The organism is Bacilli bacterium, assembly GCA_036381315.1.
In the GTDB taxonomy this organism is placed as follows: Bacteria; Bacillota; Bacilli; order Paenibacillales; family KCTC-25726; genus DASVDB01.
The window spans coordinates 1-45,001 of sequence record DASVDB010000018.1 but is presented as its reverse complement, the minus strand read 5'-3'; the positions used below and the strand labels follow the sequence as shown (position 1 = coordinate 45,001).

Annotated in this window: 43 protein-coding genes; 34 read left to right on the top strand and 9 right to left on the bottom strand. The window is 52.8% G+C overall.

Annotated elements, in window-relative coordinates; genetic code table 11:
- The coding region (locus tag VF260_01365) for a methyl-accepting chemotaxis protein (protein ID HEX7055831.1) at nt 1–1,362 on the top strand (1,362 nt) is incomplete at its 5' end.
- Between the two features lie 63 nt (nt 1,363–1,425).
- The gene (locus VF260_01360) at nt 1,426–3,228 is read left to right on the top strand and encodes a penicillin-binding protein 2 (protein ID HEX7055830.1); all 1,803 of its coding nucleotides are present in this window, start codon (nt 1,426–1,428) and stop codon (nt 3,226–3,228) included.
- Nucleotides 3,229–3,355: 127 nt separating this feature from the next.
- Here VF260_01360 and VF260_01355 read toward each other — a convergent pair whose 3' ends face one another.
- A complete protein-coding gene (locus VF260_01355; GenBank protein HEX7055829.1) occupies nt 3,356–5,869 on the bottom strand; it encodes an EAL domain-containing protein in 2,514 nt (837 codons plus the stop codon).
- Nucleotides 5,870–5,988: 119 nt separating this feature from the next.
- Nucleotides 5,989–7,416, bottom strand: coding sequence for a Na+/H+ antiporter NhaC family protein (locus VF260_01350; protein ID HEX7055828.1), 1,428 nt, complete (start codon nt 7,414–7,416; stop codon nt 5,989–5,991).
- Between the two features lie 178 nt (nt 7,417–7,594).
- Here VF260_01350 and VF260_01345 point away from each other — a divergent pair, with 178 nt between their 5' ends.
- Complete coding sequence (locus tag VF260_01345) at nt 7,595–7,999, top strand: CBS domain-containing protein (GenBank protein ID HEX7055827.1); 405 nt, start codon at nt 7,595–7,597, stop codon at nt 7,997–7,999.
- Here VF260_01345 and VF260_01340 read toward each other — a convergent pair whose 3' ends face one another.
- Nucleotides 8,000–8,473, bottom strand: coding sequence for a hypothetical protein (locus VF260_01340; protein ID HEX7055826.1), 474 nt, complete (start codon nt 8,471–8,473; stop codon nt 8,000–8,002).
- Between the two features lie 135 nt (nt 8,474–8,608).
- Between VF260_01340 and VF260_01335 the strand changes: the two genes are divergently transcribed.
- The 3 genes from VF260_01335 (at nt 8,609) to fni (ending at nt 12,935) form a co-directional block, all read left to right on the top strand.
- Nucleotides 8,609–9,889: an ArsB/NhaD family transporter gene (locus tag VF260_01335; GenBank protein HEX7055825.1), complete on the top strand. Its 1,281-nt coding sequence runs from the start codon at nt 8,609–8,611 to the stop codon at nt 9,887–9,889.
- A gap of 88 nt (nt 9,890–9,977) precedes the next feature.
- Nucleotides 9,978–11,831 carry an LTA synthase family protein gene (locus VF260_01330; protein HEX7055824.1) on the top strand — a complete coding sequence of 618 codons (1,854 nt, stop codon included), beginning with the start codon at nt 9,978–9,980 and terminating at the stop codon, nt 11,829–11,831.
- 60 nt (nt 11,832–11,891) lie between these two features.
- Complete coding sequence (gene fni, locus VF260_01325) at nt 11,892–12,935, top strand: type 2 isopentenyl-diphosphate Delta-isomerase (GenBank protein HEX7055823.1); 1,044 nt, start codon at nt 11,892–11,894, stop codon at nt 12,933–12,935.
- Nucleotides 12,936–13,365: 430 nt separating this feature from the next.
- Here fni and VF260_01320 read toward each other — a convergent pair whose 3' ends face one another.
- The 4 genes from VF260_01320 to proV form a co-directional block, all read right to left on the bottom strand.
- Nucleotides 13,366–14,631 (bottom strand): alpha/beta fold hydrolase, encoded by a 1,266-nt coding sequence (locus VF260_01320; protein ID HEX7055822.1) that lies wholly within the window; start codon nt 14,629–14,631, stop codon nt 13,366–13,368.
- 747 nt (nt 14,632–15,378) lie between these two features.
- The gene (locus VF260_01315; GenBank protein ID HEX7055821.1) at nt 15,379–16,257 is read right to left on the bottom strand and encodes a glycine betaine ABC transporter substrate-binding protein; all 879 of its coding nucleotides are present in this window, start codon (nt 16,255–16,257) and stop codon (nt 15,379–15,381) included.
- A 1-nt stretch (nt 16,258) separates the two neighbouring features.
- On the bottom strand, nt 16,259–17,095 hold the full coding sequence (locus tag VF260_01310; GenBank protein HEX7055820.1) for a proline/glycine betaine ABC transporter permease: 837 nt from the start codon (nt 17,093–17,095) through the stop codon (nt 16,259–16,261).
- Nucleotide 17,096: 1 nt separating this feature from the next.
- Entirely contained in the window at nt 17,097–18,299 is a 1,203-nt protein-coding gene (proV, locus tag VF260_01305; GenBank protein HEX7055819.1) for a glycine betaine/L-proline ABC transporter ATP-binding protein ProV, read from the bottom strand.
- A gap of 257 nt (nt 18,300–18,556) precedes the next feature.
- Here proV and VF260_01300 point away from each other — a divergent pair, with 257 nt between their 5' ends.
- The 5 genes from VF260_01300 (at nt 18,557) to VF260_01280 (ending at nt 21,904) form a co-directional block, all read left to right on the top strand.
- Entirely contained in the window at nt 18,557–19,111 is a 555-nt protein-coding gene (locus VF260_01300; protein ID HEX7055818.1) for a GbsR/MarR family transcriptional regulator, read from the top strand.
- 119 nt (nt 19,112–19,230) lie between these two features.
- Entirely contained in the window at nt 19,231–19,842 is a 612-nt protein-coding gene (locus VF260_01295) for a chromate transporter (GenBank protein ID HEX7055817.1), read from the top strand.
- A 33-nt stretch (nt 19,843–19,875) separates the two neighbouring features.
- Nucleotides 19,876–20,415: a chromate transporter gene (locus VF260_01290; GenBank protein ID HEX7055816.1), complete on the top strand. Its 540-nt coding sequence runs from the start codon at nt 19,876–19,878 to the stop codon at nt 20,413–20,415.
- Nucleotides 20,412–21,617, top strand: a complete 1,206-nt coding sequence (locus VF260_01285; protein HEX7055815.1) for an ROK family protein — start codon at nt 20,412–20,414, stop codon at nt 21,615–21,617. The genes VF260_01290 and VF260_01285 overlap by 4 nt, the downstream gene beginning before the upstream one ends.
- 65 nt (nt 21,618–21,682) lie before the next feature.
- Nucleotides 21,683–21,904 carry a YozQ family protein gene (locus tag VF260_01280; GenBank protein ID HEX7055814.1) on the top strand — a complete coding sequence of 74 codons (222 nt, stop codon included), beginning with the start codon at nt 21,683–21,685 and terminating at the stop codon, nt 21,902–21,904.
- Here VF260_01280 and VF260_01275 read toward each other — a convergent pair.
- Nucleotides 21,857–22,360 (bottom strand): DUF2569 family protein, encoded by a 504-nt coding sequence (locus tag VF260_01275; GenBank protein HEX7055813.1) that lies wholly within the window; start codon nt 22,358–22,360, stop codon nt 21,857–21,859. The two genes, VF260_01280 and VF260_01275, sit on opposite strands and share 48 nt — an antisense overlap.
- 188 nt (nt 22,361–22,548) lie before the next feature.
- Complete coding sequence (locus tag VF260_01270) at nt 22,549–23,124, bottom strand: FAD-dependent oxidoreductase (GenBank protein ID HEX7055812.1); 576 nt, start codon at nt 23,122–23,124, stop codon at nt 22,549–22,551.
- A 152-nt stretch (nt 23,125–23,276) separates the two neighbouring features.
- Between VF260_01270 and VF260_01265 the strand changes: the two genes are divergently transcribed.
- From VF260_01265 to VF260_01155, 23 genes are all read left to right on the top strand, one after another.
- Nucleotides 23,277–24,275 carry an aldose 1-epimerase gene (locus VF260_01265; protein ID HEX7055811.1) on the top strand — a complete coding sequence of 333 codons (999 nt, stop codon included), beginning with the start codon at nt 23,277–23,279 and terminating at the stop codon, nt 24,273–24,275.
- Between the two features lie 110 nt (nt 24,276–24,385).
- Nucleotides 24,386–25,231: a hypothetical protein gene (locus VF260_01260; protein HEX7055810.1), complete on the top strand. Its 846-nt coding sequence runs from the start codon at nt 24,386–24,388 to the stop codon at nt 25,229–25,231.
- Nucleotides 25,232–25,268: 37 nt separating this feature from the next.
- Nucleotides 25,269–26,432, top strand: a complete 1,164-nt coding sequence (locus tag VF260_01255) for an exonuclease SbcCD subunit D (GenBank protein HEX7055809.1) — start codon at nt 25,269–25,271, stop codon at nt 26,430–26,432.
- Nucleotides 26,429–29,524, top strand: coding sequence for an AAA family ATPase (locus VF260_01250; protein ID HEX7055808.1), 3,096 nt, complete (start codon nt 26,429–26,431; stop codon nt 29,522–29,524). Before VF260_01255 ends, VF260_01250 begins: the two co-directional genes overlap by 4 nt.
- A 116-nt stretch (nt 29,525–29,640) precedes the next feature.
- A complete protein-coding gene (gene mtnK / locus VF260_01245) occupies nt 29,641–30,843 on the top strand; it encodes an S-methyl-5-thioribose kinase (protein HEX7055807.1) in 1,203 nt (400 codons plus the stop codon).
- A gap of 6 nt (nt 30,844–30,849) precedes the next feature.
- Entirely contained in the window at nt 30,850–31,905 is a 1,056-nt protein-coding gene (gene mtnA / locus VF260_01240; GenBank protein HEX7055806.1) for an S-methyl-5-thioribose-1-phosphate isomerase, read from the top strand.
- Between the two features lie 7 nt (nt 31,906–31,912).
- Nucleotides 31,913–32,734 (top strand): class II aldolase/adducin family protein, encoded by an 822-nt coding sequence (locus VF260_01235; GenBank protein ID HEX7055805.1) that lies wholly within the window; start codon nt 31,913–31,915, stop codon nt 32,732–32,734.
- A 6-nt stretch (nt 32,735–32,740) separates the two neighbouring features.
- Nucleotides 32,741–34,375 carry an aldehyde dehydrogenase family protein gene (locus tag VF260_01230; GenBank protein HEX7055804.1) on the top strand — a complete coding sequence of 545 codons (1,635 nt, stop codon included), beginning with the start codon at nt 32,741–32,743 and terminating at the stop codon, nt 34,373–34,375.
- A gap of 13 nt (nt 34,376–34,388) precedes the next feature.
- Complete coding sequence (locus VF260_01225; GenBank protein ID HEX7055803.1) at nt 34,389–34,703, top strand: BMC domain-containing protein; 315 nt, start codon at nt 34,389–34,391, stop codon at nt 34,701–34,703.
- A 62-nt stretch (nt 34,704–34,765) separates the two neighbouring features.
- Nucleotides 34,766–35,041, top strand: coding sequence for a BMC domain-containing protein (locus VF260_01220; protein ID HEX7055802.1), 276 nt, complete (start codon nt 34,766–34,768; stop codon nt 35,039–35,041).
- 8 nt (nt 35,042–35,049) lie between these two features.
- Nucleotides 35,050–35,424, top strand: a complete 375-nt coding sequence (locus VF260_01215; protein ID HEX7055801.1) for a BMC domain-containing protein — start codon at nt 35,050–35,052, stop codon at nt 35,422–35,424.
- Nucleotides 35,396–35,674 (top strand): BMC domain-containing protein, encoded by a 279-nt coding sequence (locus tag VF260_01210; GenBank protein ID HEX7055800.1) that lies wholly within the window; start codon nt 35,396–35,398, stop codon nt 35,672–35,674. The genes VF260_01215 and VF260_01210 overlap by 29 nt, the downstream gene beginning before the upstream one ends.
- Before the next feature lie 21 nt (nt 35,675–35,695).
- Nucleotides 35,696–36,367, top strand: a complete 672-nt coding sequence (gene pduL, locus VF260_01205; GenBank protein HEX7055799.1) for a phosphate propanoyltransferase — start codon at nt 35,696–35,698, stop codon at nt 36,365–36,367.
- Nucleotides 36,368–36,402: 35 nt separating this feature from the next.
- Nucleotides 36,403–36,678 (top strand): EutN/CcmL family microcompartment protein, encoded by a 276-nt coding sequence (locus tag VF260_01200; protein ID HEX7055798.1) that lies wholly within the window; start codon nt 36,403–36,405, stop codon nt 36,676–36,678.
- Entirely contained in the window at nt 36,665–37,264 is a 600-nt protein-coding gene (locus VF260_01195; GenBank protein HEX7055797.1) for a BMC domain-containing protein, read from the top strand. The genes VF260_01200 and VF260_01195 overlap by 14 nt, the downstream gene beginning before the upstream one ends.
- A 24-nt stretch (nt 37,265–37,288) precedes the next feature.
- A complete protein-coding gene (locus VF260_01190) occupies nt 37,289–38,626 on the top strand; it encodes a CoA-disulfide reductase (GenBank protein ID HEX7055796.1) in 1,338 nt (445 codons plus the stop codon).
- A 10-nt stretch (nt 38,627–38,636) separates the two neighbouring features.
- Nucleotides 38,637–39,494: a CoA-transferase gene (locus tag VF260_01185; protein ID HEX7055795.1), complete on the top strand. Its 858-nt coding sequence runs from the start codon at nt 38,637–38,639 to the stop codon at nt 39,492–39,494.
- 2 nt (nt 39,495–39,496) lie between these two features.
- Nucleotides 39,497–40,213, top strand: coding sequence for a CoA-transferase (locus VF260_01180; GenBank protein ID HEX7055794.1), 717 nt, complete (start codon nt 39,497–39,499; stop codon nt 40,211–40,213).
- A 69-nt stretch (nt 40,214–40,282) separates the two neighbouring features.
- Nucleotides 40,283–41,368 (top strand): sugar ABC transporter substrate-binding protein, encoded by a 1,086-nt coding sequence (locus tag VF260_01175; protein HEX7055793.1) that lies wholly within the window; start codon nt 40,283–40,285, stop codon nt 41,366–41,368.
- A gap of 31 nt (nt 41,369–41,399) precedes the next feature.
- A complete protein-coding gene (locus tag VF260_01170) occupies nt 41,400–42,908 on the top strand; it encodes a sugar ABC transporter ATP-binding protein (GenBank protein HEX7055792.1) in 1,509 nt (502 codons plus the stop codon).
- Nucleotides 42,905–43,897 (top strand): ABC transporter permease, encoded by a 993-nt coding sequence (locus VF260_01165; GenBank protein ID HEX7055791.1) that lies wholly within the window; start codon nt 42,905–42,907, stop codon nt 43,895–43,897. Before VF260_01170 ends, VF260_01165 begins: the two co-directional genes overlap by 4 nt.
- Before the next feature lie 85 nt (nt 43,898–43,982).
- On the top strand, nt 43,983–44,321 hold the full coding sequence (locus tag VF260_01160; GenBank protein ID HEX7055790.1) for a hypothetical protein: 339 nt from the start codon (nt 43,983–43,985) through the stop codon (nt 44,319–44,321).
- A 44-nt stretch (nt 44,322–44,365) separates the two neighbouring features.
- Nucleotides 44,366–44,812: a DUF2231 domain-containing protein gene (locus tag VF260_01155; protein ID HEX7055789.1), complete on the top strand. Its 447-nt coding sequence runs from the start codon at nt 44,366–44,368 to the stop codon at nt 44,810–44,812.
- The last annotated feature ends 189 nt before the right edge of the window (nt 44,813–45,001 follow it).

The window sequence follows — 45,001 nt, the reverse complement described above, 5'->3', positions numbered from 1 at the left end:
AGTGTGCAGGTCGTTACTGCGGATGGAGACATTGTCTTCGCGTCCAAACCGGAGTTGATCGGCAAAAAACTGGGACAAAAGCTTGACCTCAAGAAACAGATCGGGTCCTTAGAAACCGACAGTGAACTGATTGTCCACAGCAAATCGGGAGTGACGGGATGGTCGTTGGTCGGCGTAACGCCAATCAGCGATTTAACCAGCGGATCGAACAAGATATTTGTCTGGACGCTTATTTTGGCTTTGGTCGCTGCCGTTTTGGCCGTCGTGATCGGCCTTCTGATTATCCGCTTCGTCGCCACGCCGCTCGTGCAATTAAGCGGCTTGATGAAAGAAGGCGCGCAAGGGAATCTGCAGGTTCGCACCAAAGTGAAGTCCAAGGATGAAATCGGGCAATTATCGCGCAGCTTCAATGAAATGATGGAGCAAATCACGCTGCTCGTTAAGCAGACGAACGTTTCCGCCCAGGAAGTGTTGGCTACGTCAGCCTTGTTAAATGAAGCGTCGAAAAATACGGCTACGTCGGCCAAAGAAATATCGATCGCCACCGAGGAAATCGCCAATGGCGCCTCTACGCTCGCAGTGGATGCGGAGCGGGGAAATGATTTGACGCAGCATATCGGCAAACAGATGGCGCTCGTGATCGACGAAAATGAAAAAATGGGCATTTCCGCCGCACAGGTTCGCACCGTCAGCGAACAGGGCATTACCTATATGGCGGAGTTGATTACGAAGACAAATTCGACCGAAGAGATGACCCGGTCGATGGTCGAAAAAGTCGATAAGTTAAAAGAAAGCACCAACTCGATTCGCAAAATTTTGGATATGTTAAACGGCATTACGAAACAGACCAATATTTTGTCGTTGAATGCGACGATTGAAGCTGCGCGCGCCGGCGCGGCCGGCAAAGGATTCATGGTGGTCGCGGATGAAATCCGCAAATTGGCGGATCAATCGCGGCAATCGATTGACGTGGTCGGGCAAATCACCGAATCCATTCAAAATGAAATTGATGAGACCGTGCAAGTTTTGTCGGAAGCGTATCCGTTGTTCCAGGAACAGATCGCCTCGGTGAAAGAAGCGGATCGCATCTTCAAAGATGTGCATAAAAATATGAGCAATTTCATTGTGCAACTGGACAATGTCTCGGGTTCCATCCAAAAATTGGAGGAATCACAGGAGATTTTATCGGAAGCGATGGGCAGTGTCAGCGCCATTTCGCAACAATCTTCGGCCACTTCGGAAGAGGTAGCATCATTGAGCCAGGAGCAGCTCAGAGTGAGCGAAGAGCTGGTGCAGTTGTCGGATAAGCTTGACTCCCTGTCGAATACGCTCAAAGAGTCACTTACCAAGTTTGTGATCTAAACGGCATATTTCCATCCAGTAAAAATTGGCCTCCCAGTGTATGGGAGGCTTTTTTGTTTGAATATGCCCATCCGGGCAATAATGGAAAAGAAGCGTGTTTTTGGGGTGAATCCGATGCAGCGGCGCATATTTTTATTGTTGCTTGCCTTTTCCATGGGGTTTCTTGTTCTGCTAATCAGGCTGTTGTATTTGCAGCTGATCGCTTCGGGTGTTTTGTCCGGTGCAAAGACCGGGCTTGCCCGCGGCGCGGTTTCCCAGCGGGAACACGCGCTTGTGCTGGATGCGGGCAGGGGCCATTTTTATTTCCGCGATGCAAGCCCCATTACCGGGGAAGTCGGCAAGGGATTGGCCGTTTTTCCCGTTGGCGATTTCCGCGGCGAGCAGGCGGCGGCAAGCATCGCGCAAATTTTGAAAATCAATCGCGCCGCGTGGTCGGCATTTGTTGACGGGCTGAAAGCTCCGAAGTTCTGGACCGCCGCCTACGCAAAACGTCCCTATCTGCTTTCCCCGGAAGAGGCGCAGGCGCTGGCCGGGCTGAAGCTTCCCTTTCTTCATGTGCTGCCAGTCACCGTACGTTACCCGGAAAATATGCCCGCGCAACATGTGATTGGCTTTATCGCGGAAGATCCCGACAAAAACGAACGGAGCCGCCAACAGGTCGGCGCATCCGGACTGGAACGAACGTTCGACGCATATTTGCGCGGAATAGGCCAAGAGAAAGCAATCATTTATACGGATGGACGAAATAATCCGCTGCAAGGGCTTGGACTGCGGATAAGCGCCCCGGACAACCGGTATTATCCGCTAAAAATCATCACCACACTCGACGCGGGCATGCAAACGATTGTCGAAGAAGCGTTGGATGAGGCGCAAGTGCAGGAAGGCGCCGTCGTATTGCTCGATGCCCAAAACAACGATGTGTTGGCCATGGCCAGCCGCCCCCGGTTTAATCCGTACAGCGTCGATCCCGCAGACGGAAAATGGCAAAACCGCGCGCTTTCCGCTACCGCGCCCGGTTCGATATTCAAAACCGTGATTGCGGCGGCGGCGTTGGATGCTCATGTCGTCCAGCCGCAGGAACAGTTTTTCTGCGGCGGCGAGCTTGGAAAATTCCATTTTTCCTGTTGGAAGAAGAATGGGCACGGCCGCATCAACTTTGCCGAAGCCTATGCCGAATCCTGCAATATTGTCTTTGCCAACGTGGCGGAGCGGTTAAAACCGCAACAAATCGTGGCGGCGGCTTCCGCGTTCGGGATCGGGCAACCGATTGGCTGGGCCGGAGAGCAATCCGGTAAAGTGGGCACGTTTCGACAATTTGCCGGAGAAAATTCGGGGCAGGTGTTTGACTCGAAGACTGTGGTGGATGAAGGGGCGATGGTGCAAACGGCGATTGGGCAGCGGGATGTGCGCATGACCCCGCTGCAAGGAGCTTTTATGGTATCCGTATTGTTGCATGGCAAAAACGTCAACAGGCCGCGCATCGCTAGCGAAATTCGCTATGCCAACGGCCTTTTGAAAGAAAAATTCCCCTATCGGCGGGCGGCGTTGGCGGGAACGCCGATTTCCTCGGCCGCTTCGCAGGAACTGTTGAAAGACATGCAAAAGGTTGTCGCGACCGGAACGGGCGCTAAACTGCGGAAGTCTGCTTGGAAAATTGCCGGAAAGACCGGAACCGCGCAAGTTTTTTCACAGGGGAAGGAAAAAACGAATCAGTGGTTTGTCGGATATTTTCCTGCGGATAAACCGCGCTACATCATCAGTGTGCTCATAAAAAACATGCCAAAACAGCCCGCGAATGCGGCGCTTCACGTAACCGGCATGATCGTCGCCGATATGGCCGCTACAAGCAAAACAGCAATACAATAACCAAAAGGAGAAAAAGCACCAAGACGATAACCCCAAACTTCTGATCCATCACCGTGCAGCTCCTGTATTGGGAAGTGTCTCTTTTAGTGTATTCCGGCTGGCGCGGCGGCGAATCAACTGATGCCTATCACGATATCGCAAATAATGATTCAAAGCGCGGAAGATTGAGCGGCTTGCTGTAGTAAAAACCTTGCGCCTTGAAGCAGCCGTATTGGTTTAAAAATTCGATTTGCTCTTTTGTTTCGACTCCTTCGGCGACAACATCCAAATTGAGATGATGCGCAATTGCGATGATCGCGGCGACGATTGCGGCATTGCTGGCATCGCCCGATATATCCCGCACAAATGTCCGGTCGATTTTCAGGCGGTCGATCGGCAATGATTTCAAATAACTGAGCGAGCTGTAACCGGTGCCGAAATCATCGATGCTGATCCAGACACCCAGTTGTTTCAGCCGTTTCAGATGCGCGACGGCATACTCGACGTCCATTGCCATGCTTTCCGTAATTTCAATCTCCAGCAGGCCCGGTTCGGTTTTTGTTTCCTGCAAAATGTCGGCAATTTTGTTGACCAGATCGTGCTGAAAAAATTGCCGCATCGACAAGTTGACGGCGATCCGCATGCCGACTTTTTTGCGTGAATGGATGCGGCTTGCCTGTTTGCACGCTTCCCGCACCACCCATTCGCCGATCGGAATGATCAGCCCGGTATCTTCGGCCAGCGGGATAAACTGTGTCGGGGCGATGACGCCTTTTGTCGGGTGGTTCCAGCGCAATAGAGCCTCGGCCCCGATCACTTCGCCGGTTCGCGTATCGATTTGCGGCTGCATGTGCAACGAAAATTGGCGTAAATCCAGCGCTTTGCGCAAATCGTTTTCCAGCATCAAATTTTCCTTGGTGGCGGCATGCATGCCGGGGTTGTAAAACTCGTATTTGCTGCGGCGCTCCTTGGCGCGGTACATGGCAATATCGGCGTTTTTCATCAGCGCATCGATGTCGTTGCCATTATCGGGAAATGCCGCGATTCCAATGCTTGGCGTGATCCGGTATTCCATTTCCGCAATGGAAAATGGAGCTTCGAAGTTGCGAAAGATCGCCTGGCAGACGGATTCCAGTTCATTCGCATCGCGAAACTCGGGGATCAGGATGGTGAATTCATCCCCGCCCATGCGCGAAATCATCTGGCGGTCGGTAACCGCGTTTTTGAGCCGGTCGGCAATTTGCTTTAGGATCAGATCGCCGAACGCGTGCCCGAGCGAATCGTTGAGATTTTTAAACCGGTCAATGTCCAAAAACAGCACTGCCATGCGGGCATTTTTCGCCTGCGCCTGCTTCAGACATTTTTGCAACTCCTCCTGAAACTTTCTGCGGTTAGGCAGCCCTGTCAGATCGTCATGATAGGCAAGATAATTGATTTCTTCCTCTTTGCGGCGGTTTTGCGTAATATCCCGGGCGATTCCGTATATGCCCACCACTTCCTGATTAACAACAATCGGCACATTGACGACCGACAGCAGCCTGACATCGCCGTTTTTATGCAATACTCGCGTTTCATAATGCTGCGGTACGCCTTGCACCGTTTTCTGAAAATGGAGGATCGCTTTCCTGCGGTCATCGGGATGCACGATTGCGGAAAAGTGAACGGCGGCCACGTCTTGGTCGCCGTAACCGATGACCGCTTCGCCAGCGGCGTTTACGCTTAGAAAGTCGCCATCCAAATTCATGGAAAAGATCAGGTCGGGGTTATAATCAAACAACGATTTATATCGCTGATCGCTTTCCTCCAGGCGAAATTTTGTTTCGGTCAATTCCTTTTCCGTCATGATTTGCAAGTTGTACGGCTCGTTCATGGCCGTCATGTAAATGCCTTTTAACAGTCCAAAATAGCCGAAATCCTTGAACAGATGACCGGTTATATTGTAAGTGTCGAAGTAATGTTGCGTGATGACGAAAAAAAGTTCGCCCAAAAAGAGAAACACCGTCGCTTTAATGATCGTGAGCTGAGCGATTTGCTTCTGCCGGAAATATTGCCAAACCAGCATGCCAACCGTTAGCAAGCGCAAGGCGGAAACGGCGATTTCCAGCATATTGGCGAGCGGAAAGCGGGAATTGGCAGACTGCGGAAGCGGAAGATGATCGGCATAAATGACGAGTACCCAAAACGTGAGGAAGGTAAAAACAAGCGACCACGTCAACACTTTTACGCGCGACTTTCGCGCGATGATCCGCTCCGGCAACGCAAAGATGGTCAAAAGTCCTAACGCTTCAATGACGCGCGCCAAAATCCAAAACCATTCGGATATGCGGTTATCCCAAATTTCCAGGAGCCCCGGGTAGGTGAGCGTATGGGTCAAGTCCAAAATGCCGATGGGCAGAAATAAAGCGGCGATCAAAAGACGACGCAACGATTTTGTATACGGCAAAATAATCCATCCCTGCAACGCGATGGATAGTGATACGATGACGCTGAAAAATTCGGCAACGGTATGCCAGATCAAGTTTTGGGACGGTTTATAGAAGGGGAGCGTGCCGACGGACAAAAGCGTAAAAAAAGCGATGAGCGCAATGACGACAACCGTCACCGTTACTTGTTCCTGCCCGCGGGCGTCCGCGTTCCAAAACCGTAAAAACCGTTTGATCATGGGGTACCCCCGTCAAACAAAATAATTTGGCGCATAAAGACGAAATATGGGACTTAAGGACTATAGCTAAAATTTTATGGTTGCGTGTGCGGAATGTCAATTGTTTTTTTCCAAATTCTTCATTTCAAAAGAAAAGCGGCAACACCAAACAGCACCGTGCTGATTCCGGCAGCGATGAGCGAAGGGAGCAACTTGGTCCGCGAGTATTTGATCACCGGCATATCCATGATGGTGCATAACGTGACGGAATTGTCGCTCAGAGGGGAAGTAAAGGCGCCGAACGTTCCGCTGGCGAACACGGCGCCGATAACCAGCAGGATATTGGCATCCGCCTGATGCGCGAGCGTCACCGCCAACGGCATCAATAATCCCCATGTTCCCCATGAGGATCCGATAAAATATGAAATCACCCCGCCCAGCAAAAAAATGACCGGAGCGATGAAGAAATGGGGGATCCATCCTTTTACATGTTCGGTGATATAGGAGGAGAAGCCGAGATCTTCCGAAACCGCGGAAACCGACCAAATGAGCGCAAGCATCAGGATGACCGACATCAGCTCATTGCCGCCTTTCAAAAAGTGGGTGATCAGCTGCCCGACCGGAAATCGTTGCGCCAAATAAAAGGCCAGCGCAATGACAATCCCGATCAACAGCGCCTCCAGCATGACGCCCAGCGCATCGCTGTGCAAAAAAGCGTCGAAAAAGCTTTTAGCTTTCGTGTGTCCGTCCCACCAGCTTAAAAACAATGTCAATACCAGCACAACGACGAGCGGCAAAATTAAATTCCACGGTTTGATCGGGGTGTCTTTCTCATAGGCGCGCGTGCACTCGTTCAACGCTTCCTCTCCCTGCTGTTCGTTCGGGTTTAGTTGATCATTGTCCGCTTTTGCGTTTTTCGCTTTTGCCCGTTTGAAAAAACTGTAATAGATGCCGATCGCAATAATGGCAAACGAATAAAAGTTGAAGGGGATGCTTTGCACATAGACGGTATAAGCTTTTTCATGAATGTTGTTTTCTTTGAGCGACATGTCGATTACCGATACCATGTAGCCGACAAAAGCGGTGGCGATCGGGATCAAGCCGACGATGGGATTGGAGGTCACTTCGATCGTAAACCCGACCTGTTGATTGGACATCTTCAACCGGTTGCGCAACGCCTTCATGATCGGGGCGACGGTAACAATGCGAAAATCCGGATCGCTGAACGTCCCCATTGTCGTGAGCCAGGTTAAAAACATGGCGCTCCTTTTGGTTTTGACCTTTTTGCTGATCAGGTGGACAAAGCCTTTGATGCCCCCCGTCAGTTTGGCCATGCTGACCAATCCGGCGAAAGCGTACAGGAAAATGATGATGCGGATATTGCTTGACTTCACCAAATTTTGGTCAACGTAAGCTAACACTTGCTTGATGCCGCCTAGAAACGAAGGTTCTTTCAGATAACATCCGACCAGAAGCGCGATAAACAAACCGGGGAGCACTTGTTTTGTCCAAATCGAGATGGGAATCACCAGCAAAAACGGGATCAATGCGACCCATGAACCGTGCACGTCCAAACCACTCCCGCATGAAAAACAGTTTGCAAAAGCCGTTAGTAGTTTGAATCCGAACGCCGAAAACTATGCCGCCCGCGCAAAAAAAGGCAACTTTGGCCCGGCGCGCATCGTATAATAGGGATGCGGAAGGTTTTACACCATAATCATGATTCGTAAAAGGACAGATGACCCGATGAATATCGCATTTTTCTTGACGCCAAAACAGGAGGTTGTCACATTGTCTCCGGACTCGACATTGCGCCAGGCGCTGGAAAAGATGGAATACCATCGCTATTCCGCCGTTCCGCTTGTCGACGAACACGGGCGCTATGCCGGCACGATAACGGAAGGCGATTTGTTGTGGAAATTGAAAAACACGCCCGATTTGACTTTTGCGAATGCGCATCAATATACGCTGCGGGATGTGCCACAGCGAATGAACAACAAGACGGCGCAAGTCGATGCGGAAATTGAGGATTTGATCGGTCTTGCCAAAGTGCAAAACTTTGTGCCGGTCAACGACGATAAAGGCGTTTTTATCGGCATCATCAAGCGCAGCGATATTATTGATTACTGCCACAAGCAGTTGTTTCGTTGATCAGATTTCCTTGTCTTCGATCGGAGAGTCGATCATGTCGCTGTCGTTTATGGCATTGGCATTTTGCCTGACACTATTGAGCCCGGTAATCTTTCCCAGCCCGTAGTTGTTTTTGCCGTGGGCGCTCCAATTGTGCTGGCCGTTTTCGCCGACGGATATGGTCGAGTTGCGGTTGATCGCATTGACGGATATTTGTGTGAAGTCGATTTCATTGTTGGATAACGTACGGCTTTCTTGATTGAGGTAAACGTCGCGATCGTCAACCGGTATATCCAGCACATCGTTATCGCGAATCAGGATGATGTTGCCGGTCAAACGCACATTCGCCGCCCGGCCGATGCCGTTGTTGTATTTGTTGTGGCTGCTCCACCCGATGCATTGGTTCGTTCCGATGAAAACTCCCGAGACGGTGTCGATACTGCCGATATGAATATGCCTGCAAACTACGCCCGCCTTGCTTTCGCCATATAACATACGCCTTTGCCACCCGCCCAAACCATACCAGGATGTTATCAGCCTATGCGGTTGGTTGTGATTGGGGATTCGTTTGGAGTAATATAAGGTCAAACGACAAAATGGTGCGTTAAACGACAGACGGAAGGTGTTGGCGTGGCATACGCGGCAGAGTTGGCAGTTGTTATTTTTTTGGCGGTATACGCTCTGATTGTTTCCGAGAAAATTCATCGCACGATTGCCGCCATATTGGGCGCGTCGTTTCTCTTCATTTTCGGTATTACAGACCAGACGGAAGCAGTGCGGGCGATTGATTTCAATACGCTGGGCTTGCTGATCGGCATGATGATGATTGTCGCGATCACGGCGGAGACGGGATTGTTTCGCTTCGCGGCCATTTGGACGGTCAAAAAGACGCGCGGCAAGCCGCTTTTGGCGCTTGCTGCGTTTTGTCTGATCACGGCGTTCGCCTCGGCTTTTTTGGACAATGTTACAACCGTGCTGCTCATCGTCCCGGTTACATTCAGCATTTGCCGGATGCTCGGCATATCGCCGCTGCCTTTTTTGCTGATGGAAATATTCGCCTCGAATATCGGCGGCACGGCGACGCTTATCGGCGATCCCCCCAACCTGATGATCGGGAGCGCCAATCGGGAACTGACGTTTATGGCTTTTTTGGATAATCTTTCGATCATTTGTCTGATCATTCTCGCATTGGTGTTTTTATTCGTGGCCTTGCTGTACCGCAAACAATTGCGCTCCGCAAAAGACAGGCATTTGAACTTGGCCAGTCTTGACGCCAAAGAGGAGATTACGGATAAAGTTTTGCTTATAAAATGCCTGTTTGTATTATGTTTGACAATCGGCGGATTTTTCGCGCATCAATGGCTGCACATGGAAACGGCGACGATTGCGCTGATCGGGGCTTTCCTGCTTTTGCTTTTGACTGGCGGAAAGTCGCTGGAGCGCGCTTTTGCGGGGGTCGAGTGGCCGACCATCTTTTTCTTTATCGGTTTGTTTGTGCTGGTTTCCGGATTGGTCAAGACCGGGGTGATTGCCGGATTGGCCCGCGAGGCGCTTGCCCTTACGGGGGGCAGCACGCTAAACACTTCATTTTTAATATTATGGTTCAGCGGGCTCGCCTCGGCATTCGTCGACAATATTCCGCTTGTTGCGGCCATGATTCCGCTGATTAAAGAAATGGGCAAGCTGGGTTTAACCCAATTGGACCCCGTATGGTGGAGTTTGTCGCTGGGCGCCTGTTTGGGGGGCAACGGCACATTGATCGGTGCCAGCGCCAATGTGGTCGTTTCCGCCATGGCCGCAAAAGAAGGCGTACATATTTCCTTTGCCAGATTTTTGCTTATCGGGTTTCCGGTTATGCTGATTTCGCTAGCGGCAAGTTCGGTTTATTTGTATTTGCGCTATTTCGGATAGCCCATTCGTAGCTTTCGGCAACTTGTGGTATGATAGGTATCGATAAGCCGCATGGATGATAGACAAGCTAGCCAGCAGGGGGGATATTTTGCCGTTGAAATGGAAGCCTTTTTTGACGAGCCCTTTCTTTGCCTTTTTCCTGATCATGCTCATCAAGCTTTACTTTGCCCGACTGATCATCTTTCAAGACTCCAATTTGTTCCAATCCGCATTGGTTGAACTTCCGTCGCTGTTCATCGTTTTTTCGCTGATCGAATGGCTTGCGCACAAGGGCAAGGTGCTCATCTATATCGTTGTCGATTTTGTCATTACCGCTGTCTATTTTGCCGCTATTATGTACAATAAGTATTTTGGCGTAGTGGTCACCTATCGCGCGCTGCAGCAGGCCAACCAGGTAATGGAAGTCAAACCGAGCGTGATGCAGCTTTTGCATCCTTATTTTCTTTTCATTTTTACGGATATTGTTTTGCTTTTTGCTTTGCTTGTTTTTGTCAAACCGATGCGCAGGTGGGGAAAAAATGCGATCCGCGTGCGCCCGCTCGCGGCGTCGGTCATTTTGTGCGTTTCGCTGGCGTTAAGCCTGTTCAACGTAACTGCGCATGCCAATATCGTAAACGATATCAAGCGCGCGGAAAAAATGGGCTTGATCAACTATGAGGTGTATACGATTTTTGCCGATATGCATCAGGATTATCTGGACCCGGCGACGATCACAAGGGCGGCCATCGAGCAGGAAAAGGGAATTGCCGGCGAAAACTCGCGGAATTACTGGGCCGTAGCGCAAGGCCGGCATTTATTGGTGCTGCAGATCGAGGCGCTGCAAAACTTTCCGCTCGGACTGAAAGTCGGAGGACAGGAGATAACGCCAAATTTGAACAAGCTGCTCCAAGACAGCTTCTATTTTCCGCACGTGTACATGATGGTCGGGCAGGGGAACACCGCGGACGCCGAATTTATAACCAACACGTCGCTGTACACGGCTCCGCATGGCGCGTCCAGCCAAACATACGGCGGAAAAGAGCTGCCCAGCCTGCCGAAGCTGCTGAAGGCGCACGGGTACACCGCGCGGACGTTCCACACGAACGACATCGTGTTCTGGAACCGGCAGCAATTGTACAGCGCCCTGGGGTTTGACAAGTATTACGATGACGACTATTTCGGCCATGACGATTTCGTCATGTTCGGCGCCTCCGATGAAGTGCTGTACCGCAAAACGGTGGAGGAATTGTCCCGATTGGACAAGGCGGGCGAAAAAGTATACGCCAGCATAATTTCCATGTCCAGCCACCATCCGTTCGATCTGCCGGTGAACAAACGAAAAATCAAACTCCCGGCGGAATACGACGATACGTTCGTCGGGAATTACCTGTATGCGGTCAATTATGCGGATTACGCTCTGGGCGAACTGATTGCCGATTTGCAAAAGGAGGGCCTGTGGGACAAATCCATGCTGTTTCTGTACGGTGACCATATGGGTTTGCCGATCAATTCGCTGGATCATCAGGACAAAAAATTGCTGCGGAGCATGCTTGGCAAAACGTACCGCTATAATACGATGATGAATATTCCGCTTATCGTTACGATTCCGGGCGTAAGCAAGCAAACGACGTTCGCGCAGGTGGGCGGTCAAATCGATTTTATGCCGACGATCGCCAATCTGCTGGGAGTTTCTATTGACAATCAAGTATATTTCGGGCAGGATCTGCTGAACCACCGGCACAATTTGCTGCCGGAGCGTTATTATTTGCCGACGGGATCGTTTATCAACGACGATGTGATTTATATTCCCGGCGTGTCATTTCAGGACGGCACCACGATCGGTCTGAAAGACGGCAAATTGGGAGGCAGCAGAAGCGAGGACAAGGATGATTTTCAGCGGGCGTTGAAACTTTTGCTCATGTCGGACAGCTATGTAAATTCCTTGCCGGAACACAAGCCATAACATATTGCGGAAAATATTGCAGCCGGAAAAGCGACAAAAGGTTAGCGAGGAGGCGGCATAATGGCCGGAGAATCCGAAGACCTGTTAAAAAAACGCAAGGCGGAACATATATCCATCGTGCTAAACGAACAGGTGTCAGGCGCCAACATCACCAGCGGGCTGGAGCGCTATCGGTTTTGGCATAACGCGCTGCCCGAACTGGATTTTACGGCGATTGACACTTCCACGGTATTTTTCGGAAAAAAGCTGCGCTTCCCATTGCTGGTCAGTTCCATGACCGGCGGGGCGGAGCTTTCCGCGGAGATCAACAAGCGCCTCGCCACAACGGCCGAGCGGCGAGGCTGGGCCATGGGATTAGGCTCGATGCGCGCGGTGCTGGAACATGCGGAGTTGCGACACACATACATTGTGCGCCGGTATGCTCCGTCAATCCCCTTGTTCGCCAATTTGGGAGCAGTGCAGCTGAATTACGGCTACGGGGTGGATGAATGCCGCAAAGCGGTGGAAATGATCGAAGCGGACGGCCTCATTTTGCATCTCAACAGTTTGCAGGAAGTGTTTCAGCCGGAGGGCGATACGAATTTTTCCGGGCTGCTTGGGAAGATAGAGAAAGTCGCCCACGCGCTTGCGGTTCCCGTCGGAGTGAAAGAAGTCGGGTGGGGCATCAGCGGTGCGGTGGCACGCAGGCTTGCCGACGCCGGCGTTTCTTTCATCGACGTCGCAGGCGCCGGCGGAACTTCCTGGGCGCTGGTGGAGAAATACCGCGCGCACGACGGGTTGCGGCGCGAAGCCGCCGACGCCTTTGCCGGTTGGGGCATACCGACGGCGGAAAGCCTCATCGAGGTGAGGGCGGCCGTGCCGCACATTCCGGTTATTGCGAGCGGCGGCATCGCAAGCGGCGTCGAAGCGGCCAAAGCGATCGCCCTGGGCGCGAGTTTGGCCGGCTTCGGCCGATCATTGCTTGCCGACGCCGTCTCGTCGGCGGAAGCGCTCGACGAACGGTTCGCCCGCGCGGAATTCGAACTGAAGGCCGCGATGTTCGGCATCGGCGCGGGAACGATCGCGGAGTTGGCCGAAACAGACGCGTTGCGGAAGTGTACATAGGTTGTTGCGGGTTGTTGCGGTTGGCAGCCCCGCGCCTTTAGTTTCCATATGCCGGGTCTAAACCCGCCGCCTTTAGGCGATCAGCCAACAGCGACTGCACTTTGTAAACGTTAAACCTCATCGCCCAACGCTAAAACGGGTGGGCCGCCTCTTTGCGCAGCGCTCACTACACCGGCGCTAAAAAGGGGGATCGCCTTCCGGCACAACGCCCCTCGCCCAGCGCTAACGGGCGCAGGAGACGCTATTTGCCGGAAAAAGGCTGTTCAAAAAATTTAACGGACGCCACAGCTGCTATTCGCCTTATTTTTGCCTGAATACCGCACAAAGTGCTAAAATAAGCGCGCCTACGTCCGTTAAACTTGAAAACGGGGCGTAAACCCAAAATAGCCTCTGTCACGCCCGTTAGATCTGAACCTTCACGTTCTCACGATTATCGTTGGAACGTCGGTGGCGGAGTATCCTCGTTATATGCGCTTACCGGAAGAGGACGATCAGCCAGAAACGAACGTATGATGTTCATGACGAGTTCCGGCTGATCCTGATACTCGTTATGCCCTGCCTGTTCAAGATAAATAAGCTGTGAATTTCGCAATGCGTTTCGATAGTCCATCGCCGATGCCCAAGATAAATAATCGTCAGAGCCTTTCAATATAAGAGCCGGCCCATCCCAGGCGGAAAGCGGCACACGCAAGTCCGGTTTGGGAGCGGCCATTCGGGATTGCGGCATTTGGTTGGCATAAAATCCAAGATGATGCAACGGAAGATCATAATGTTTGCCTTCCGCATGAAGCGCCGGTTCCGTGATGGCATAGATGCGATCAAACTCGGCATCCATTTCCTCGTCCCCCGCAAATGTATGGGCGGCCAGCGGATTAACTTGCAGCAAAAGATACGCCATCAAAGAGCGGGGATACATCAAATGGCCGTATAACTTCCATCGCTCGCTATTTGACAATCGGGCTATCAACTGAGTATCGCTGTGATCGGACGGATCTATTGGACCCGGTGAAGAAAAGACCGCTTTGGACACATGCTGCCCATAATGAACCAAATAGTCGGCGGCGATCTCACCGCCATAAGAATGGCCGATTAAAATCATGCGATCGATGCCGATCTTGTTGCGGATCGCCTCAAGATCGGCAACATCCCGCTTAATCCCATACCCTCTTGGATCGTTCAACCTCATAGAATGTCCGGTGCCCAGTTCGTCATAAATATACACATCGTATCCGTCTTCCGTCAGCTTGTTGAAATATCGGGCATCCCCTTCCATGTCTGGCGTTCCGGGACCTCCATGAAGGAAGATTATCGGCTCCGGTTTCTTCACTCCGATACCGGGCAAGTGAACATAAGCTATCGAAGAGCCGGTCGGTAGATCCCAGTATTGCTTCTTGAGTGAATCCGAATGGTATTGCGGGATGTCCAGCGGCTTTAAAAGCGTAATGGCTATCGCTGCAAAAAACAACAAACCTATTGAATAAGCGCAAACAGTAAAATATATCCGTGATTTTGCCCGGCCAACAAACCACTTCATCGTCAACGCAAATACGATTATGTATGCTAGAGCCCCAGCTGAAACAAACAAGACGGGTTTAGTGGTCGCAATAGCAACTGCGAGTATTGTAACAACGCCCACAATTAGCGAAATTACGGCTGCCGTAATAATGAATAATGTTCCAAACAAAAATCTCCACATCGTAAATGCCCCCATCCATCGTTCACTTCTTTATTATTCCGTTATCGAATCTCTTTTTCAACCGGGGGGCTGATTTCGTAACATCACATTGTACACTTCATCGCTTTTCGGGTAATTACAGCGGCTTGCAACCTTTTACGATCGTAGGAGCGCTTATTTTGTGCAAATTGCCAATATTTTGATCTTAACGGTCGTGGGAGCGCCTATTCTTTCCTTTTTCCTGATATTCGAGCATTGAAACGATCATTAGCGTCCACTGTGACCGTTACAATTTCAAAGCAGGCTTTTTTCGGCAAATAGCGTCTGCCACGTCCGTTTAGCGTTATGCAACGAGGGCTGTGCAGTGATCGTTGTGCAGGAAGGGTTGTGCAATGAGGGCTGTGCAGTGATCGTTGTGCAGGGAGCGTTGGGCGGGAGGGCGATCTCCCGTTTTAGCGTAGGATAGTGAGGCTTAAAGCTAACAAAGTGCACGTTCTGGAAACTGACCGCCTAAAGGCGGTGGGTTAAGATCCGGCTTATGGAAATGAAAAATGCGATGTTTGGCGTAAACCCGGGAACGATCGCGGAAATGACCGACACGGATGCGCTGCTGAAGAGCATTTGTACGTAAACCATACATAAGCCTAGCATTGCCTGTTGTGTCGGGAGCATTATAGCTTGCAAATATATATTACGGCCTTAGCCCGATGGAATCTCGAGCCAAGGCCGTTTTTGACGAAGGTTACTTCAGCAATGGTCGACCTAACGCTAATTTTGCAAGTCTTCGATTGAATTCGCCGCAACATACGAAGGGACGACCAGGCCAAGTTTGGTGCCTGTCAAGTTGGGCCCCAGGTCTTCGAATTTTCCTTTGTATGCGTTGAAATAATCCGCATGCGTTGAAGGCAACCAGGCAGCCACCATGGCGTCCGCGCTTCCGTCGGCGATTCCCGCCCACATCGGCGCGGCGTCCACTTGCGTCAATTCCACTTTGTAGCCGATGCTTTCCAGCGCTTTCGCCACCACGTTCGTGCTGGCGATCTCGGATGCCCAGGCGACGTAAACGAGATGGATTTTGTTGCCGTTAACTTTCGCCGCTCCCTTGGTCCATTCCTGCAGTTTGTCCTGATGGTTGTCAAGCCATTTTTGCGCCGATTCGGCAGGGTCGGTGCCGTCTTCGTTCATCAGCATTACTTCGCCCATATCTTTCGGCGTCCAGGCGAATTGGTCAAGCACGGTATAGGCGGACGGTTCATCGTCTTTCAGCCCGAGGCGAACAACGGTATTGATGTTTTCGGCATCGCCGTAAACATTTTTCGGATCGTCCAGGTATTTCAGGTCGAACTTGGCAAACATCCAATGCGGTGTCCAACCGGTTACGACGATCGGCTCTTTTTTATCGTAAGCCTTTTTTAAAGATGCGATCATCGCCGCTTCGGACCCTTCGATCAACTGCCATTTGTCCAGACCGTATGATTTCATTACTTCCTTCGTTTTTTTCATTAATCCCGCCCCGGGATCGATGCCGGTTATTTTATAGTCCAACTGTTCCCCCAGGGAGCCGCCTTTTTTCTCCGAGCACCCTGTTGCCAACAATGCCAATCCCAATACGAATGCGAAACAAATCACGCCGATTTTTTTCATCAGCTTATTTCCTCCTTGATATAAGTTTGATATTTTGGGAAATGCGGTCAAGAATGATCGCAATCATCACAATCGACAATCCCGCCTCGAATCCGGTGCCGATCTTCAGTTGCGTAACCGCGCCGTAGACGGATGCCCCCAGACCGGGCGCGCCGATCATCGAGGCGATGACGACCATCGACAAGGCCAGCATGATGCTTTGGTTGATTCCCGCCATAATGGTCGGCAGCGCGAGCGGCAGTTGCACTTTGACGAGTTTCTGGTATGAGGTTGCGCCAAACGCATCGGCGGCTTCCACCAATTCGCGGGAAACCTGGCGGATGCCGAGATTGGTCAACCGGATGGTGGGGGGCATCGCAAAGATGACCGACGCAAATACGCCCGGAACCGTGCCCAAACCGAAAAAGAAGATGGCCGGAATCAGATAGACGAAAGCGGGCATCGTCTGCATCAAGTCAAGAATGGGCGTGACGATATTTTTTACCGTGTTGCTGTACGCCGACCATATGCCCAAGGGCACGCCGAACACAAACGATATCAATACGGAGGTAATCACTAACGCCAACGTATCGATGGTTTGTTCCCAGTAGCCGAGATCGTCAATCAAAAGGAGTCCCAAAAGCGTCAAAAGCCCGATCTTCCATCCGGAAATTTTCCATGCCAACAGCGCCAATAAAGCAATAAACAAAAACGGGTGAATAAAGGAAAAGACGGTCACTTGCAAATCGATAAACTTTTCGATCAAAAAGGTGATTGCGTTGAACAACCATTCCAGGTTGACGGTAATCGCTTCGATTGCGGCTTCAATCCAGTTTCCCAGCGGAATTTTCGGCAGTTCCATATCATACCCCCTCGCTTTCGCCGGCTATATTTTTGTTGCCGGCCATGGCCGCCAGAATCGCCCCTTTGATGATGACGCCTTTTAACCGTCGTTCATCGTCCACAACCGCTACCGGTACCGGAGACGCCGCGACTTTTTCAAACAAATCGGCCAGGAGCGTTTCCGGCTTCACTTCCGCGATGTCTCTCTTGATCGCCTGTTCCAAAGAAGCGCCTTCCTTCACGGCGCGGGAAGCGTCTTCGGCTGTTACGACGCCGATCAATCTTTTGCCCTTGTCGACAATGTAAATCGTTGAAATGCCCGACTCCCGCATCAATTCCAGGGCGACGCGCGGGCCTTTGTCCAACCCCATCGTCTCCGGGCGCTTCATGACGTGCGCAGCCGTCAACACTTTCGACAGGTTGATGTCCTCGACAAAACGTTCGACGTATTCGTTCGCGGGATTCATCAGGATGCTTTCCGGCGTTCCGATCTGCACGATCGCGCCGTCTTTCATCAGCGCTACTCTGTCGCCGATTCTGAGCGCTTCATCCAAATCGTGCGTAATAAAGACGATTGTTTTGCGCATTTTCGCCTGCAGATCGAGCAATTCATCCTGCATATCTTTGCGGATGAGCGGGTCGAGCGCGCTGAACGCTTCGTCCATCAAGAGAATGTCGGGATTATTGGCGAGCCCGCGCGCCAAACCGACACGCTGCTGCATGCCGCCGCTCAATTGTCCGGGCTTTGCGTTTTCCCAGCCGGATAAACCGACCAGCTCCAACGCTTGCATGGCCGCTTCTTTCCGTTCTTTCTTCGGAATCCCTTGAATTTCCAAACCGAATTCAATATTTTCCAAGACGGTGCGGTGCGGAAAAAGCGCGAATCGCTGAAATACCATGCTGATTTGTTTGCGTCGCACATTGCGCAGTTCGTCTTGCGCCATTTTCGTAATGTCTTTGCCGCGTACGAGCACTTCGCCGTCCGTAGGCTCGATCAAGCGGTTAAGCAGCCGCACCAAAGTGGATTTTCCGCTGCCGGACAAGCCCATGATGACGAAAATTTCGCCCTCGTTGATGGCAAAGTTGGCGCGATTGACGCCAACGGTGAGCTTCCGTTCCTTGAAGATTTTTTCCTTGCTCCACCCTTTTGCCAACAAGGGGATGGCGCGTTTGGCATCATGGCCGAATATTTTGGTTAAATTTTTCACCTCGATGATCGGCATCGCATCACCTCATATCTGAATGGCTATCGAAATTTCGTGTATTTCAGCTATTTTAAGAGTAGGAGATGCTTCGGAAATGGTCAAAAGGCAAATCTGTACAAAAAGAACAAACAGAAAAAACTTTATGAACTAATAATACCGTATACTCTGTCTTTCGCACAAATCCTTTCCAACCGCTCCCTTTACTTTGGCACACGCGTTTCATACAATAGTCCTTATAAAGCAGCGGCTTATATAGCCAAGGAGGATTTGTCAGCATGTTGGAGAAGGACAGGCTGAATGAGGAGCAGCTCGCCGCACTGGAGCGTTCGCGCAAGCGCGTCATTGAAACGATCGGCAAAAACATGGATTTGTATGGCGTTACGTTGTCAGCGGGGCATCTGTACGGGATGATGTTTTTTCGCGATGAGCCGATGACGCTCGACGAGATGGTCGAAGAAATGGGCATGAGCAAAACAAGCATGAGCACCGGCGTACGAACGCTTGTGGATTTGAAGATGGTCAACCGTGTTTGGGGAAAAGGCACCCGCAAAGATTTGTATGAGGTGGAACCCGATTGGTACCAGACTTTCTCGGATTTTTTCGTCATCAAATGGCGGCAATCAATGGAAATGAATTTAAGCGCACTGAAAAAATCGCTGCGGGAACTGGCGGATCTGAAGTCGCGCTACCCGGAGGATGAATATTTGCAAGCCATCGTAGCGAAAGATACGGAAAAGCTGCAAGCGGCGATCGGCTATTACCATTGGTTGGGCAGGCTGATCGATACGTTTGAATCCGGCGAAATCTATAATCTGGTTCCGAAAAATTAGCTGTAAAACAAGCGGAGGCGCCGTTGGGAAGCGGCGTTTTTACTTTTCCGGAATACTTTATTTCATTTTGGAATAAAGTATTGTATAATAGACAAAAAACGACAAGAAGGAAGCGCAACATGAAAAACTTGAAGGGGTTCGATCTGCTTTTAGACTTGTTTATTTCATTTTTGCGGGTTTCTCCGGTATCGTTCGGCGGCGGTTATGCCATGCTGCCGCTCATAGAAAGAGAGATTGTAACCAAACGGAAGTGGTTGACGAGCGGAGAAATGAGCAATGTTTTCGCCATTGCGGGCGCGGCTCCCGGCGGCATCGGCGTAAATGCCGCAACATTGGTCGGTTACCGGCTGGCCGGAATGATTGGGGCAACGGTAGCGGTGATCGGCATGACCTTGCCGACATTTGTCATTATGATCGCACTTGTTATTTTGTATAACGGTTTTTCCGAATATGCGGCGGTGCGCGGGGCGTTAATGGGCGTCCAGATCGGTGTTGTCGCCTTGATCATGTACGCGGCGATGCGCATGGGCAAGACGGCGTTTGTCGATGGGGTGACGCTTGTGTCCGGATTGGGCGCCATTGTCGTTTTGCTGTTTACGGATATCCACCCGATTTGGTTGATTCCAATCGGCGCGGTGATTGGCATGGGGGTGTATCCGGCGATGTTTGCGCGGAAAAATAAAAAACCGCCGGATGAAATGCGGGAATTTTTTCACGGCGACGGAATTTAACACGACATCAATTATATTGGGAGACGGAAATTTATGATTTGGACGTTGCTTTGGGCGTTTTTCAAGATCGGACTGGTTTCCTTCGGCGGCGGTTACGCGATCATTCCCGTTATCGAGCATGAAGCTTTGCTGCGCCATTGGATGGATGCGGAAGAATTTATCAGGGGCCTTACGATCGCGGGCATGGCTCCGGGGCCGGTGTCGACCAATAGCGCCGCTTTTATCGGATATTTTTTGTCGGGATGGCCGGGCGGGGCGTATGCCACGCTCGGAATGATTATTCCTTCCTTTCTTGTCATTGTGCTGCTGGGGACGTTTTTGCAGCGCCATGACGGCCACAAGCTGATTAAAGGGGCATTTTACGGCTTGCGCCCGGTTGTCACGGCGATGATCGCCTACGCCGCATTTACGACCGGACAGCAGTTCGTGGAAGCGGAACCGTTTCGTTTGTGGCGGATCGGGGGGGCAATCGTGCTGTTTGCCGCGGCCTTGCTGGCATTGACCCGGTTTCGGATTCATCCCGCAATCGTGCTGGGCATGGCGGGGGTTGCCGGCGCGGTGGTTTTCGCATGACGAACCGACGGGTATTGCCCAACCGAAACGCCCGGAAAATTTTTGGCATGATTCGCAAGAGCGGAACCGTATCCAAGCAAGATTTGCTGAATGCAAGCGGATTGACGTCAAGTACGCTGACGCGCACGCTTGCGGAACTGATCGACCTTAAGGCCATTCGCGAGGTTGGATACGGCTCGTCGACGGGAGGCCGCAAGCCGATCCTGTACCGGATCAATCCGCAGTTCGGCTATACGTTTGGGTTGGATATTTCCCGGACGCACGTCATGCTGATTTTATACGATATGTCGTTAGCCAAAAAAGCGTCGCGCCGCTGGATCATGGATGAAACGCTCACGCCGGATCGGCTTTTTGACGAGCTCACCAAAGCGGTCAATGAAATGCTAGCGGAATGCGGGGTTTGTTCCGCGGATTTGCTGGGCCTTGGCATCGGCGCGGTCGGACCATTGGACAGGGATAGCGGCATCATCTTGACCCCTCCCATGTTTCCCGCGCGAGGGTGGGAACATGTTGTGATTGGGCCGACACTGGAAAAGACGCTGGGCCTGCCGGTCATATTGGATAACGGAGCCAACACGGCATTGTGGGGGGAATATTGGCATAGTTCCGTTGATCGGTACCGCCATTTGCTGTATGTCCACGCCGGCATCGGGATCCGCACGGCGATGATTGCCGACGGCAAATTGATGTACGGCGCGGTCGATATGGAAGGCGCCGTCGGGCAAATGGTGATCAGGGCGGAGCGAAATCTTCACGGGACGGGCGGCGCAAGCTGGGAGTCGTGCGTTTCGTTGCACGCTTTGCTGCGGCGGGTGGAAAGGCGTTTGCAAGTAGGCGGTGATAGCGCGCTTGCGGAACGGGCAAAGGGGCGGCACGCTGATTTGACCTATTCCGATTTGCTGCATGCGCTTAAAGAGCAGGATTCGCTCGTGGTGGAAGCTTTTCGCGAAACGGCGGTTTATTTTGGCATCGGCCTGGCTAATCTGCTCAACATCCTGCATCCGGAGAAAGTCATTTTGGGCGGGCCCGTTTTTTCCGACAATGTGCTGTTTTTTCGCATCGCCACGCAAACGGCAATTAAAAATACGTACCATTATCCGGCATATCAGGTCGTGTTTGCAGGCTGCAGGCTGGGAGAAGAAGCGGTCGCTTACGGCGCCGCGATCATGGTGATCGATATGCTGGAGAAAGAACGATTTTAAACGCATACTTTTTCCCCATTGCGGAACAATAACCCCATTTCCACTATAAAAAAGGCGGAATGGGTATGGCAGAAAATCAAATGGCGGACACAGGGAATATAAACGAGGCGATGGACGCGCGCATTGCCGATGAGGAAGCCGCGGGCATCCGGATGACCCGCGAACAGTTCAGCGACGCTTACGCGGCGGGTACGGCGGACGGGGCCTTTATCCGCTCAGCGGGGGACGAGCGTTCCGATTCAGCGATTCGCCGCCTGTCGCCGGAAAATGTGTCGGACGAGTTTTGATTTGTTAAGATACGGAATCCACAACAGGGCAAAAACAACGGAACAAATGAAGCCGAACAGCAGGCTTTGCGCCGAATCCGCCGCTATTTTGCCGGGGGCGGCAAATGCGCCGGCGTAAGCCAGCAGGCTTATCGGTACATGGGCCGCGAACAGGACGACGGCAAGTTTGGGAAAGCCGCTTCTTTTTTTTAGCGCCAGCACACCCAGATAAGGGATAAACACGATGTAAAACAAATATCGGGCCAAATCAAACAGCGCCGTAACGGACCACATGATATTTTTGGAAGCGAGCGCAAGAAATTCGTCGCTGAACAGAAACGGCAAAAGCGAGTCGACCAACGCAATGAAGGCTCGCGAGAACATGGCGAGCAATGTGAACGCGACAGCGTATAATAACCCGTTGCCGCGCGGGGTATCCGGCTTATTTTTTGGCTCGTTGGCGCCGAAATCGTTCATGTCCCATTCACCCGAGGATGCAAGTATTTCGTGGACGGCTTGATCGTTCTACATGAACATTATACGTCATATTATCCCGGTTAGGTATAGCCAAGCCGTTTGGTAAAATAGCCAAAGAAACTGGCCCGGAAAGTCATGAAAATTGCCTTTCCGGGCCAGTTTCTTGCCTTGAAAATGGGTATGCGGTTTTACTGCGCCTTTGTCTGCAGCACATCATGGTCGACATAGCGTTGACCGTTCATTTCGCTAAGCAAATTGATCGCGACTTTGGCGCCGTCGCCGGCGGTAATAATCGTATGCACGCTCACTCCGGCGCAAGTGCCTGCAGCCCAAATCCCGGCGATATTGGTTTTGCCGTCCGCCGCAGTTTTGAGAACGGTTTTGATGCGGGGTTCTTTGCCTTCGGTCGTTTCGACGCCGATTTTTTCCGCCAGTTCGACGGATGCGCCGGTGGCCAAAATGACATGGCGAGCGGCGATCTCGCCGTTTTGTTCGGTTTGGACAACAAATCCGTCGTCTTTTTTCACGATATTGTTAACCTGGTCGCCCACGATTTTGGCTCCGAATTTTTCCGCCTGTTTGATGCCGGTGGCGATCAATTCCGGTCCCGTCAAGCCCGTGAATCCGTAATGGTTTTCAATCCAGGCGCGTTTGGTCAAGCCCTTGTCATGATCGAACACGATTGTATTTTTTCCCGCTTTTGCCGTAAACAAGGCAGCGCTTGCGCCGGCGGGCCCTGCTCCGACGATGGCTACATCGTACATATCGTTGCACTCCCTTTTGAGAAATTTTTAAATAATATAATTTTTACGTAATAAAAATACTAAATTATATATTCTTTAAATGCAATAGTTGCACAAGCTTTATTTACTTTATTATGATAAGAAAAGATGAAAACGATTCGGGAGGGAATGCGATGGCATGTCATGCTTTGGCAACAACTTTTAACGGGGAACAGGCCATTTGCCTGCGGGCCGGCCAATATGAAGCGTACATATTGCCGCATATCGGCGCCAATTTGATCGCGTTTCGCGATGTGGAAAATCATTATCAATTTTTGCACGAACCGAAGCCTGAGGAAATGGAGCAATTCAAACAATATCCGATGATTCACGGCATTCCGGTTCTTTTTCCGCCGAACCGGTATCAGGACGGGAAGTTTGCGGTAAACGGCAAAACGTATCGCCTCCCGGTAAACGAGCCCGGCACCGGCAATCACCTGCACGGTTTTTTGTACAACATTCCGTGGCAAGTTGCCGGGTTTTACGCCGGCGATGCGGAAAGCAGCGCGGAACTGGTGCAGCATGTAAATGAACAGCACGGCATGTATTCCTATTTCCCGCATCATTTTACCATTACTTTGCGTTATACATTAACCGAAGCCAAACTCATCCAGCATGTGGCGGTGAAAAATATGGGGCCGGACGAAATGCCCTGCATGCTGGGTTTTCACACCTCCATCAATGCTCCGTTTGCGCCGGGCAGCACGGCTGATGATTGCACGCTTACGCTGACGATCGGCAAACGGTGGGAGCTTGATGAGCGCATGCTGCCTACCGGGAAATTTGCGCCGCTCGATGAGCATGAGTTGGCGATGAAAAGCACGGGAGTGTCGCCGTATTTCGCCGCGCTTGACCACCATTATACAGCGGATGCGCAAAACGGTTCCAATCGGATGGAACTGGCCGACTCCAGGGCAAAAGTTCGCCTTGTCTATGATGTCGGCGAAGCGTACCGGCACTGGATGCTTTACAACGGAAAAGCGTCGCGCGAATTTTTTTGCCCGGAACCGCAAATCGGCATGGTGAACGCGCCGAATGTCGACCTGCCGCCGGAAACAACCGGCTTGTGCCTGCTAAAACCGAATGAAGTCTGGGAAGCATCCAGCCATTTTGTCGTTGAACAAATAAGCTAGGCCGAAGCGGATTGCCCCCGCAGCATTCATAATTTGCTAATTTGCGGCGAAACATACATAGGTACGGCTTGTCAGCCAAAATTTTCATGCGCAGGGTGCGGGGGCAGAGTATGCAAAACATTTATTGGTACTGCATGTTTATTTTTGTCGGCAGCGGCATCATGATATATGTCATTCATAAAAAGAAAAACGCCGGAGATATAATTGCTTTCTGGTTGGCTGAAGTCGCTTTGGTGTTCATCGGCGAAATCGTCGTTTTGTTTATGTTCGAAGGATACAGATACAAGACAGAACTGTTTGCGGACCCTTTTGCCAACAATGTGATCGGCCATGTGATTCCCAATATTTTTTTATGGGGCACGGCGGGGGTGCTGGTCGGCGCCTGCCGCTTGAGTTATCGCTGGATTGCCGCATTAGTTGCCGTATTCATGTCCATCGAATGGTTTTTTTTGAAAGCGGGGTTGTATGAACATTATTGGTGGAGACTGTATATGACGTTGATCGCCATATCGCTTTATTTGCTTCTCGCCAGAAAGTTGTATGCTGTTCTTGCGCGTGGGAGATACGCCCACATTCGGAATGCGGCGTTTGTTTTGATTGGCATCGTTGTTCTGCATACGCCGTCAATCGGCTTTTTGTTGTTGGACATGCAGTTTTACGATCCCGATTGGACAGGCAATATTTACAGAGACAGCATTCTGTTCGGGGTATTTTACCACGGTCTCAATTCCGCTTTCGCCGTCATGTGTTTTCGCCGGTTGCACAATGTGTTAAGAATTTTGCTGCCGATGGTCGTCCTGTTTTTTTTCGACGCGATCTTGTACAAACTGCACATTTTAATTCTGGAAAATGGCATGAACATGTGGGGAAACATGATCGCCGGCGCGGGGAGCATCGTGTTATTTTCCCTGCTGGAGCGATATACGTTGCGGTTGAAAGCGAAAACGTACGCTTGACGCGATTGGAACAGAACGCGAAGGGAAGTTGCCCATCATGAGGTTCATACATACCGCCGACTGGCATCTGGGAAAACTGGTGCAGGGCGTTTATATGACGGAAGACCAACGATATGTGCTCAATCAACTGGTTGACGCGGTGGCGGCGGAGCGGCCGGACGCGGTGATCATCGCCGGTGACCTGTATGATCGCGCGGTGCCGCCGACGGAAGCGGTTGAACTGCTGGATGAATTGCTGGAACGCATCGTTGTGGATATGCGTACGCCCGTGCTGGCGATATCTGGCAATCATGACAGCCCGGATCGTCTGGAATTTGCCACCGGGATTATGGAAGGACGCGGACTGTATCTTGTCGGGCAGTTTAAACCGGAGATCAAAACCGTCGCGTTGCGCGACCAGTTCGGAGAGGTGCATTTTCATCTGGTGCCGTATGCCGATCCCGCGCAAGTCCGCTTTGCCCTGGGCAATGAGGCGATTCGCACCCATGACGATGCGATGCGGGAAATTACGGCGCTCATTGGTAAATGTAGCGATCCGCAAGCCCGCCACGTATTTGTGGGACACGCGTTTGTCACGCCGCGGGGAGAGCCGGCGGAAAATACGAGCGAATCGGAACGTCCGCTTTCCGTCGGCGGGGCGGAGCATGTGCGCGCGGAATATTTTCAGCCGTTTCATTATACGGCGCTTGGACATCTGCACAAGGCGCATTTCGTGCTTCGGGAGAACATCCGCTATGCCGGCTCTCCGTTAAAGTATTCGATTTCCGAGGAACATCACCGTAAATGTTTTTATATGGTGGAAATGGACGGACTGGGCAATGTCCGCGTGGAAGAGCGCGCTTTTGCGCCGTTGCGCGATATGCGCACGATTGCCGCCCCGATTGCCGAAATCGAAAAACACGCACCCAGCGATGATTATGTTTTCGTTACGCTGTTGAATGATAATCCGGTGTTGTTCCCGATGGAGCGAGTGCGCGCCGTCTATCCGAATGCGCTTCATGTCGAACGCCGGGTGGCGGTGGCAAACACCGATACAAACGGCGGGGAAAATGTTGCCGCCAGGCGGCGCGAGACGGATCCGACCGCGCTGTTTGCCGCGTTTTATCAAGAAGTGTTGCAAGTGACCCCGGACGAGGCGAAGCTGCGTATGTTTGCCGATACGTTCGCGGAAGTGCTGCGCGAGGAAGGTGAGGCGGGATGAGGCCGGTCAGGTTGACGATGGCCGCTTTCGGGCCTTATCGCGATGTGGAAACGATTGATTTCAGCCTGCTGGAAGACCGGCGGCTGTTTGTGATTTCGGGCAATACGGGCGCGGGGAAAACGACGATTTTTGACGCGGTGTGCTATGCGCTTTACGGCCTGGCGAGCGGAGGGGACCGGTCGGAGCCGCGGATGCTGCGCAGCCATTTTGCCGATGATGCGACGCATACGTTCGTTGATTTCACCTTTGCCGTGGGACAGCGGGTATTTAGGGTGTTTCGCCAAATGGGCCACAGAAAAGGAAACAATAAAAGCGAGACCGGCGGCAAGGTGGAATTGTACGAATTGCAAGGCGATCGGGAAATTCCGCTTGTCGACAGGTTTCATGTCACGGATGTGAACGCCAAACTCGAGCAAATCATCGGGTTAACGCGCGAGCAATTCAGCCAGATCGTGATGCTGCCGCAGGGCGAATTTCAAAAATTGCTCATTTCGGATACGGAAAATAAAGAGGAGATTTTGCGGCGAATTTTTCGCACCGGGCTGTATCGAAAATTGGAAGAGAAGTTTCAGCAAAAAAGCCGCGAGTTGAAAGACGCTTACAAGGAAGCGCAAGCAAGGCTTACGTTTTATCTTGAACAGGTCAAGGAAATATTGCCGCTTCGCGACGAAAGCGCGCTTCAGCAGGCATTAAGGACGGAGCCATACAGTCCCGCGCAAATATTGGCGGGATTGCGGGAAGAGGCGTCGCATTACCGCCACATGGTCGCTCAGGCGGAACAAAAAAAGGCGGAATTGACCGGGCAGCTTACCGCGCAAGAAGCGGCGCTGCGGGCTTCCGAACAGTTAAACAGCCGATTTGCCGAACTGGAGATTAAACGCGGACAGTATGCGGAACTTGAGCGGTTGGCGGATACGGTGAATGAGCGGGAAAAAAAGCTTATGTTCGCGGAAAAAGCGGTTTGGATCGAACCGTACGGCGAACAGGCGCAAGCCGCCAAAACCGCGGTTGATGCGAAACAGGGCGAGCTTTTGGCAGTCCAACGGCGATTTGTAGCCGCCGAGGAAGCTTTTCTGCAAGCGCAAAAACAGTTTGAACTGGAACAGTCCCGCGAAGAAGAACGCAGAACGGCAGACCGCGAACTTGTCCGACTGAACGAATTGACGCCGATCGTGCGCGAATTGGCCGAGCGAAAGCGCAACGTGGATTTGCTTGCGCAAGAAGTGCGGGCCAATGCCGAAAAGCTGCGGAATGTGGATGCCGAACTGGCCGAATATCGCGAACGAAAGCGTGCAGCCGCCGAAGAACAGCGAAAACTTGAAGAGCGGGTCGCGGACTTGCCGGCCAAAAAAGAAGCGCTTGCGCAATTGCGGGAAAAGGCAAAAATGCTCAAAGAAACAGTAGAACTCGGACAACGGCTGGAAGCCTATAGGCGGCAGGAAGCGGAATTGGCCGCGGCGCTCGGGCAAGCGAAGCGCGACTATGAATTGCTCGAGGAGCGCTGGCTGGAAGGGCAGGCAAGTTTGCTCGCGGCGCATCTGCATGACGGCGAAGCTTGCCCGGTTTGCGGCAGCACCGATCACCCGCGGAAAGCCGCGGCTACCTCTGATACGCCCACGCGTGAAGCGCTGCAGCAGGCAAAACAGCAGCTTAGCATGATGGAAAGCGAATGCAGCGCCGTTAAAGCGCAGATCGCCGCCGCGCAAGCCGGCTTGGACGACAAATCCGGTCAATTTGCCGCGTTCGGCCTGCTACCGGAAAATTGGTCCGAACAGTTTGCGCAAGTGACGGCGGAAGGGAAAAAATTGCGGGAAGAAACCGACCTGTTGGATCAACTGGCAGCGACGGCATTGCCGAAATTGCGGCAGGAGCATGCGGAGTTGGAGCAAAAAATCGATTTGCTGCTCAGGCAAAAAGAGCAATATTCCGGGCAATTGCAAGCCGCAACCGTCGCTTGCCAAACGCAGCAATCGCTATTGCAAACAGAGTTGGAAAAAATTCCGCCTGATTTGCAAGCGCCCGCACGGTTGGCGGAGCGCATCGGCGAACAGCAAAAGCTTTTGGAATCGCTTCATGCGGCCTGGCGCGAAGCGCAGCAAACGCTGCAGCAAGCGGAGGCCCGCCATGCGGCGGAGCGCGCGAACGAGATGCAGAGCAAGCGGCAGCTTGCGGAAGCCGAGGCCGCCTTGCGGCAGGCCAATGAGCGCTTTCTCCGGGAATTGGCCGAAGCGGGATTCGCCGATCTTGCCGCGTTTCAGGCCGCGCGGCTTTCCGTGTCCGAGCGGGAAGCGCTGCGGCAAGAAATTGCCGCGTACCGCCAAAACGTGGCGGCGCTGCAAATGCAAATCGGGCAACTGGAACTTGAACTGGCGGGCAAAGAGCCCGTAGATACAACGGTTTTAACCGAAACGATCGCGCAATTAAAAGCCGAGTTGGAGCAGTCAACCGCCGAAATGCAAAAAACAAAACGGCATCTCGCGGACGCATTGCGTCTTGGCGAGGCGATTGAACACACGAATGAACAAGCAATAAAGGCGGAAGAGCGGCTTGCGCAGGTGCTGGATATATACCAGCTGCTAAAAGGCGATAATCCGCTGAAAATATCTTTTGAACGCTATATTTTGCTTGAATTTTTGGAGCAAATTTTGCATGCGGCGAACGCCAGGCTGCGGAAGCTGGCGAACGGGCAGTTTTTGCTAAAAAGGAGCGACCGGCTGGAGGCGCGCGGCAGGCAAAGCGGCCTCGGTCTCGATGTGTATGACGCGTATACGGGCCAAAACCGGGATGTCAAGACGCTGTCCGGCGGCGAAAAGTTTAACGCGTCGCTTTGCCTGGCGTTGGGCATGACGGACGTCATCCAAGCGCATCAAGGCGGTGTGTCGATCGAAATGATGTTCATCGATGAAGGATTCGGTTCGCTCGATGCGGAATCGTTGGAAAAGGCGATCGCCGCGCTGGTCGATTTGCAGCGAGCGGGGCGCATGATCGGCGTAATCTCCCATGTTCCGGAATTGAAAGAGGCGCTGCCGGCGGTGCTCGAAGTGCGCAAAACCAGGGAAGGATACAGCCGGACAAAAATCGTGTTGAAATAGCCGTTGCTGAAATAGCCGCCAATGAGAAAAAGGATTGTCAGATTGCTATGCAAAGAGTATGATATAGTCGTATTTCATATAAACTTAGTTGGAAATCAAGCTAAGGAGGATCGCACATGGCGGAAAATTATCGGACATTGACGGTGCCGTCAGTGGTTGAATATGTGCGGCAAATTCCGGGATTGTTTGCGCAAGGCGCGAAACTCTCGGCCAAGGAAGTCGGCGACGGCAACTTGAATCTTGTTTTTATCATCAAAGACGATGTTACGGGAAAAAGCGTCGTACTCAAACAGGCGCTGCCTTACGCCCGCGTCGTCGGCGAATCGATGCCGCTTACCGTCGACCGTTCGCGCATCGAATCGGAAGCGCTGCAAGTTCAGGCGAAGCTTTGCCCGGAATATACTCCGCGGATTTTTCATGTTGATCACGGCATGAGTTTGTTTGTAATGGAAGATTTGTCGGATTACAAGATTATGCGCAAAGGATTGATCGAAAAAAACGCGTATCCGCATTTTGCCGAACAAATCAGCGAATTTTTGGCCAAAACGCTCTTTTACACGTCGGATTTGTATTTGCCTCCGTTTGCCAAAAAGGAAAATGTGGGCAAGTTCATCAATCCCGAGTTGTGCAAAATTTCCGAGGACTTGATTTTTACCCAACCGTATTACGACGCGCCGGAAAACAATATCCCGGAGGAGATCGCCGCCGATGTCGCCGCGCTCTGGGACAATGAGCCGTTAAAACTGGAAGTGGCCAAACTGAAATACCACTTCATGACGAGGGCGGATGCGCTCTTGCACGGAGATTTGCATACGGGCAGCATTTTCATCAAGGAAGACGCGCTGAAAGTTATCGATCCTGAGTTTGCCTATTACGGGCCGATGGGATTTGATATCGGCGCGGTGTTGGCCAATTTGTTGCTGAATTATTGCGCGCAGGAAGGATGGGCGGATCATGCGCAGGAGCTGCGGGAAGTAAGGGAACGCCTGCTTTCCATGATCGCGGATATCTGGCTTAAATTTGATGCGAAGTTCCGTAGGCTGATGCTGTCGGAGTGCAAGGACTACATATTCTCCCGCCCCGGGTTCCAGGACATCTATCTGTCGTATGTATTTGCCGAAACCGTAGGTTTTGCCGGATGCAAAATGATTCGCCGTATCCACGGTTTGGCGCATGTGGCGGATATCGATCAAATTCCGGATGCGGCAAAACGCGCAAGCGCGCAACGATTGGCGCTCAAAATCGGGCAATTGCTGATCATGAAGCGGGAAAAAATCGCGAATGTCGAAATGCTGACCGAGATGATCAAAGGAGTTTGAGCATTCATGCCGAATGATGCCGTTCAATCCGTCCGTTTTGACGGGCAAAAATTGATAATATTGGACCAGACGCAACTGCCCTTGGCCGAAACATATATCGAGATCACGACGGTCAAGGGCGTTTGGGAGGCGATTAAAGAGCTTAAAGTAAGAGGCGCTCCCGCCATCGGCATCGCGGCAGCTTACGGTTTGCTGCTTGGCATCAAGGATGCGCCGGAAACCGGCTTTGCCGAATTTTATCGGGCGTTGGAGGAGCATGCCGATTATTTGGCGACCTCGCGGCCGACGGCGGTCAACCTTTTTTGGGCGTTGAACCGCATGAAAGACTGCGCGAAAAACGCCAAGGATTTGCCTGTGCCCCGGATCAAGGCGATTTTGCAGAAAGAAGCGCATGCGATTCGCGATGAAGACGAAGCGGTCTGCCGCGCTATCGGCGAACATGCGCTTACGCTGTTTCCGCAGGAAGTGCACGTGCTGACGCACTGCAACGCCGGCGGCATCGCCACGGCGAAATACGGCACGGCGCTCGCTCCGCTTTTTTTGGCGCATGAGCAAGGGCGGTCCGTGCGGGTGTTCGCCGACGAGACGCGCCCGCTTTTGCAAGGCGCCAGACTTACGACGTGGGAGCTGCAGCGGGCCGGAATCGACGTAACGCTGATTGCGGACAATATGGCGGCTTATGTGATGCAAAAAGGCTGGGTGCAGGCGGTGATCGTCGGTTGCGACCGCGTTGCGGCAAACGGCGACACGGCCAACAAGATCGGCACATACGGGCTCGCGCTGTTGGCCAAGGCGCACCGCATCCCGTTTTATGTCGCCGCGCCGTTGTCCACCGTTGATATGTCCATCGCGTCGGGAGCGGAAATTCCGATTGAGGAACGCAAGGCGGAAGAAATTACGCAAGGCTTCGGCAAACAGACGGCGCCAGTCGGCACGAAAGTGTTCAATCCGGCGTTCGATGTTACGCCCCACGAGCTGATTACCGCCATCATCACGGAAAAAGGCGTCATCAGGCCGCCATACATGGGTGCGCTGGCGGCAGCCAAAAGCGGGGGGAGGTGATCCGCAATTGCAGCCAGAACTGTCGGAATTCAAAATCAAACAGGATATTTGCACGGTGGGCAAAACGATATACGAAAAAGGCCTGGTCACGGCAAATGACGGAAATATTTCGGTCAAAGTCGGCCCCGATCAATATTGGGTCACGCCGACCGGCGTAAGCAAAAATTTGTTGAAGCCCGACATGCTGATCAAAGTGAACGGCAATGGCGACGTGTTGTCCGGCAGACTAAAGCCGACTTCCGAGATCAAGATGCATTTGGGCGTTTATCGGGAAAATCCGGAAATACGCGCCGTTGTGCATGCGCATCCGCCGTTCGCCACCGCTTTCGCCGTCGCCGGAATTCCGCTTGATCAGGCGTTGATGCCGGAGTCCATCGTGCTGTTGGGCACGATTCCCGTAGCGGAATACGGCACCCCCTCGACGGAAGAGCTTTCCCGATCCGTGGCCAAATATGTCGGCAATCATCAGGGAGTGTTGTTGGAAAACCACGGCGCGCTCACTTGGGGCAAAAATTTGACCGTCGCCGCGAATTTGATGGAATCGTTGGAATTTTACGCGAAAATCAACTGGATAGCGCGGCAAATGGGCGGCAACCGGGAGTTGTCGACGGAGCGGGTTGCGCAATTGGTCGATTTGAAAAAGAAGATGGGCATACCCGGCGCAACGCCTTCCGGGGTGCCTTGCCGGGACGAGTTGTCCGCGTGTCTCCCCCGACCGCCGCAACATGCCGACAAGTCCGATCATCTCAGCAATGAACAACTGGAGCAAATTGTCGCCAGAGTAACGGCTGCTGTACTGAAACAGCTTAAGTCGGGCAAGAAGGAGTGAACGGTTTTGGTCAGTGAATCGCAAATTCAGCAGATTATCGAAAAGGTGATGTTGAACATCCAGGAGAGCTTGAATGAGCAGCCCGAACCGGCCGAAAAAGAGCCGGCGGCGCCAAAACCCGCATCCTCATTCAACAATCTGCCGGGAGTGGTGAAATCGTTCGCGGAAAGCATGACGGCAAACGCCGTTCGGCAATCCGCCGCTCCTGCCGCAAAGCCTGCGGCCGGCCCGCTGCCCGGCATCGTGAAGGCAAATAGGGACATGCCGTCCGCCCCTGATGCGGGCCCGGGAATTTTCGCCACGATGGAAGAAGCGATCCGGGCGGCGCAGATCGCTTACGGCGAGCTATCCAAACGGACGATAAAAGAACGCGAAATGTACATCCTGGCCATCAAGGAGATGATACGTAAGGAAGCGGAAGTTTTCGCCAAAATGGGCGTGGAAGAAACAGGCATGGGCAATTTTCCGGACAAGGTCACAAAGCATTTGGTCGTCGCCGATCTTACGCCGGGCACAGCGGATTTGGCCACGGAAACGTTTGCGGGAGACGCTGGCGTGACGCTGATCGAATATTCGCCGTACGGCGTGATCGGGGCGATTACCCCGTCGACCAACCCGAGCGAAACGATTCTGTGCAACACGATCGGCATGCTGGCGGCGGGCAATGTCGTCGTCTTCAACCCGCATCCCGGCGCAAACCGCACATCGCAACACGCCGTGCGCAAAATCAACGAAGCTGTCGTAAGCGCCGGCGGTCCCGCCAACATTGCGGTCACCGTCGCCCAGCCGACGCTGGCAACATCGCAACAGCTGTTTGACCATCCGCAGGTGAAATTGCTGGTCGGCACCGGCGGGCCGAATTTGATGCAAGCGATGCTGAAATCCGGCAAAAAGACCATTTGCGCAGGAGCCGGCAATCCGCCCGTCATTGTGGACGAGACGGCCAATTTGGAAAAAGCCGCGCGCGATATTTTGGCAGGGGCTACGCTCGACAACAATTTGCCCTGCATTTCGGAAAAAGCGGTAATCGTCGTTCAAGACGTTGCCGATGACCTACTGTATCACTTTTCCAAAAACGGCGGATATATCGCCGCGAAAGAGGAGATCCGCAAGCTTGCCGAGCTTGTGCTGACGGCGCAAAAAGAACAGCAGGCGCCGGGCTGCGTCCTTCCGCTTCACCCAAGGGAAGTCGGGATCAAGAAAGAGTGGGTCGGCAAGGATGTCGCGAAATTTTTAAACGCGCTCGGCGTACAAGATGACGGCGGCATTCGCTGCATTTTGTGCGAAACCGATCTGGACCATCCGTTCGTCATGGAAGAATTGATGATGCCGATTTTGCCGGTCGTTCGCGTGAACAGCTTCACCGACGCGGTGGAAGCCGCGGTCAAGGTGGAAAAAGGCAACCGGCATTCGGCGCACATTCATTCCAACCATATCGGACGGATCACGGAATTTGCGCGGCGCATCCAGACAACCGTGTTTGTCGCCAACGGCCCGTCGTTCGCTTCGATCGGCATCGAAGGCGAAGGATTTTGCACGTATACGATTGCCGGTCCGACGGGCGAAGGGCTAACCTCGGCGCGATCGTTTGCCCGCAAGCGCCGGTTTGTGCTGAGCGGCGGCGGGCTGAATGTGAAGTAACGGAGGGGACAACTTGGACAAAGCAATCGGTTTGATTGAAGTGCGCGGTTTTACGGCGGCTCTTGTCGCTGCCGATGCCGCGGCCAAAGTTGCCCCGGTGGAAATCTTCTCCATGGAGGATACGCGCCCGCTTGGAGAGAGCGGCGCCATTCCGGTGACGGTCGTGGTCAAGCTGCGCGGTGAAGTTTCCGCCGTGATGGAAGCGGTGGCGGCAGGGAAGAAAGCCGCGCGAAAAATTTGCGGCGACGGCATTCTCGCGCATGTGATTCCGCGTCCAAGCGGCCAGTTGGATGAAATCGTCAAAAGAACTACGGTCGGGCCGCAATAAAATAGGGAAGTCGCGTTTTAACTTGGCATACAATCAACCAATTTTAAGGAGGTTTACACAAAATGAAAGAAGCACTGGGAATCATCGAAACAAAAGGCCTGGTGGCGGCGATCGAAGGCGCCGACACGATGCTGAAAGCGGCCAACGTCGAGTTGGTGGGAATGGAAAAAATCGGCTCCGGATTGGTGACGATACTGGTGCGCGGCGACGTGGGCGCCGTGAAATCGGCAACGGAAGCCGGAGCGGAAGCGGCGCAAAAATTGGGCGAATTGATTGCGGTGCATGTCATTCCGCGCCCGCATGAGGAAACGGAAGCGATTCTCCCGCAGGCAAAATAAGAGGCGAGGTGGCTTTATTGCAAGGGAAATCCATCGCTATCCTGGAAGTCAAAAGCTTTGCGGCGGCGATTCACGCGTTGGATCAAATGCTGAAAGCGGCGCAGGTGCATGTGGTGCACTGCGAGAAAAAACTGGGGAGCAGGCTGGTGACGGTCATTGTCGACGGAGACGCAAGCAGCGTTCAGGCGGCGCTCGCGGCGGGAATTGCCGCGGCGGGCCAAATCGGCAAAGTGGTCGCCGCGGAAGTGATTGTCAAGCCGCATCCGGAAATTGCCAAATTTATTTATAAACCGAAATCGGAGCAAGCAAAACGCAAATCCAAAAGCAAAGCCAAAAAAACCGGAGGGAAAAAAGATGAGCCAGGAATGCTTGGGAATGGTTGAAGTGCGGGGTTTGACGGCGGCAATCGAAGCCGCCGACGCGATGGTAAAGGCAGCCAACGTTACGGTTGTGGGCAAGGAGCAAATCGGCTCCGGATTGATCAGCGTCTTTATCCGCGGCGATGTCGGCGCCGTGAAAGCGGCTACCGAAGTCGGCGCGGAAGCGGCGCAACGGTTGGGCGAACTGATCGCCGCCCATGTGATTCCGCGTCCGCATGCCGATCTGGAGAAAATTTTGCCGTCCGCCAAATAACTGTAAACGCGGTGATAATCGTTGCAAGATGATGAATTGATCCAATTAATCACGCGCGAAGTCGTGAAAGAAATCCTGAAGCTGTCCGAAAGCGGGAATATCGGCGCGGAAATTCCCGATCAGATTCGCGTCGGCGTTTCGGCAAGGCATCTGCACGTGACAAAAGACGCGTTGGAAGCGCTGTTTGGCGCGGGCTACCAACTGACCAAGCGCAACGATCTGTCGATGCGCAAAGAGTTTGCGGCGAACGAAACCGTTACGCTTGTCGGAGCCAACGGGAGGAAACTTGAACGGGTCAGAATTTTGGGCCCGCTGCGCTCCGTTTGCCAGATTGAATTGTCCGCGACCGACGCCCGCTATTTGGGACTTGCGCCTCCTGTACGCGAGTCGGGCAATGTGGCCGGATCGGCGCCGATTACGTTGGTCGGCCCCAAAGGAACATTGCGGCTTTCGGAAGGATGCATCATCGCGAATCGCCATATCCATTTTAGCCCCGCGGAAGCGAAACGCTATCAGGTTGCGCATAATCAAAAGGTGGACGTTTTGGTCGAGCATTCCGCCAAGCCCGCGATTCTCCTGGACGTGCAGGTGCGGGTGAAAGACACCTATACGGTCGAGATGCATCTTGACACCGATGACGCCAACGCGTTGGGACTGAAAACCGGCGATATCGTCAAACTGCTGCGGAAGTAAAGGCGCGAAGCCGATCCTGCAAAGGATGTGTAAACATGATTTTGGGAAAAGTTGTCGGCTCCCTGGTGAGCACGCGCAAGCATGATAAATTGGTAGGTGCGAAGTTTTTAATTGTTAGGCCGTTATACACGGATGAGGACGGCGTTGTTGTGGCCGTTGACGCGATCGGGGCGGGAATCGGGGACAAAGTCATCATCTCGACCGGAAGCTCGGCGCGCATTGCCGCGGGCAATCCCGAATCCGTTGCGGATGCCATCATCGTTGGAATCGTTGATCAAATAAGGCTGGATGAAGCGAATGACAGATCATGAACAGCGGCAAACGGCGCTTGGCTTGTTGGAATTCGGCAGCGTCGTGGAAGGAATCGCGGCGCTTGACGCGATCATGAAAACAGTCCGGGTTGAACCGCGCCGAGGACAGGTTGTGAATCCCGGCAAATATTTGCTCTTGATTGCCGGCAGTTTTGGCGCCGTGCAGGCGGCAATCGAGCATATTTCCGCGAATGGATATTCCGTTTTGGACGTGTATATGCTCGGCAATCCCAGCGGGCAAGTCATCGCCGCGCTGCGCGCGCCGTCTTCCGCGGGCGGCCCGGATACAGTCGACATGGTTGCGGCGGGGGCGGTCGGTTTGCTGGAGACGGAGACGGTGGTAGCGGCGATTGCCGCGGCGGATATTGTCGCCAAAACGGTCTTTGTTGACAAGCTGGACATTCGCTTTTCCGAGCGTTTTGGCGGCAAAGGGGTGGTCTTTTTCCAGGGCGAGACGGCTGCCGTACAGGCAGGTTTGGACGCCGGAGTAGCGTATTTGGCGAATAACGGCACGCTGATCAGGCAATTGTGCCTTGCTCATCCGACCGCCGAAGTGATCGCGCATTTGCGAACGGACATCCTGTAAGTTGCCGCCGGAGGGGGTGAAAGCATGGGGGATATCGTCATTATCGGCGGCGTCGCCGCAGGCATGAGCGCGGCGGCAAAGCTGCGCAGAATCGATCAAAGCGCGAACATTACCGTTTTCGAAAAAGGCGATTTCATTTCCTACGGGGCGTGCGGGTTGCCGTATTTCATCGCGGATATTACGAAATCTTACGAAGCGATGCTTATGCGCAGCGTTGCCGACTTCAAAAAGCAACGCATTGATGTTTGCTTGCGGCATGAGGTGTTGCGCGTTTTTCCGCAAGACCGGAATGTGTTCGTCCGGGATCTTGAGCACGGCCGCACGAAGATCGTCCATTACGACAAGCTCCTGATCGCAACGGGCGCTTCACCGATCAAGCCGCCGTTTGTAAAAGAGCATCTGGCCAACGTATTTACACTCAAAACGATTCCCGACGGAATTGCGATGAAGACCTTTTTCCAAAACCCGTCCATTCGCGACGTGACGATCATCGGCGCCGGGTACATCGGGATGGAATTGGTCGAGGCCATGGCGGAACTGGGCAAAAATATTCGCGTGATCGAATTGCAGCCGCAAATTTTGCCCCCGCTCGACGCGGAAATGGCGGAGATCGTCGCACAATCGTTGCGCGAACGCGGAATCGCGATCCAAACAAACGAAAAAGTAGTGGAATTGATCGAGAAGAACTCCGCCGTAACCCATGTTGTTACCGACAAAGCCACTTACGCGACCGATGCGGTTATTGCCAATATCGGAGTAAAGCCGAATACGGATTTCCTGAAAAACAGCGGCATCCGCTTGTGGGAGAACGGCGCGGTGCTGACAAACGAATACATGGAGACGAACATACCGGATATATACGGCGCCGGCGATTGCGCGACCAGCCATCATTTGGTGCTGCATCGTCCCGTCCATATCGCGCTGGGGACAATCGCCAACAAACAAGGCCGTTTGGCGGGCGAAAATATGGCGGGCGTCAGGCGAGCGTTTCCGGGAGTGCTTGGCACGAGCGTGGCGAAAATTTTGCAATGGACGGTGGCGAAAACCGGAATTTCCGAGCGGGAAGCAATCAAGTACGGTTTGGCGTATAAGACGGTAACCGTGAACACTGCCAGCCATGCCGGATATTATCCCGACCCCAGGCCCATTTTCATCAAACTCGTCTACCAACCCGCCTCGCGAATTTTGCTGGGCGCGCAAATGGTCGGCACAGGCGGCGTGGACAAGCGGATCGATGTGTTTGCCGCGGCGATCACGAACCGCATGAGCACTGACGATATCGGATTGCTTGATCTTGCTTACGCTCCGCCGTACGCGACCGTGTGGGACGCCGTATCGGTAGCGGCCAACGCCGCAAAATGAGGTGACATGAATGCTTAAGGAATCTGGGCAGAACAACAAATTGATTTCATTGGAAGAAGCGGCTGCGCTCGTGCAAGACGGCGATATTCTCGCATTGGGGGGCAACGTGCTGCACCGCAGCCCATCCGCATTTGTGCGCGAACTGGCCAGACAAGGGAAAAAAAAGCTGGAAGTCGTCAAAACGGCCGGCGCTTACGATATCGACCTGTTGGCGGCGGCGGGATGCCTGCGCGCGGTTTCCGCGGGATTTGTCGGCTATGAAAATGAATTCGGCCTGTGCCCGCATTACCGCAAACGGGTTGAACAAGGTTTGGTCGAGGCGAAAGAGCACGCCTGCTACACGGTGATTACTTCGCTGCGCGCGGCCAGTTACGGCGTATCATTTTTGCCGGTGAACGGCTTGCAGGGAAGCGATCTGCCCGCGCAGCGGGGATTTCGTCAGGTCGCCGATCCGTATACCGGCGAAACATACGTGGCGATCCCCAAAATCGAACCGGATTGGGCGGTCATTCATGTGCATGAGGCGGATAAATGGGGCAATTCCCGGATTTATGGGCAAAAATTTGAAGATGTGCTGATGGCGAAAGCGGCGAAACGAGTCATCATAACGGCGGAAAAAATCATCGGCTCGCATTCATTCGAGCAGCAGCCGGAGCGGACGGACATCCCCGGGTTTTTGGTGCATGCCGTCGTCCACAGCCCGAAGGGGGCGTTGCCGGCCAGTTGCCCTGGCTTATACCCGTATGACAAAAACGAAATCGCCCGCTTTTTGCAATGCCGCGAGCCGCGGGAAATTGCCGAATACGTCGCCGCAAGCGCCAAAAAAGACCGGGGCTTGAAAACCGCCTTCGGCGAAAGGAGGTGGTAGGCTTGGCTAAATTGACGCCAGCCGATATGATGGCGGTTTGTTTGGCGAGATTGCTGCAGGATAAGCAAACCGTGTTTCACGGATTATCGTCGCCGCTGCCGATGGTCGCCATTTTGCTCGCCAAGGAGCTCCATGCGCCAAATCTCGTGTATTTGAATATTTCCGGGAGCGTGAATCCGCGCCCGGCCAAGCTGCCAAAGTCGACGGTCGGACATGAACTGCTGAAAGGAACGCGGTCCCATTTTCCTTTGACGGACATATTTGATTTGTGCGCCCGTGGAAAACTGGACGTCGCTTTTTTGAGCGGCGCGCAAATCGACCGGTTTGGACAAGTCAACAACAGCGTCATCGGCCCATATAACCGGCCGAAAGTAAGGCTGCCCGGAGGCGCCGGCAGCGCGGTCATTATTCCGACCGCCAAAAGCTCCATTTTGTGGCGGACGAAACATGATCGACGCACATTTGTCGAAAAGTGCGATTTTGTCACGTCAACCGGCAATGTTCGTTATGTTGTAACGCCGCTTGCGGTATTCAAGAAAACGCAAGGCCGCTTGGTGCTCGATAGCATTCATCCCTATTCCTCTTTGGATGAAGTTAAGGCAAACACCGGTTTTGCCCTGGAATACGACGAAGTTCGCATGACGCCGGAGCCTGACGATGCGGAATGGCTGGCTCTCGGGAAGGTAGACCCGGCACGCGTACGCGATATAGAGTTTTAACGGCTTAAATGGCGAAATTTTTTTAACCGTTAACCCAAGTAAATGAATTTACATAGGAGGGTTTTACAAATGAAAAAATTATCACGCATGTTCAGCTTAATCATGACACTTGTGCTCGTGTTGGCAATCGTTGCGGGCTGCGGCGCAAACGGCGGCAACGACGCAACCGGCCAAAACGGCCAGGACAACGATGCGGGCAACAGTTTACCGCTTGCCGGTAAAAAAATTGCGCTTGTCATGCAGCAAAATCTTGGAACATTTTCAGCTCAATACATAGATGGTGTGCGATCGGAAGTTGAAGCTTTCGGCGGAGAAGTAACCGTCATGGCTTCGGACGGCGATTTGGGCAAAATGGCGTCGAACCTCGATGCCGCGGTGAACCAGCATGTCGACGGCATCCTGCTGGACCATGGAACCGCGGAAGCGTTGCAGGCAGGCGCGCAAAAAGCGGTTGACAAAGGCATTCCGGTTATTGCCTTCGATTCGACTTTGCAATTGGCCGGGGTTACGACGTTGGAGCAAGCCGACCAGAAGATGGCGGAAATGACGCTTGAGCGATTGGCGAAAGATATCAACGGCCAAGGAAACATCGTGAAAATATGGGTGGCGGGTTTTGCCCCGATGGAACGCCGGCAAATCGCGTATGAAGCATTCTTGAAAAAATACCCGGACATCAAGGAAATCGCCAGTTTCGGCGCAGCGACCGCCAATACCGCGCTTGATACGCAAGCGCAAATGGAAGCCATTTTGAAACAATATCCGAAAGGCCAGATTTCCGCTGTTTGGGCGGCTTGGGATGAGTTTGCCAAAGGCGCGGCCAGAGCGATTCAGCAAGCCGGCAGAACGGAAATCAAGCTGTACGGCATCGACATGAGCGATGAAGACCTGCAAATGATTCAGGATGATTCCAATCCGTGGATTGCCTCCGCGGCCGTAGACCCGAAAGACATCGGGCGCGTTCAGGTGCGTTTCCTGTATCAACGATTCCACGGCGACCAAGTGCCGGACACGATTGTGCTTGAGCCTGTATTTGTGCAACGGGAAGATTTGCCGGACAAGCAAATCAATACGTCCGAACTGGCCCAATATGTGAAAGGCTGGGGAAGCAGCAACCAGGGATATGCGGATTGGATGGACGAATATTTAAAGAAATAAGGAATGCAAGCGGCGGGAAGGGGTTGTAAACATGGCAACCGAACTCAATATGAGGCATGTCTCCCTGTCTTTTCCCGGCGTCAAAGCGTTGGATGGCGTGGATTTCGCTGCCCTAGGCGGCGAAATCCACGCGTTATTGGGCGCAAACGGCGCCGGGAAAAGTACGCTTATGAAGGTGCTGACAGGCGCCTATTTGCCAGACGAAGGAACGATTGAAATCGCGCAAAAACGTTTGGAGATTCAAAACCCGGCTGACGCGATCAAGCACGGGATTCATTGCGTTTATCAAGAGGTCGACGCCGTGCTGGTGCCCGATCTTTCAGTCGGCGAAAATATCGTGTTGGATCAAATGGCCGATCCCCATAAAGGGCAGTGGCTCCGTTGGCGCAAATTGAAGCGCGAGGCGCAGTCCGTACTTGCCCGGCTGGAATTTCCGCTCGATATTGCGCGCACTGTGCGCGGGCTGTCGTTGGCCGAGAAGCAAATGGTTGTCATCGCGCGTGCACTTTTGCAAAAAGCCAAATTTATCATTTTTGACGAGCCGACAGCGCCGCTTGGCGTCGAAGAAACGAACCGCCTGTTCAATGTCATGGCGCAATTGAAAGACGCCGGCGTAGGCTGCATTTTCATTTCCCACAGGCTGGCTGAAGTATTTCAAATAAGCGACCGCATCACGGTGATGCGCGACGGCAAACGGGTCGCCACCAAGCAAACGGCCATGACGAATGTGCCCGAGATCGTGGAATTGATGCTGGGCAAGCCGTTGCAGGAAGAATTTCCGAAAATCACCGTGCCGCCGGGAAAACTGCTTTTGGAAGCGGAAGGGTTGACGCGCGGAAACAAGGTGAAACACGTCGGACTCCGCGTGCGCGAAGGGGAAATCGTCGGCGTGACCGGCTTTGTCGGCGCGGGGAAAACGGAGTTGTCCCGGCTTTTGTTCGGAGCCGACCGCTTGGAAAAAGGCACGATTTACATGAAGGGCAAACCGCTTAAGCTCGCGCATCCGGATCAAGCCGTGCGGGCGGGAATCGTACTCGTGCCCGAGGAAAGGCGCAAGCAGGGAATCCTGATTGCCGAATCGGTCGCGCGAAATTTAAGTTTGCTCACTTTGCGCCGACTAAGCCGATTTGGTTTTGTGCGGCGGAAGTTGGAAGAGACGCATGCCGAAGCGGTTGTGCGGGATCTGGGTATTAAAACTCCGCATGTCCGCCAGACGGTTGCTTTTTTAAGCGGCGGCAACCAGCAGAAAGTGGCGGTGGGCAAATGGCTTCCGACAGAAGCGGAAGTGTATTTGTTCGATGAGCCGACCAAAGGGGTGGATATCGGGGCGAAAAGCGATATTTTCCGCCTGATCGGCCAATTGGCGCAAAAAGGCAAAGGGATTATTTATTTTTCCAGCGAATTCGAGGAAATTTTGGGGATTGCCGATCGAATCCTCGTCATGTGCAATGGGGAAATTGTGAAGGAATTGAGCCGGGAAGAAGCGACGAGCGATTTGCTGCTTTTGTACGCTTGCGGGGAAGGGAGAACGGAGGAATGAAAAATCGCTTATTGGATCTTTCATTTAAATATGGCGCGATCGTCGTTATTTTTATCATCCTGTTGTTTTTTGCGGCTGTGAACCAGTATTTTTTTACGTATGACAACTTGTCCGATATTTTGCGCTCCATATCCATCGTCACTTTTATCGCGATCGGAGTTACGTTTTCGCTCATTGTCGACGGCTTCGATTTGTCCGTAGGCTCCATCGTATCGCTGACGACCGTTGTAACGGCAACCTTGATGGTCTGGTTCCAGCAGCCGCTCATTATCGTCATTTTGGTGCCCATATTAATCGGCGCGGCAATCGGTTTGCTGAACACGTTCCTGATCGTTAAAGTGCGTATTCCCGATTTGCTCGCAACTTTAACAGTGATGTACATCATCGGCGGCGTGCATAAAACTTACACGCACGGCTATTCCATATACAATCATATGCAAATGACGGACGGAACAAAGGCCCCCGGAGAATTTGCCCAATCGTTTCTCTGGATCGGACAAGGCAAATTGTTGGGCGTGCCGGTACCGGTTATTATGATGCTGATTGCGGTGCTCGTTGCGCATCTGTTTTTGCATTATACAAGATGGGGCAGGCAAATGTACATTACCGGAGGGAATCGGGAAGCCGCGCGGCTGTCGGGCATTCGGGTCAATCGCGTGCGTTTGTTCGCTTATGTTTTGTCGGGCGTCTTTGCCGCAATCGCTGGAATTTTGTTTGCCGCCCGCGTTGGTTCGGGACAAATCGATGCGGGCTCGCCGTTATTGATGGAGTCCGTCGCCGCCGTATTTGTCGGCTACTCCGTTTTGGGGGCGGGCAAGCCGAACGTGATCGGAACATTTTTCGGGGCGATGCTGATCGGCATTTTGCTGAATGGTTTAACCATGTTGAATTTACCCTATTACGCTTTTGATATTATAAAAGGCTGCGTGCTTCTGATGGCGTTGGCCATCACGTTCGTTCATTTAAACCGGAAAAAGTCGCATGAATAAATTTATTGCTCAATTATGAATATTGCGGTAATCTTTAAATGTAATATTAAAATAGAATAATTACATTTATATGGAGGGGATTTGGATGCTTGCTATATCCGCAATCCTGTTTGCGATCGCCGCGTTGGGAGGCTTGGCTCTCGGTTCTTTCCGGGCCCGCGGGCAAAAAATGCCGATGTGGTTGTCGATCATTCACGGATTGGTTGCTGCCGCCGGTCTCGTTTTTCTGATTATCGGAGTGGCGCAAGGCGAAGCGGGAACATTGGCAACTGTCGCACTGGTTCTCTTCATCATTGCCGCGTTGGGCGGATTTGTCCTGTTTTCTTACCATCTTCGCGACCAACAACATCCGAAGTCCTTTATCGCCGTCCACGCTTTGGTTGCGGTTGTCGCGTTTGTGCTGTTGCTTATCGGAATTTTGTAAAAAAGGTCGTCGTATTTATGCCGCGGAAAAAACAATTTAGGCTTTTGGGACATCCTATGCATCCGTTTCTCACCCATTTTCCGATGGCGCTCTTGCCTGTTTCGTTGTTGGGGGACGTGCTGGAAGCATGGAACGGCGGCGGGTTTTGGCGGGAGTTCTCGTTCTGGTGTCTGGCGATTGGCCTTGTGGTTTCCTTGCCTGTCTTCATAACCGGACTGATCGATTTTGTGTCGATTCCGCCGGGTGGGCCGCGGGAACGCATTGCCATGCGCCATATGATGGTAATGATCGCGGCGATTGCCCTGTTTGCGGGCAGTTTCTTTGTCCGTTTCGGCAAAACGGCTCCGGGCGACGGCATCCTGGCGATCGCCCTGGCGCTTTCCGGGTTGGGGTTTATTGCGCTTCTGTACGGAGGATGGAACGGAGGAGAACTTGTTTACCGGTACGGCGTCGGCGGCCAAAAGCCCGATCATTCTAAAGATCATCCTTAAGATTCGAAAAAACCGGCAATCCCGGCAAAAGAGCGGCTCCGCAATTCGGGCCGCTTTTTTAGCCGCTAACGTTATGCCACCTTGCCCAACGATCACTGCACGCCCCTCCCTGCACAGCGCGGGCGTTCCCCCTGCACAAACCTTCCCGCCCAGCGCTAAATTGGGGGCGCCTCCCCGCACAACCCACCC

Excerpts from the sequence above, each read along its gene's own strand:
- VF260_01165 (HEX7055791.1), top strand. The coding sequence starts at position 42,905 with ATGAAAAATCGCTTATTGGATCTTTCATTTAAATATGGCGCGATCGTC.
- VF260_01170 (HEX7055792.1), top strand. The coding sequence starts at position 41,400 with ATGGCAACCGAACTCAATATGAGGCATGTCTCCCTGTCTTTTCCCGGC.
- proV (HEX7055819.1), bottom strand. The coding sequence starts at position 18,299 with ATGCCGATCATCGAGGTGAAAAATTTAACCAAAATATTCGGCCATGAT.
- VF260_01320 (HEX7055822.1), bottom strand. The coding sequence starts at position 14,631 with ATGTGGAGATTTTTGTTTGGAACATTATTCATTATTACGGCAGCCGTA.
- VF260_01275 (HEX7055813.1), bottom strand. The coding sequence starts at position 22,360 with ATGAACGATTTCGGCGCCAACGAGCCAAAAAATAAGCCGGATACCCCG.
- VF260_01220 (HEX7055802.1), top strand. The coding sequence starts at position 34,766 with ATGAAAGAAGCACTGGGAATCATCGAAACAAAAGGCCTGGTGGCGGCG.
- VF260_01265 (HEX7055811.1), top strand. The coding sequence starts at position 23,277 with ATGGCATGTCATGCTTTGGCAACAACTTTTAACGGGGAACAGGCCATT.
- VF260_01200 (HEX7055798.1), top strand. The coding sequence starts at position 36,403 with ATGATTTTGGGAAAAGTTGTCGGCTCCCTGGTGAGCACGCGCAAGCAT.
- VF260_01355 (HEX7055829.1), bottom strand. The coding sequence starts at position 5,869 with ATGATCAAACGGTTTTTACGGTTTTGGAACGCGGACGCCCGCGGGCAG.
- mtnA (HEX7055806.1), top strand. The coding sequence starts at position 30,850 with ATGCCGAATGATGCCGTTCAATCCGTCCGTTTTGACGGGCAAAAATTG.
- VF260_01185 (HEX7055795.1), top strand. The coding sequence starts at position 38,637 with ATGCTTAAGGAATCTGGGCAGAACAACAAATTGATTTCATTGGAAGAA.
- VF260_01190 (HEX7055796.1), top strand. The coding sequence starts at position 37,289 with ATGGGGGATATCGTCATTATCGGCGGCGTCGCCGCAGGCATGAGCGCG.
- VF260_01195 (HEX7055797.1), top strand. The coding sequence starts at position 36,665 with ATGACAGATCATGAACAGCGGCAAACGGCGCTTGGCTTGTTGGAATTC.
- VF260_01360 (HEX7055830.1), top strand. The coding sequence starts at position 1,426 with ATGCCCATCCGGGCAATAATGGAAAAGAAGCGTGTTTTTGGGGTGAAT.
- VF260_01285 (HEX7055815.1), top strand. The coding sequence starts at position 20,412 with ATGACGAACCGACGGGTATTGCCCAACCGAAACGCCCGGAAAATTTTT.
- VF260_01210 (HEX7055800.1), top strand. The coding sequence starts at position 35,396 with ATGAGCCAGGAATGCTTGGGAATGGTTGAAGTGCGGGGTTTGACGGCG.
- VF260_01175 (HEX7055793.1), top strand. The coding sequence starts at position 40,283 with ATGAAAAAATTATCACGCATGTTCAGCTTAATCATGACACTTGTGCTC.
- VF260_01300 (HEX7055818.1), top strand. The coding sequence starts at position 18,557 with ATGTTGGAGAAGGACAGGCTGAATGAGGAGCAGCTCGCCGCACTGGAG.
- fni (HEX7055823.1), top strand. The coding sequence starts at position 11,892 with ATGGCCGGAGAATCCGAAGACCTGTTAAAAAAACGCAAGGCGGAACAT.
- VF260_01345 (HEX7055827.1), top strand. The coding sequence starts at position 7,595 with ATGAATATCGCATTTTTCTTGACGCCAAAACAGGAGGTTGTCACATTG.
- VF260_01340 (HEX7055826.1), bottom strand. The coding sequence starts at position 8,473 with ATGTTATATGGCGAAAGCAAGGCGGGCGTAGTTTGCAGGCATATTCAT.
- VF260_01295 (HEX7055817.1), top strand. The coding sequence starts at position 19,231 with ATGAAAAACTTGAAGGGGTTCGATCTGCTTTTAGACTTGTTTATTTCA.
- mtnK (HEX7055807.1), top strand. The coding sequence starts at position 29,641 with ATGGCGGAAAATTATCGGACATTGACGGTGCCGTCAGTGGTTGAATAT.
- VF260_01310 (HEX7055820.1), bottom strand. The coding sequence starts at position 17,095 with ATGGAACTGCCGAAAATTCCGCTGGGAAACTGGATTGAAGCCGCAATC.
- VF260_01280 (HEX7055814.1), top strand. The coding sequence starts at position 21,683 with ATGGCAGAAAATCAAATGGCGGACACAGGGAATATAAACGAGGCGATG.
- VF260_01260 (HEX7055810.1), top strand. The coding sequence starts at position 24,386 with ATGCAAAACATTTATTGGTACTGCATGTTTATTTTTGTCGGCAGCGGC.
- VF260_01290 (HEX7055816.1), top strand. The coding sequence starts at position 19,876 with ATGATTTGGACGTTGCTTTGGGCGTTTTTCAAGATCGGACTGGTTTCC.
- VF260_01160 (HEX7055790.1), top strand. The coding sequence starts at position 43,983 with ATGCTTGCTATATCCGCAATCCTGTTTGCGATCGCCGCGTTGGGAGGC.
- VF260_01250 (HEX7055808.1), top strand. The coding sequence starts at position 26,429 with ATGAGGCCGGTCAGGTTGACGATGGCCGCTTTCGGGCCTTATCGCGAT.
- VF260_01255 (HEX7055809.1), top strand. The coding sequence starts at position 25,269 with ATGAGGTTCATACATACCGCCGACTGGCATCTGGGAAAACTGGTGCAG.
- VF260_01270 (HEX7055812.1), bottom strand. The coding sequence starts at position 23,124 with ATGTACGATGTAGCCATCGTCGGAGCAGGGCCCGCCGGCGCAAGCGCT.